42 protein-coding genes and 2 pseudogenes (1 of these 44 only partly in view) are annotated in these 57,671 nt (G+C 38.8%); 10 read left to right on the top strand and 34 right to left on the bottom strand.

Annotated elements, in window-relative coordinates; all coding sequences use genetic code 11:
* Nucleotides 1-9 precede the first annotated feature (9 nt).
* The 3 genes from MKY17_RS02030 to MKY17_RS02020 all read right to left on the bottom strand — a co-directional run bounded on the left by MKY17_RS02030 (nucleotide 10) and on the right by MKY17_RS02020 (nucleotide 2,145).
* Nucleotides 10-249, bottom strand: a complete 240-nt coding sequence (locus MKY17_RS02030; RefSeq protein WP_053537134.1) for an EsaB/YukD family protein — start codon at nucleotides 247-249, stop codon at nucleotides 10-12.
* A 96-nt stretch (nucleotides 250-345) separates the two neighbouring features.
* Complete coding sequence (locus MKY17_RS02025; protein ID WP_034306171.1) at nucleotides 346-636, bottom strand: WXG100 family type VII secretion target; 291 nt, start codon at nucleotides 634-636, stop codon at nucleotides 346-348.
* A gap of 594 nt (nucleotides 637-1,230) precedes the next feature.
* A complete protein-coding gene (locus MKY17_RS02020) occupies nucleotides 1,231-2,145 on the bottom strand; it encodes a nucleoside hydrolase (protein ID WP_098373530.1) in 915 nt (304 codons plus the stop codon).
* Between the two features lie 380 nt (nucleotides 2,146-2,525).
* On the opposite strand from MKY17_RS02020, the gene MKY17_RS02015 reads away from it, so the two are divergent.
* Nucleotides 2,526-2,708, top strand: coding sequence for a hypothetical protein (locus MKY17_RS02015; protein WP_098373529.1), 183 nt, complete (start codon nucleotides 2,526-2,528; stop codon nucleotides 2,706-2,708).
* A gap of 340 nt (nucleotides 2,709-3,048) precedes the next feature.
* Here MKY17_RS02015 and MKY17_RS02010 read toward each other — a convergent pair whose 3' ends face one another.
* The 12 genes and pseudogenes from MKY17_RS02010 to MKY17_RS01955 form a co-directional block, all read right to left on the bottom strand.
* Nucleotides 3,049-4,041: a D-cysteine desulfhydrase gene (locus MKY17_RS02010; RefSeq protein ID WP_098373528.1), complete on the bottom strand. Its 993-nt coding sequence runs from the start codon at nucleotides 4,039-4,041 to the stop codon at nucleotides 3,049-3,051.
* 92 nt (nucleotides 4,042-4,133) lie between these two features.
* Nucleotides 4,134-4,511 (bottom strand): RidA family protein, encoded by a 378-nt coding sequence (locus MKY17_RS02005; protein WP_098373527.1) that lies wholly within the window; start codon nucleotides 4,509-4,511, stop codon nucleotides 4,134-4,136.
* Between the two features lie 96 nt (nucleotides 4,512-4,607).
* The gene (locus MKY17_RS02000; protein WP_098373526.1) at nucleotides 4,608-6,086 is read right to left on the bottom strand and encodes an amino acid permease; all 1,479 of its coding nucleotides are present in this window, start codon (nucleotides 6,084-6,086) and stop codon (nucleotides 4,608-4,610) included.
* Between the two features lie 218 nt (nucleotides 6,087-6,304).
* Entirely contained in the window at nucleotides 6,305-7,750 is a 1,446-nt protein-coding gene (locus MKY17_RS01995) for a sigma 54-interacting transcriptional regulator (protein WP_098373525.1), read from the bottom strand.
* Nucleotides 7,751-7,813: 63 nt separating this feature from the next.
* Complete coding sequence (locus MKY17_RS01990; RefSeq protein ID WP_098373524.1) at nucleotides 7,814-8,989, bottom strand: MalY/PatB family protein; 1,176 nt, start codon at nucleotides 8,987-8,989, stop codon at nucleotides 7,814-7,816.
* Between the two features lie 240 nt (nucleotides 8,990-9,229).
* Complete coding sequence (locus MKY17_RS01985; RefSeq protein ID WP_098373523.1) at nucleotides 9,230-10,633, bottom strand: MBL fold metallo-hydrolase; 1,404 nt, start codon at nucleotides 10,631-10,633, stop codon at nucleotides 9,230-9,232.
* A 59-nt stretch (nucleotides 10,634-10,692) separates the two neighbouring features.
* Nucleotides 10,693-11,901 carry an FAD/NAD(P)-binding oxidoreductase gene (locus MKY17_RS01980; protein ID WP_098373522.1) on the bottom strand — a complete coding sequence of 403 codons (1,209 nt, stop codon included), beginning with the start codon at nucleotides 11,899-11,901 and terminating at the stop codon, nucleotides 10,693-10,695.
* Between the two features lie 397 nt (nucleotides 11,902-12,298).
* Nucleotides 12,299-12,640 carry a thioredoxin family protein gene (locus MKY17_RS01975; RefSeq protein ID WP_098373521.1) on the bottom strand — a complete coding sequence of 114 codons (342 nt, stop codon included), beginning with the start codon at nucleotides 12,638-12,640 and terminating at the stop codon, nucleotides 12,299-12,301.
* A 51-nt stretch (nucleotides 12,641-12,691) separates the two neighbouring features.
* Nucleotides 12,692-12,793, bottom strand: a pseudogene (locus tag MKY17_RS01970) (thioredoxin-disulfide reductase); the annotation flags it as partial.
* An 848-nt stretch (nucleotides 12,794-13,641) separates the two neighbouring features.
* Complete coding sequence (locus tag MKY17_RS01965; RefSeq protein WP_098373520.1) at nucleotides 13,642-15,369, bottom strand: glycine betaine ABC transporter substrate-binding protein; 1,728 nt, start codon at nucleotides 15,367-15,369, stop codon at nucleotides 13,642-13,644.
* A 4-nt stretch (nucleotides 15,370-15,373) separates the two neighbouring features.
* Nucleotides 15,374-16,579 (bottom strand): glycine betaine/L-proline ABC transporter ATP-binding protein, encoded by a 1,206-nt coding sequence (locus tag MKY17_RS01960; protein ID WP_098373519.1) that lies wholly within the window; start codon nucleotides 16,577-16,579, stop codon nucleotides 15,374-15,376.
* 1,297 nt (nucleotides 16,580-17,876) lie between these two features.
* Nucleotides 17,877-17,990, bottom strand: coding sequence for a sporulation protein (locus MKY17_RS01955; protein WP_286177229.1), 114 nt, complete (start codon nucleotides 17,988-17,990; stop codon nucleotides 17,877-17,879).
* A gap of 708 nt (nucleotides 17,991-18,698) precedes the next feature.
* Between MKY17_RS01955 and accD the strand changes: the two genes are divergently transcribed.
* Nucleotides 18,699-19,487 carry an acetyl-CoA carboxylase, carboxyltransferase subunit beta gene (gene accD, locus MKY17_RS01950; RefSeq protein ID WP_260398199.1) on the top strand — a complete coding sequence of 263 codons (789 nt, stop codon included), beginning with the start codon at nucleotides 18,699-18,701 and terminating at the stop codon, nucleotides 19,485-19,487.
* Nucleotides 19,484-20,437, top strand: a complete 954-nt coding sequence (locus MKY17_RS01945) for an acetyl-CoA carboxylase carboxyltransferase subunit alpha (RefSeq protein ID WP_098373517.1) — start codon at nucleotides 19,484-19,486, stop codon at nucleotides 20,435-20,437. Before accD ends, MKY17_RS01945 begins: the two co-directional genes overlap by 4 nt.
* A 568-nt stretch (nucleotides 20,438-21,005) precedes the next feature.
* On the opposite strand, the gene MKY17_RS01940 is transcribed toward MKY17_RS01945, so the two are convergent.
* From MKY17_RS01940 to MKY17_RS01920, 5 genes are all read right to left on the bottom strand, one after another.
* A complete protein-coding gene (locus MKY17_RS01940; protein WP_098373549.1) occupies nucleotides 21,006-22,403 on the bottom strand; it encodes an amino acid permease in 1,398 nt (465 codons plus the stop codon).
* 324 nt (nucleotides 22,404-22,727) lie between these two features.
* Nucleotides 22,728-24,245 carry a histidine ammonia-lyase gene (hutH, locus tag MKY17_RS01935; protein WP_098373548.1) on the bottom strand — a complete coding sequence of 506 codons (1,518 nt, stop codon included), beginning with the start codon at nucleotides 24,243-24,245 and terminating at the stop codon, nucleotides 22,728-22,730.
* A gap of 114 nt (nucleotides 24,246-24,359) precedes the next feature.
* Nucleotides 24,360-24,809 (bottom strand): hut operon transcriptional regulator HutP, encoded by a 450-nt coding sequence (hutP, locus tag MKY17_RS01930; protein ID WP_098373516.1) that lies wholly within the window; start codon nucleotides 24,807-24,809, stop codon nucleotides 24,360-24,362.
* 259 nt (nucleotides 24,810-25,068) lie between these two features.
* Nucleotides 25,069-26,091 carry an iron ABC transporter permease gene (locus tag MKY17_RS01925; RefSeq protein ID WP_098373515.1) on the bottom strand — a complete coding sequence of 341 codons (1,023 nt, stop codon included), beginning with the start codon at nucleotides 26,089-26,091 and terminating at the stop codon, nucleotides 25,069-25,071.
* Nucleotides 26,091-27,059 carry an iron ABC transporter permease gene (locus tag MKY17_RS01920; RefSeq protein ID WP_286177230.1) on the bottom strand — a complete coding sequence of 323 codons (969 nt, stop codon included), beginning with the start codon at nucleotides 27,057-27,059 and terminating at the stop codon, nucleotides 26,091-26,093. The genes MKY17_RS01925 and MKY17_RS01920 overlap by 1 nt, the downstream gene beginning before the upstream one ends.
* A gap of 214 nt (nucleotides 27,060-27,273) precedes the next feature.
* On the opposite strand from MKY17_RS01920, the gene MKY17_RS01915 reads away from it, so the two are divergent.
* On the top strand, nucleotides 27,274-28,275 hold the full coding sequence (locus MKY17_RS01915) for an ABC transporter substrate-binding protein (RefSeq protein ID WP_098373513.1): 1,002 nt from the start codon (nucleotides 27,274-27,276) through the stop codon (nucleotides 28,273-28,275).
* 104 nt (nucleotides 28,276-28,379) lie between these two features.
* Nucleotides 28,380-30,101, top strand: a complete 1,722-nt coding sequence (locus MKY17_RS01910; protein ID WP_098373512.1) for an ABC transporter ATP-binding protein — start codon at nucleotides 28,380-28,382, stop codon at nucleotides 30,099-30,101.
* Nucleotides 30,102-30,208: 107 nt separating this feature from the next.
* Here the strand turns inward: MKY17_RS01910 and pbp4b are convergent, their stop codons facing one another.
* Nucleotides 30,209-31,582 (bottom strand): penicillin binding protein PBP4B, encoded by a 1,374-nt coding sequence (pbp4b, locus tag MKY17_RS01905; RefSeq protein WP_098373547.1) that lies wholly within the window; start codon nucleotides 31,580-31,582, stop codon nucleotides 30,209-30,211.
* Nucleotides 31,583-32,411: 829 nt separating this feature from the next.
* Here pbp4b and MKY17_RS01900 point away from each other — a divergent pair.
* From MKY17_RS01900 to MKY17_RS01890, 3 genes are read left to right on the top strand one after another with little or no spacing between them, the layout of a single operon-like run.
* Nucleotides 32,412-33,980: a spore germination protein gene (locus MKY17_RS01900; protein WP_098373510.1), complete on the top strand. Its 1,569-nt coding sequence runs from the start codon at nucleotides 32,412-32,414 to the stop codon at nucleotides 33,978-33,980.
* Nucleotides 33,981-34,006: 26 nt separating this feature from the next.
* The gene (locus tag MKY17_RS01895) at nucleotides 34,007-35,110 is read left to right on the top strand and encodes a spore germination protein (protein ID WP_098373509.1); all 1,104 of its coding nucleotides are present in this window, start codon (nucleotides 34,007-34,009) and stop codon (nucleotides 35,108-35,110) included.
* Nucleotides 35,094-36,308 (top strand): Ger(x)C family spore germination protein, encoded by a 1,215-nt coding sequence (locus MKY17_RS01890; RefSeq protein ID WP_098373508.1) that lies wholly within the window; start codon nucleotides 35,094-35,096, stop codon nucleotides 36,306-36,308. Before MKY17_RS01895 ends, MKY17_RS01890 begins: the two co-directional genes overlap by 17 nt.
* 382 nt (nucleotides 36,309-36,690) lie before the next feature.
* On the opposite strand, the gene MKY17_RS01885 is transcribed toward MKY17_RS01890, so the two are convergent.
* Nucleotides 36,691-39,876 (bottom strand): biotin/lipoyl-containing protein, encoded by a 3,186-nt coding sequence (locus MKY17_RS01885; protein ID WP_098373507.1) that lies wholly within the window; start codon nucleotides 39,874-39,876, stop codon nucleotides 36,691-36,693.
* A gap of 38 nt (nucleotides 39,877-39,914) precedes the next feature.
* Complete coding sequence (locus tag MKY17_RS01880) at nucleotides 39,915-40,607, bottom strand: hypothetical protein (protein WP_098373506.1); 693 nt, start codon at nucleotides 40,605-40,607, stop codon at nucleotides 39,915-39,917.
* 1,730 nt (nucleotides 40,608-42,337) lie between these two features.
* Here MKY17_RS01880 and MKY17_RS01875 point away from each other — a divergent pair.
* Nucleotides 42,338-42,685: a hypothetical protein gene (locus tag MKY17_RS01875; RefSeq protein ID WP_098373504.1), complete on the top strand. Its 348-nt coding sequence runs from the start codon at nucleotides 42,338-42,340 to the stop codon at nucleotides 42,683-42,685.
* A 228-nt stretch (nucleotides 42,686-42,913) separates the two neighbouring features.
* On the opposite strand, the gene gnd is transcribed toward MKY17_RS01875, so the two are convergent.
* The 5 genes and pseudogenes from gnd to MKY17_RS01850 form a co-directional block, all read right to left on the bottom strand.
* Nucleotides 42,914-44,317, bottom strand: coding sequence for a decarboxylating NADP(+)-dependent phosphogluconate dehydrogenase (gene gnd / locus MKY17_RS01870; RefSeq protein WP_098373503.1), 1,404 nt, complete (start codon nucleotides 44,315-44,317; stop codon nucleotides 42,914-42,916).
* Nucleotides 44,318-44,394: 77 nt separating this feature from the next.
* On the bottom strand, nucleotides 44,395-45,741 hold the full coding sequence (locus MKY17_RS01865; RefSeq protein ID WP_076372451.1) for a GntP family permease: 1,347 nt from the start codon (nucleotides 45,739-45,741) through the stop codon (nucleotides 44,395-44,397).
* An 18-nt stretch (nucleotides 45,742-45,759) separates the two neighbouring features.
* Nucleotides 45,760-47,304, bottom strand: a complete 1,545-nt coding sequence (gene gntK, locus MKY17_RS01860; RefSeq protein ID WP_098373502.1) for a gluconokinase — start codon at nucleotides 47,302-47,304, stop codon at nucleotides 45,760-45,762.
* A complete protein-coding gene (locus tag MKY17_RS01855) occupies nucleotides 47,297-48,028 on the bottom strand; it encodes a GntR family transcriptional regulator (RefSeq protein ID WP_098373501.1) in 732 nt (243 codons plus the stop codon). The genes gntK and MKY17_RS01855 overlap by 8 nt, the downstream gene beginning before the upstream one ends.
* A 145-nt stretch (nucleotides 48,029-48,173) precedes the next feature.
* Nucleotides 48,174-48,365, bottom strand: a pseudogene (locus tag MKY17_RS01850) (DDE-type integrase/transposase/recombinase); the annotation flags it as partial.
* A gap of 171 nt (nucleotides 48,366-48,536) precedes the next feature.
* On the opposite strand from MKY17_RS01850, the gene MKY17_RS01845 reads away from it, so the two are divergent.
* The gene (locus tag MKY17_RS01845) at nucleotides 48,537-48,746 is read left to right on the top strand and encodes a hypothetical protein (protein WP_185150941.1); all 210 of its coding nucleotides are present in this window, start codon (nucleotides 48,537-48,539) and stop codon (nucleotides 48,744-48,746) included.
* Between the two features lie 2,114 nt (nucleotides 48,747-50,860).
* Here MKY17_RS01845 and MKY17_RS01840 read toward each other — a convergent pair.
* From MKY17_RS01840 to MKY17_RS01815, 6 genes are all read right to left on the bottom strand, one after another.
* Nucleotides 50,861-51,568 (bottom strand): hypothetical protein, encoded by a 708-nt coding sequence (locus tag MKY17_RS01840; RefSeq protein ID WP_098373498.1) that lies wholly within the window; start codon nucleotides 51,566-51,568, stop codon nucleotides 50,861-50,863.
* A 729-nt stretch (nucleotides 51,569-52,297) separates the two neighbouring features.
* The gene (locus MKY17_RS01835; protein WP_098373497.1) at nucleotides 52,298-53,629 is read right to left on the bottom strand and encodes a peptide MFS transporter; all 1,332 of its coding nucleotides are present in this window, start codon (nucleotides 53,627-53,629) and stop codon (nucleotides 52,298-52,300) included.
* A 433-nt stretch (nucleotides 53,630-54,062) separates the two neighbouring features.
* Nucleotides 54,063-54,698: a response regulator gene (locus MKY17_RS01830; protein ID WP_098373496.1), complete on the bottom strand. Its 636-nt coding sequence runs from the start codon at nucleotides 54,696-54,698 to the stop codon at nucleotides 54,063-54,065.
* Nucleotides 54,695-56,035: a HAMP domain-containing sensor histidine kinase gene (locus tag MKY17_RS01825; protein ID WP_286177228.1), complete on the bottom strand. Its 1,341-nt coding sequence runs from the start codon at nucleotides 56,033-56,035 to the stop codon at nucleotides 54,695-54,697. The genes MKY17_RS01830 and MKY17_RS01825 overlap by 4 nt, the downstream gene beginning before the upstream one ends.
* Nucleotides 56,036-56,181: 146 nt before the next feature.
* Nucleotides 56,182-56,574 carry an SIS domain-containing protein gene (locus MKY17_RS01820; protein WP_286177227.1) on the bottom strand — a complete coding sequence of 131 codons (393 nt, stop codon included), beginning with the start codon at nucleotides 56,572-56,574 and terminating at the stop codon, nucleotides 56,182-56,184.
* A 39-nt stretch (nucleotides 56,575-56,613) separates the two neighbouring features.
* On the bottom strand, nucleotides 56,614-57,671 hold the 3' portion of the coding sequence (locus tag MKY17_RS01815) for a hypothetical protein (protein WP_098373495.1). It continues 427 nt past the right edge of the window; the window shows 1,058 of its 1,485 coding nt (coding positions 428-1,485); its start codon lies off the right edge, out of view; the stop codon is at nucleotides 56,614-56,616.

Genomic DNA, 57,671 nt, shown 5'->3' with positions numbered 1-57,671 from the left:
CTTAATCCATTAGAGGATCTCAAGGCGGTCCCCCGTCGTAATTCCGCTATCAAGCAGGGTTTCATAACCTGAACATACGAACTCTTTATTCTGGACCCGCACCCAATAGCCTTCTTTAGGTGCACTGGCAATATCCTTTACCTGCCATATTATTTCCACAACCTTCTTGATGGATCGGTAATTCGACACTTGCAAATCAAACACTTCCCCTGTATACCTGTTTAAATCGATCGTCAGTTGAATATATATGGAAACCACCTCTTTTAAAGCAAAAAAACACCACGATCTTCATAAAGAGTCGCGGCGCTTTTTCCTAGAAAATTCTTTATCTCATTGACCTAATGATTATCCGCGAATTTGACTAGCAATCTGATTATCTGTGTCTTCAAGGATTTGAGCTGATTTATTCAATTGTTGAGAAACTTCATTCAACAAACGAGCCATATCCATGAATGAAGGCTTTAATTCTTCGTACTGACCTACGAAAGCCTCACTGGAAGAACCTTCCCAAATACCAGTTAAATGATCTCTCATTCTATCTAAACGACCAATCATATCCGTTACTTGTTGGCTCTCATTATCATATTGTCTAGCTACATCTTTCAGTTCTGAAGGTGTTACACGAATTTGTGACATAGAAAAAATCCTCCTTTTATCTTATATAGTACATTTTAATAGAACCATACATTTTCTGCCATATAAATAAGCGCAAAGTCGAAAAATGGTAAATTATGATTATGCAAAAAAACCTAAATATGGCATTATGAAAGTCTATGTACCTGTTTTCTCAAATATTTAAACCCTTTTTTTAATTAATTTTTAACTTTTTACTTTTTCATGGTAAAAAAAGTTCCTTATACCCAATATTTCTGAACTATTATCGAATAATATGGTTTACACCATAATAATAGTGACTTTAGACTTTCTTTTCTAGGAAATTAATCAAACGTTTGATTAAAGTCTAAAAATCAAACGTTTCCATACTGTTCGCCTTTATAATTGATCGATCCCAAATCATTCAAAATGGACACCCGAATGAACGGGGGACCTTTTTTGCAAAGATATATTGTCCTGACTCCCTTTTTCGGCCAACCACTCACTTCAGCTACAGCAGGAATACGTCATATAGCGAGAATCGGTATATCCAACAGAAACAGGCCATCTCTTCCCGAAGGTTTTCGGAAAAGTGATGGCCTTTATACTTAATACATGATCAATTACGTTGCTTAATCAAATAACCCGTTCCAAAAAATGTTTCAAAAACCGATCACTTTCCACATTCGTACAGACGCGGATTCTAGGTTCGCCATCCTCTTGACCAATTGTCCTGCCTGTTTCTTCACCCTCGGTCACCACCTTGACGTTCATCCATTCTGTATTCACAAAACTTGAATCAATCGCAACCCCGACAGCAAGCGGATCGTGAAGGGCGCAACCGCCCAAACCTGGATGGGAGTTTTCATATGCTTTCATATAATAATCGGTCATTTCCGCTAAAAATTTGGCACTTTCCTTACCAGTGGCACGCCAATCATCAAGCTTCGATTTCAACAGATATGTTTGGAGTGTCACATCAAGCCCCACTAGGGTGATTGGCAGTCCTGAAGCAAATACCTGATCAGCTGCTTCAGGATCTGATATTATGTTCGCTTCAGCATAGGGCGTTACATTTCCTGGTACGTTTACGGCACCGCCCATAATAACGACCTCTTTTACTAAGGACATGATCGTTGGGGCTTTTTTAATCGCCAATGCGATGTTAGTCAGTGGTCCAACTGCAATAATCGTAATTTCATGCGGTCGGCTTTTCACTTGATCGATAATGAAATCTGCTGCATTTCCTTGTGATGCTTTGATGGTTGGTTCAAACTGAAGAGTATTTCCTAACCCGTCTTCCCCATGAACATGCTTCGGATATTTCTTCTTCCTTCCGCGCACCAAAGTTTGGTCAGCACCTTCAAAAACCGGAATACGCCTGTTTAATTTCTCCAAAACGGCAAGTGTATTGCGGGTCGATTCAACAACGGGCACGTTACCAAAGCAAGTGGTGAATCCGAGCACTTCCAATTCCGGGGAATTTAAAGCATATGCCATCGCCATGGCATCATCAATCCCAGTATCAACATCGAATATGATTGGTTTCAATATTTCCACACCTTCCAAAATCACTTTTTGAGAGCTTTTTCAATAGAGAAATAACAAATTGATTGCCTTCACTTTTCTCTTTCTTATGTATCATGAAACACTGTTTTCCAACTGAATTTTAACATTCAACGATAGGCAGTTCCACAGAAAGTTAGGAATACTCTTAATTTGCAAACAAATGACAATGCCAGCTGCTTCTTGTATCTACCAGTAATAATAGTTGACCGCTCATAAATATCAATGATATAAAAAGTGAAAAGAAGAAGTTGTATCTTAGTAGTGACCAATCCTTTTCAACTTTGTCAAAGCTATTACGTCTACTACAAAAGCAGTTATGAATACACGCGTTACGAATTTATGATATCCAAGGTGGAAAAAGGATGAAAATGTTTAAGTTGATTGAAGATGTTCCTTCTGCGTATAAAAAAGGAACAAAATTCTTTTTAATATCACATTCAGAATTCATTGGCGTGAAAAGTTATGTATTACTGGCTGAAGATTTGAAAGGAAAGATCGAAGTAACGGAAGAGGAATTGAGGAGTAAATTCGTTTCCATACATTGATTTAAAAAGCTCCATTTGGTTAAGCTGGAAGCTGCTTAGCCAAATGGAGCTTTTCCTTTCCAACCGGCGACTGAAAAAAACTGAATATGAGGAAGGAAAGGACATGTACATTATGGTGAATGTTTTCTTAAAAACTATGATTCTAATGAGGCGGAAATTTTCATCATATTCTATCCCACAGCAGGAGAAACATTGTTAAAGTCTGTACCAAATCAGATGAAGTTCATTCATATACTATTTGGTATGGCTTCATGGGGCTGATTCTATATATTCAGAAGCTCCTTTGCCTTCTATTTTATTGTTTTTTTGATTCACACTATCGCCATATAATAATCAAATTTCAATTAAAGAGAGAAGTATTGGCGTATAGCGATGAAGCTCCACCAGAGTGAACAAATAGAATGTTATCCTCAGGCTTAAAGGTGCCTTTTTGTATTAAATCGATGAGTCCCGCTGCCGCTTTACCCGTATATACCGGATCCAGCAAAATCCCTTCCGTTCTTGCCATTAGCTTGACTGCTTCCACCATTTCAGGTGTAGGCAAAGCATAACCCGGTCCGACATACTCATCAAAGCACGTAACAGCCTCACGAGGAATTGAATTTGAAATGCCGATGTGTGCTAAGGTTTCTTTAACTAGCTGATAAACTTTCTCTTCTTGTTCAGCTTTTCCTCTGCTTACGTTTATTCCAATTACTGATATTCCACTTTGGTTTCCATGAAATCCGGCCACCAAACCAGCATGCATTCCACCGCTTCCACTTACACAAATAACAGCTTTCAAATCAATTCCTTGGTCAAAGGACTGTGCCAAGATCTCCTGTGCGCAAGCAACATATCCCGTTGCACCAATGACATTCGATCCCCCAACCGGAATGATGTACGGGCTATGTCCATTCTCTGTTACCTCTTTAGCCACTTTCTGCATTTCTTGCATTAAGTCCGCCCCATTAGGCACTACTTTGATTTGTTCAGCGCCCAATAAATGATAGAGAAAATAGTTACCATTAAAATCTGGTTCAGAATTTGCAAGACCTTCTTCCAACACAAGAATGCACTTCATTTTCTCTTTAACCGCTGCCGCTAATGTTAAACGGCAATGATTTGATTGAATGCCTCCACATGTAATTAACGTATCAGCCCCTTTATCCAATGCATCGGCAACAAGGAATTCCAGTTTTCTTGTTTTATTTCCCCCAGCCGTCAGACCAAGCATATCGTCTCGTTTAAGATAAATAGAAGGACCACCAAGAACTTCGGAAAAATGATGTAATTTCTCAATGGGTGTATCTGTTGGTGTATATCGCTGTCTAGGAAATTGTGCTAAATTCATTTTTAAAACTCCTCCTGATATTTCTGTTTAAGACTAGCCATATTACATTAAGGAAAATTGAATATCAATCTTCCCTTTTCAATTATATATAATTAAATAATAGCCACCGCTTCTATTTCAATAAAAGCATCTTTAGGTAAACGAGCAACTTCAACCGCACTTCTTGCCGGATAATTATCAGGGAAAAACTCTCCATATACTTGATTCATCACGGCAAAGTGATTCATATCACTTAAAAAAACCGTTGTTTTTATTACCTGCTGTAAGCTTGATCCCGCCGCTTCTATAACTTTCTTAAGATTCTCCAATGACACCCTTGTTTGCTCCTCAATATTATCAGGCATTTCTCCAGTTTCAGTCTGAATTGGAAGCTGCCCTGAAGTATACACTACATTTCCTGCCTTAATACCTTGTGAATAAGGACCGATAGCCTTGGGAGCTTCATTGGTTATGATTGTTTCTTTTATCATATAAACCACCTCTTTTTTTTGTAATCCTATTAAAAAACGGAATTGAATTTAATTTCCTTTAAATAAAACGCTTACATTCAACACAAGCCTTCCCTCTTATTCTTTGCGCTCAAAATCACACTCCATTAGCGGCACCATTTTTGTTTTCTTAATGATTTTATAACCAAGCCAGAGAAGCAAGAAAATAGGAAGACCTATATACGTCGCTATAATTTCTGCCCAGCTAATTTGATCTCCGTAAAAAAGAGTCTGTCCAAAAATGAAAACCACAAAAAATAACAGCGTGATAACTGGGCCCAGCGGGTACCATTTGGCTTTAAACGGCAATTCATTTAGATCTCTGCCTTGGGCTACATAGGCCTTACGGAAGCGGTAATGACTAACGGCAATCCCGAACCATTTGATAAATCCGGTAAGGGCTGAAGCATTTACCAACCAAATAAAAACTGAACCATTTCCAAAAAGGGAAGCCAAAAAAGAGGCAAGTCCTATAAAAGCAGTTGTACAAAGGGCCCACATGGGAATTCCCCTCCTGTTAAGCCTTGCAAAGACCCGTGGTGCCTTTCCTTCTTTCGCCAGTGCCCATAGCATACGTGAAGAAGCATACATTGCTGAATTCGCTGCGGATAAAACAGATGTAAGAAGCACTGCATTCATGACGGAAGCAGCTAATGCCAACCCAGCTCTCTGAAGAACAAGCGTGAAGGGGCTGATAGATACATTTTGAACGCCAGATTTAAGCAGGTTTGGATCCGTATAAGGGATAATCAAACCGATAACAAAGATCGTCAGCACGTAGAAAATAAGGATTCGCCAGAAGATTGACCGAATCGCTTTCGGTACGTTTTTCGATGGATTTTCGGTTTCACCTGCTGCCGTCGCAATCACCTCAGTTCCCTGGAACGCAAAGCCCGCGATGAGCACTACACTAAAGATAGATACAAGCCCGCCATGGAAAGGAGCATCTCCTTGGGTAAAGTTACTGAACCCGACCGCATGTCCTCCCATAATTCCAAAAATCATGGCAACCCCAATAACGAGAAATACGATGATCGAGATCACCTTAATGCCGGCAAACCAGTATTCACTTTCCCCATATGCCTTGACTGATAAAACATTTAAGATTAGCAACAAACCCAGAAATAGTGCACTCCACAATATAGAAGGTGAGTCTGGAAACCAATACTTCATAATAAGAGTAGAGGCCACCAAATCTGCAGGAACCGTTATCGCGGTTGTATACCAATAGTTCCAACCTAACGCAAAGCCTAACGCAGGATCAATATACTTTGAGGCATAGATGTCAAAGGCCCCCGGGACCGGTAAGAAGGCCGATAGCTCTCCTAAACTATTCATGACAAAATAGACCATGATTCCTACCAGAATGTATGCAGCAAGCGCTCCCCCCGGCCCCGCAGTGCTAATCGTCGATCCGCTGGATACAAACAATCCAGTTCCAATAGCGCCACCTATAGCCATCATCGTTAAATGCCTGGATTGCAGCTTCCTTTGTAATGATCCTTTTGTATTTCGCTCTTCTAGGGTGTTACTAATCTCTGCTTCTAATTTCCCCATAGAGTATCCCCCTTTTTACTCATCGTTCAAATACAATTTGTATGCAGGCTCATCTTGTTGTTCTTTTGAAAAATCTCTTCATTGAAATGTTTTTATAATTTTCTGTCAACTTGTTAAATACCTCTACCTTCCGCTTTTATCCCCTCCTCTCAAATTCAGAAGAGAAAATGCTATAAGCACTCTCCCGCATTAATTTTAATTGAGTAAAATAGATGAAGTTAACATAATTTATACTTTTCCAACTTGCGATATAGAGTAGACAGGCTAATCTGTAGTTCCCGGGCAATCTGTTCTTTATCATCTCGATATTTTTCAGCCAGGAAATAGCTCTGGATTACGTCCTTTTCGTATTCTGAAATCATTTGTTCTAAGCTTAATCCACTGCACTCAACAGAGAGATGGTCCTGTTGAAAGAGATAGTCAGGTAAATCTTGAAAGCCCACAATATCCGATTCGGCCATATTGACCATATATTCTACGGCATTTTCCAATTGCCGTATATTCCCAGGCCAATCATAACGGATAAGCCATCGCTCCAGCATGGGGTCAAGTCTCAGTGGATTCCTTTGCATGATCATACAATGTTTATGAATGAAATGTTCGAGATACAAAGCAATATCATCACGCCGCTCTTTCAAGGGTTTGGTATGGAGAGGGAGGACATTGAGACGATAATATAAATCCTCGCGAAAAGTTCCGTTTTTCACCATTTCCTCCAGGTTACGGTGAGTGGCTGCAATCACCCGTACATTAATCTCGATTGATTTATTACCACCTATTCTTTCAATCTCTTTTTCCTGTAAAACCCGTAATAACTTTGGCTGCAAGAAAAGCGGCATATCTCCAATTTCATCAAGAAAAATGGTTCCGTTGTGCGCTAATTCGAATTTCCCCATTTTCCCATTCCTCCTTGAGCCAGTAAATGATCCGCCCTCGTATCCAAACAATTCACTTTCTAACAAGCTTTCAGGTATGGCAGCGCAATTAACTGCCACAAATGAATGCATTCGGCGCTTGCTTTCAAAATGAATCGCCTTAGCTAATAATTCCTTACCCGTACCGCTATCTCCCCTAATCAACACAGTGGATGGACTGTTTACAATCCTTTTTGCTTTTTTAATAACATCTTGAAGCCCGGAATCTTTACCAAGAATGTTTTCAAAAGTAATAGATTTCGTAGGTATCGGTATATCTTCTTGAATTTTGCACCCCTGTTCTTTACCAAGGTCCAGCATTGCTAATTTATTGACTAATAATGTACTAACATTGCGTAAAAACTGTATCAGGTTATCTGATTCTATAATCATTTTCTCCTTTTGTTCAAGGGAAAAACCAATCATGCCGATGACGCCAACCGGTTTGTCTTGCTTTACAATAGGAAACCCGATGGTAGCGAGTTCTTTGCATTGATTTACGAATTTACAACTCCTACACTGCGACTCATCTTTTTTCACATCGTAAACCACTCCAGGCTCCCCTGTTTCCAATATCATTCTGAAAAAGGAGCCTTCCGGAGCCGTTTTGCCAATGAGATCTTTATAGTAGCCAGTTCCGCTAATGCGAACCCCCTTTTCATCAAGCACCGTTATATCCAGACCAAGGATTCCTGCTGTGTTCTCAGCGTAATCTTGAATAAACTGCTGCATGCCGATAAAGCCTGCCATATTATCCTCCTCTGCTATTGCGCTTTATGAAATAATAAAATAAATTTATTATAAAATAAATTTCTACGCTTTGCACAAAGAGGAGACAGCTTTTTCTATGCCACCCAGAGCATTTTTCAACATCGAACGCGGGCAAGCGATATTAAGTCGCATAAACCCTTCACCTTCCATACCGAAGATCTGCCCTTCATTCATTGCAACCCTTGCTCGGCGCAACATAAATTGATCCATTTCTTCAACTCCCAATTCCCGGCAATCAAGCCATACAAGGTATGAGCCTTCAGGCTGAATGACTTTGATTTGCGGGATGTTTTTGCTGAAGTAACTCAGAGTGAACTCTAGATTCCCCTGCAAATATTCAAGGAGCTGATCCAACCATTCTTCTCCAAAGCGGTATGCAGCCTCTAACGCAACAACACCAAATATGTTCGGCGAACCAATGGATAATGTATTAAGTTCTTGATTATACCTTTCACGGAGTTGCTGGTTTGGAATAATGATACTTGACGTCTGCACACCCATTAGGTTAAAAGTTTTGCTTGGCGCAATGCAGGTAAGAGAATGATTCGCAAACTCTTCTGAAATAGAAGCAAAAGGAATATGGGTATGTGTTTTATAAACAAAGTCAAAGTGAATTTCATCTGCGACAACGAGAATATTGTGCTTCATACAAAGCTGCCCCAGTCTCGTCAATTCTTCTCTGCTCCATACCCTTCCTATTGGGTTATGGGGACTACATAGGATCAACATTTTCACTTTTGAATCCATCTTTGCCTCTAGGTCTTCGAAATCTATGGAATAACGCCCATTTTCAAGCTTAAGCGGGTTGTTTACAATTTCACGGCCGTTCGCTTGGACTACACGGGCAAAATGATGGTATACAGGAGGTTGGATAATTATTTTGTCCCCTGTCTGCGTGAAGGACTGAATCGCCAACGATAGAGCTGGGATCACTCCTGGGCTGTGGGTAATCCATTCTTTCTCAATGGACCATCGATGTCTTCTTTTCAGCCAACCAACAATGGATTCCATGTACGAGTCCGGTCTAAGCGTGTATCCATATACACCGTGGACCACACGTTGTTCCAATGCATCGATGACTGGTTGCGGAGACTTAAAATCCATATCGGCCACCCACATCGGAATAACATCCTTTACGCCAAAATGATTTTCAAGATCATCCCACTTTTCGCAGTCAGTGTTCAGTCGACGGATTTCTTGGTCAAAATTATATTTCATCGAGTATCTCTCCTTCTCATGTTTGCTTGTGTACCTTGCCTCTTTATATATGCAATTGTCATGCCAACCCATTTCTCTTATAAAATCTCCTTATTTCCTTAGAATATCTTGTTTGATTACCCTAAACACGCGGTCTTTTTTTTAAAACCCTTTTATCCTAAGCTTTAGCACTTTTGCAATGTTAGGAAATATTTTCTTATAGATGATAAAATCAAAACATTCATTAAGATTCCTGGTGAGTCACAACTTCTTCTGTTTCCTCCATTCCTCATATCCACCTACAAGGCTTTGTACCTCTTTAAAACCATGAACTTGCAGAAGGCTTGCAGCGATGGCTGATCTTCCTCCGGTTTTGCAATAAACCAAAATTGGTTTATCATGTGGAAGTTTAGGTGCCTGTTCTTGTAAATGGCCAAGCATGACATGATTAGCTTGTGGAAGATGGCCTTCCTTCCATTCGGCCATGCTTCGGACATCTAGCACATATATGCTTTCTGTTTGAATTGCGTCATCTATCATGTCCATTGTCACTTCTTCATATTTCATAACACGTGAATCAGATTCGCCAGCCTGCTCAATGATATATGGATCCAATGTTGCAATGACGCGATCCACCCCAATGGACTGGAGATCTTTCACAATATCTGCAACATCAGCATTGCTTGCCAGAAGATATATAGGTAAGTCATAATCCAACAGCCACCCCGCCCACGTTACAAATGATTTGTTATATGGAATATTAATTGAGCCTCGTATATGCTTGGTGGAAAATTCACTGGCCGGACGCGTATCCAAGACTATTCCCTGTTCCGTCCACTCCTGCACAGTATCTATTGACCCCATCATTGGAAGTGGTGCTGCTATCCTTCGGATTTGTTGCGCTCCATCTTTATTCAACCGCTTCATCATTGAAAAATAAGGGGGTGCCTCAGGCTGCCCAGCCAACAGCGCTTCAACAAAGAGATTTTCATCATTATATTGCAGTGCCCAATTTGTCCGTTTTTCATAGCCGATGGTTGACGACGGAATCGCACCTAGCGCTTTACCACAGGCACTGCCCGCTCCATGCCCTGGCCATACTTGCAAATAATCTGGAAAGTTTTTAAATTGTTGCAATGACCGATACATCATGCGTGCCATTTTTTCTGAGGAACCATGTACCCCTACGGCTTTTTCTAATAAGTCGGGTCGCCCCACATCACCGACAAATATAAAATCCCCGGTAAATATGCCAAGTGGGTCCGCACCCCCATCTGTTACGAGCAGCGATATATGCTCAGGTGTGTGTCCTGGCGTATGTACCACCTCAAAATGGATATTTCCAATGGCAAATACATCTCCATTTCTCAGAAAGCGGTGGTCATACCCAGTTGCGTACTCATATTTCCAGTCCGGCCTTCCTTCATCAGACAAATACAATGTCGTTTCAAGCCTGGAAGCCAGCTCCAGCGAACCAGACAAAAAATCGGCATGAATGTGTGTTTCCGTTACGCCCACAATCCTCACACCATGTGCTCTTGCCGTTTTTATGTAAGGCTCTATATTACGTGACGGATCGACAATGATCGCTTCACCGGTAGCCTGACATCCCACAAGGTATGAAGCTTGAGCCAGTTTCTCATCATAAAAATACTTCAATAGCATAAATCCTTCTCCTTTCAAGCACCTCGGACACTTTTGTTTTGTTATGACTAGCAACGTTTTTACATCTTTCCTTTAAGCATTCCGTTCCAATACATAATGGGAAGCAAGTTTTTCTTCAATAAATACATACTGAACCTCTCACGGGATTGATCGATTGGAAAGGTTTCTTGCGGCTGTAAATCATAATTGAACTCAGCCAGTATAAGCCGCCCATATCCGGTAACAAGCGGACATGATGTATAGCCGTCATATTTATGGACCATAAGTTTGGCACGCATCCGATGAAGCAAATTTTGCACAAGCACGGGCGCTTGTTTGCGAATCGCAGCCCCCGTTTTCGAAGTAGGCAGGTTTGTACAATCCCCTATACCAAATACATTGTCATAGTGTTGATGCTGAAGTGTATATTTGTCCACATTCAGCCACCCATTACTTGCCGCGAGCGAACTATTCTTGATAAAATCAGGAGCGCTCATCGGTGGTACCACATGTATCATGTCATATTGCATATTCACGCGCTCTTCTGTGTTCAGGTTTTCAAATGTCGCTCGCTTCTTGTCACCATCAATTTCAACAAGATGATGCATAAAATATGTCTCTATTTCTTTTCGTTCAATTATTTTATTTAGTGCCTGTTCATATTTTTTCACATTGAATATGGATGGGTTCCCTGAAACAAAAATAACCGAAGATTGCTCGCGAACTCCCGATTTTCTGAAATAGTCTTCTGCCATATACATAATTTTTTGAGGAGCCCCTCCGCATTTTACCGGCGTGTTCGGGTTGGTGAAAATGGAAGTCCCCCCCTTGAAGTTTCTGATCGCCTCCCATGTGCCATCAACATAATCATAAGAGTAATTACTACATACCCCATTCTTTCCAATACTCTCTTTTAAACCTTTGATTTTATGCCAGTCAATTTGAATCCCGGCTGCGACAACTAGATATTCGTAGTGCAATTTCTTTCCGGATGCTGTTACAACAACATTTTCATCGGGCTCAAATGTGTTAACCGCATCCTGTACCCACACGGCTCCGTTCGGAATTACGGATGCTTCCTCCCTTTGTGTCACAGTTTTGTCAGCTTCGCCAGCTCCTACAAGTGTCCATAATGGCTGATAATAATGTTTCGTCGCAGGGTCAATGATGGCAATGTTTCCGCTCAGAGTGCGAGATCCACGCAAGAGACGGGCTGCAACCGTAATTCCGGCACTGCCCCCTCCTACAATCAAAATTTTGTAATGGTTTTCATCCTTCATCTTTGCCATTCTAAGCACCTCATCTCAATTTTATAAAGTACCTCACCAATCTAACGCTTCAGCATTAATGATTAGCTTGTTTCGCCGACAGCTCCCCCTCCAACAAATGCGAGCATAATCCCCTAAAGCAAAAAAGTTATATTAAAAGTTATCTATTCTTCTCTTCTAGCCCTAAACGCTGTATAGTTCCTACAAAAAAAATAAGATGATAAAATCGGTGATTTTGAATATATTGCCAATAAATATTGTGTAACTACTCAATATTTATTGGCTTCAGATTAATGCGGGTCTCTGATTAACGTTACAAAGTAGAGCAGCTCTAATTGAGTTTCAGTATTGGATTTGCATGGAGGCGGCACGATAATCTTTTTGGATAGGCGCCCTCCAATTAAATACTAGTAAATGATTATCTTTTTAATTTTCCACTTTCTACGATTTGATTGAGAAACTGTTCAACCTCTTCCTGGCTTTTTCCGATTTTACTTACAAAGCGATTGAGTTCCTTCCCTTCTTGAAAAGCAATAAAGCTTGGGATTCCATACACATCTAGCTTCTCTAATAGTTCCGGAAAATGGTCTCGATTTACTGCGATCATATCTATTTTTTCTTTATACGCTTCTTCTACAATTGGCATGAATAAATTGGTATTCTGACAGTCCGGGCACCATTCAACATAAAATTTGGCAACAACTGGTTTTATTGATAAAATCGCCTCATCAAACTCTTGCTCAGTTTTGATCTCTTTCATAATTACAATCCTCCCTATATTTTGTTCTCAATGTTATACTGATTGTCTCCATTACTTGATCGCTCTTGCATCAAGATATCTTTCGCAATCCAGAGCAGCCATACAACCACTTCCTGCAGCAGTAATTGCTTGGCCGTATTTATGATCTTGTACCAGGATTCACGATGATATATTCCATATCGTCCGTAAATTGATCCATATCCGCCGAGCAAACTAAGTACGAATCCGACAATAGTTCCTGAAACAATGGAGAGGAGTACTTTAATAGTCGTCATTCTCTCCGAGACTCTTACCAACAAATAGTTGGCTATGCAGCTCTCCCTCCTTTCTTGATTTACTCTTATTTATATAAGCAAAAACCATGCCAACTAATTTCTCCTGTAAAACCGCTTGTTTTACACACCCCGCACTTTATTAATTCTCAATTTTGCCACCATTCCCCTTAAAAAGACTTTCTCATCAAGCTTGATGCCTTCTTAAGAATGGGAACTACTTTTGCACCTGTAATAAAATCAACTTGTATAAAATGGTTCATTAACATATCGGTTATCGTTTAACTGAAATAGGATACATAAACAATGTTATTGTGTTACTTCTGATGAAAGAAAAAATCGCCCTAAATTTATTCAGGCGATTTAACATTACTGGTATTATAGATTTTAAAGCTGGATGTATACTGTCGTCCTTCAGTTCAATCCTAAGCCAGGCCAAAATTGAGCTGGATAGGTCTTACATGAACAGAATTTGCGGCTAACTTCTGACGTGCTTCCATACATCACGTTTATCTTCAAAAAGCTTTATTGGGCATCTTCCTTTTGGTATCACTCTTTAAACCAAATCGCTCACGAAGCTGACTATATGACTAACCCTTCATCCAACTTAAATCGTTTGACTTCTCGCATAAATTCTTTGTCGCTTTTTTGCCATAAAAAAAATCCCCTACAGGTAAACTGTTAAGAACAGTCTACCTGTAGGGGATAATACAAATTTCCCTCGTTTTCTTATTTCAAGTCTTCAATCGAATCAATATCGACGTAATCCGGTACGACCAGACCAAGCTTTGTTCCTTTTAAGTTTGGTCCAAGGTCAACGATATCATCTTTATACTTATTATAGTATTCAAGATGTGTTCCCGGGAGCCATGCAGCCACCATTGCGTCCGCACTTCCGTTTGCTACACCAGCAAACATTGGCCCTACTTCGACCTGACTCAATGTTACATCATAGCCATTCTGCTCCAGTACCTTGCCAATCACATTTGTACTGGCAATTTCAGTGTCCCAAGCAACATAAACCAGTTTGATTTTTTCACCATTTCCTGATTCAGCACCTTTGGTCCATTCGGATACTTTGTCCTGATTTTCCTTTATCCATTTTTCTGCTGCTTCTGAAGGAGACATACCTTCAGTAACTTTGACCATTACATCTTCCATATCTTTAGTATCCCAGAAGAATTGATCAAGAATTTTATAAGCGCCAGGGGCATCTTGTTCAAGACCTTTTCTGGCAATCGAATTAATATTTTCAGCCTTGCCGAAGGATTCATTCGGATCTTCTAGATATTTCAAGTCATATTTCGAGAACATCCAATGCGGTGACCATCCTGTAACGACGATTGGTTCTTTTTTATCAATTGCTTTTTTCAATTCTGCAACCATCGCTGCCGATGACCCTTCAACCACTTTCCAATCATCCAGCTTATAATCATCTATAGCCGTTTTAGTCAACTTCATTATTCCTGCTCCAGGTTCAATTCCGATGATTTCATAATTGGCCTTGGCAGCAAGACTGTTTTCATCCCCGTTCACAGCTTTTTCTTTTGTAAAAGCACCGAATAGTGCAGTACCCACAACTAGTAAAGCCAATATTGTAAAAATGATTTTCCTGCTAACGATATGTTCGTAAGCTGGTTTACGAAGATTTTGCGTGATACGATCTAAAATGATTGCAATGATTACGATGGATAATCCTGCTTCAAATCCTTGCCCCACATTAATTTGGCTGACAGCCCTGTAGACATCAGCCCCAAGTCCGGGTGCTCCAACCAATGAGGCTGTAACGACCATTGACAGTGCGAGCATGATGCTTTGGTTAACTCCTGCCATGATCGTTGGAGTAGCCAATGGTATTTGTACCTTGAATAACTTTTGGCTGCTGGTTGAACCAAAAGCATCCGATGCCTCGATCAAATCATTAGGCACTTCCTGAATCCCAAGATTGGTCATTCGGATTGTCGGTGCGATAGCGAAAATGAATGACGCAATGATCCCAGGCACTACCCCTATTCCAAAGAATAATATCGAAGGAATCAAATAAACGAATGCAGGCATTGTTTGCATGAAATCCAAGATCGGGGTTACTATACTGCGCACGGTTTTATTTTGGGCACACCATATTCCGATCGGTATCCCGATTACTATCGTTAAAGCTCCTGACAATATAACGATTGCCAGAGTTTGGATGCTTGATTCCCAATAACCCAGATTATCAATCAATAGTAAGCTGATGAATGCAAATACTCCCAATGGCCATTTGCTTGTATAAGTAACCAGAAGGGTCAGGACGATGATTAAAACGATCGAAGGTCCTGCACTCATTACATCGACCAAGATATTCAATAGACCCTCGATTACATTAGTAATAAATGTAAATAATCCAGCAAATACAATAGTAATCCAATCCACTAAAGAATCGACCCAAGCTCCTAGTGGGATTTTCGGCATATTCATTGAATTATTCACTCTCCATTTCATTCAAGGAATCTTTATTTCCTGCCAAAGCACCGATAACGGCACCGCGAAGAAGAATTCCTTTAATTCTGTTCTGATCATCGATCACTGAGATTGGCAAGCTTGAAGTCGCCATCACATCCATGAGGTTTCCAAGTAATTCATCCTCTTTTACAGTTGGGATATCAGTTGACATCACTTCTGAGATCGATTGGTTATTGCTCATTGCCTGACGAGCCTGTTCAGCAGTCACGGCTCCCAATAACTTCTGCTTTCTATCCACAACAAAAATACTGGAATACCCTTGTTTACGCATGATTTCCAAGGCAACCCTCGGACCTCTGTCCACCGCGATCTTCTCTGGGCGTATCATCACATGAGACGCTGTCAATACTTTTGATAAATCAACATCTTCCACAAACTTCTCGACGAATTCATTGGCTGGATTCATCATGATTTGTTCAGGGGTTCCCAATTGAATTACACTTCCATCCTTCATGAGGGCAATTCTATCCCCGATTCTTAATGCTTCATCAAGATCATGGGTAATGAATATGATCGTTTTTTTGTACTGATCCTGGATTTGGATCAGTTCATCCTGCATATCCTTACGAATCAATGGATCAAGGGCACTGAAGGCTTCATCCATCAATAGGATATCCGTATCACTTGCGAGTGCCCGGGCTAACCCAACCCTTTGCTGCATACCGCCGCTAAGCTGTGATGGCAGCTGATTCTCGTAGCCTTTCAACCCAACGGCCTCAAGAGCCTTCATCGCATTTTCATGACGTTTTGCTGGATCCACTTTTTGAATTTCGAGCCCGAATTCAGCGTTTTCCAATATCGTTTTATGCGGAAATAAAGCAAAGTTCTGAAAGACCATGCTTATTTTCTTTTGTCTGACTTCCCTTAACCGGGCAGCGTTCATCTTCACGATATCTTCATCATCAATTAAGATTTCACCCAAAGTGGGATCGATCAAACGATTGAACATGCGGATCAAAGTGGATTTCCCGCTTCCGGATAGGCCCATGATGACAAAAATCTCGCCGGGATAAATCTCGAAATTAACATTATTCACTCCGACAGTTTGTCCCGTTTCTTTCAAGATTTCTTTTTTCGATTTGCCTTGCTTCAATAAGTCTGTTGCTGCTTTTGGAGATTTGCCAAAAATTTTCGAGACATTTCTGACTTCAACATACGGCTTCATCAAGTCACCTCATTCTAATAGTTGCCCATATGATATTCAGTTTTGCTGAATTCCCCCGTTTTATGCGAGTGATGATTATTAATGCACAAGTACCTTGAAATAACCGAAATTCTACCCCATTACTTTTTCTTCAAAAAAAGCGGAAGTGACACTTATTCAGTGGCACAGGGCATAACGTGCATAAAAAAATAATCTAAATTTATTATTCCCAAGAAATAATTCTTTACTTGGATTATATTATGTGTGATAAATTGAGCATTTCAAGTAGGAAAAAAGAGGTGCAATCACAACTGAGGAAACTAGCAGGCACAACATATACCAACTGTAATATAAACGATTTCCACTTAGAGTTAGGTCCGGATGATGGACTTACGACTACCCTCTAAAGTACTTCATTTCCTTAACCAGATGGAATGGTACTTGCAGTGCAATATAACACCAAAACGCATAGAAATATGATTATGGGATTCCCAATGTGTCTAATTTGAGCTTTGCAGGGAAAAGAGGTGCAATACAACTGAGGAAACTAACAGGCACAGCATATACCAACTGAAATATAATGGTTTTTTATTTTAGAGTTTTGTTCAGTCCGAGCACACATGGAATGAACCTGTAACCCTAAAGCACTTCATTACCTTAACAAACAATGAATATAAATTCAAATGATGTGCGGCGGAATTGTTGAGTACATATGTTAAGATGGTGCATCATATGAAAGTGGCACCATCCTTCTATAAACATTGATTTATCAACGGTTAAAGCAAAAAATGCGACATTGAAAATATATTTCAAGACACACGATTTATCATTTTTTAATAAATGTGAAATTATCTCACAATCGAATACTCTTTACGAACAAAACCAGAAGTACAAAAAATATGGCTACTTTAGTTAGTGGATTGCCTTCTTTCAATCAGCCCATTCATAGCATAGCTTCTTTGGCTGTACAAGCTTTCCATGCTGCAAAGAATATTCAATAATAATAATAAATACAGACCATGCATTTTAACTAAACCCGGCGTGATAAATCGCTACACTTCTATTGCCTTAATGTTCATTATAAAAATTTTATTTTCAATCATTTTTTGTTATTCTAAATATTTTTTTGACGTTGCCTGTCAGATAACAACCATATTTCCCTAGTTAAAAATATCCCTAACATTACTAGATTTCTTGTTAAAAAAATACCCATTTTCACTTATCAATTCATAATTATCGTATATCATCACTAATCTAACAGCAGGGAAAAAACCATGCACATGAAATACCTGCAGCCCCTGGCTGACATCCTGGGTCACTACGAAATGATTCTCAGAAGCATGGATGAACCAGCATAATAAACACGGTTTTCGTAGCGTAAATCAACAGTTGCTGCACCTTTCCCTAACTTAGCCATAAACTTCTTAAACATTTGGTTCATTTCTCCATTAATTTCCATTAGTCTGGTAATTTCACTTTCGATTAAATCTCTATCAATTTATACAAATACTCTTAAAGTTTCATTTACATTCTAAGATTGCCCTCTTGAATATTATGTGTTCCTAATCTGCCCCTTTAAATTAAGAAAAAAACTATTAATCTTTATCTTTTTAACAATCTGATAAACCAATAAAATATTATCCATGGAAGAATGACCCATTCAATTATATTAGTAATTGCATATTATGTGCTTACACCAACTAAAGGGAGTATTCGCTTTATTAAATGACGCCTTGCTATTTGGTAAATCGTTCTTTCTAAAAACTGGATCAATGGTGAAGCCATCGATAACCTTTATTCTCTATATAGAAGATAATAAGTGTTTTTTAATGTTTGTATACTCGATTTGTATACAAGCCTATGTATTTCCCTGATAAAATCGTTTCTGATTTTCCAAGTAAAAATGCATTCATACAGGAATAGATAATTTCATAATGAAGACCCACCAAATAAAATCTTCATTCTCTAGGATGATTGCTGATTGTATAAAACTTTTTTAATGAAAAGCTAAAAAACACAACGGTGATCGTAACTTGTATAAAGCGGTCTTACCAAAGGAGGATTGATGGAGATTTATCCATTAAAGAGAGAAAAAATAGAATCGAATTCTTTTTTTGAAATAGACAAAAGCATTACTCAAATCCCTTTTACTTGTAAATCATGTGGGGAAACTTTTGATGAATCTCTTATGAAAATAGAATTGAATGTATGTCCGAAATGCCAATATCACCACCCGGTTTCAGCTTATGAACGCATTTCAATGCTTACAGATAGTGGTTCTTTTTCGGAATTCAATAAAAGTTTAATTTCCGTTGACCCGCTGAACTTCCCTGAATATAAAGATAAATTAATTTCTGATAAGAATAAGACTGCATTAAATGATGCGGTTATTACCGGGGCAGCTTCCATAGGTGGCTATCCGATTGTGATTGGTGTCATGGATTCTCGTTTCCGTATGGGAAGTTTGGGCTCAGCAGTCGGTGAAAAAATCACAAGAGCCATTGAGGAATCATTAAAAACTCGAAAACCATTTATATTGTTTTCGGCAAGCGGCGGAGCTCGTATGCAAGAAGGAATTCTTAGCCTCATGCAGATGGCAAAAACGAGTGTTGCTTTAGAACAACTAAACTACGAAAAGATCCTTTTCGTATCCGTTTTAACGAATCCTACAACGGGTGGAGTTTCTGCTAGCTTCGCTTCATTAGGTGATATCAATATTGCCGAACCACAAGCTTTAATTGGCTTTGCAGGAAGACGCATAATTGAACAGACGATAAGAGAAGAACTTCCGGAAAATTTCCAAACCTCTGAATTTTTATTGGACCATGGGCAACTGGATATGGTTGTAAATAGGAGTGAATTAAAACAATCATTAACAACCATTTTAAAAATCCATCATCTCGACTTCAGGGAGTGTTTTAAACGATGAACTTGCAAGTATTAAAACAACTGGAAAATCAAATTGCTGAATTGAAAGAGGTGTCTACAAAGCATAATCTTGACTTTAACGAAGTAATAAATAATCTTGAGCAAAAAGTCAATGACATCAAAATTCATCTTAACGAGAATATGGAAGTTTGGGATAAAATTCAACTATCCAGAATTCAACAACGTCCTACTACTTTAGATTATATCCACCATATTTTTGAAGACTTTATTGAACTTCATGGTGACAGACTTTATGGGGAAGATCCTGCATTGGTTTCAGGAATAGCTACCTTCGAAGGAATGCCTATAACTGTCTTAGGAAATCAAAAAGGTAAAAATACTAAAGACAATATCTATCGTCGTTTTGGCATGTCGCAACCTGAAGGCTACAGAAAATCCCTAAGAATTATGCAACAAGCCAATAAGTTCAATCGCCCCATCGTAACATTTATCAACACGGCAGGAGCCTTCCCAGGTCGTGAAGCCGAAGAACGCGGACAATCTCAAGCTATCGCCCTCAATCTTCGTGAAATGGCAAGTTTTGGAGTTCCTATCATCTGTTTTGTAGTTGGTGAAGGTGGGAGTGGTGGTGCATTGGCTCTTGGTATCGGCAATCGAATCTACATGCTAGAAAACACATTTTATTCGGTTATTTCACCTGAAGGAGCAGCAGCATTATTATGGAAGGATGCCACACAAGCAAAACGAGCAGCTGAAGCATTGAAAATTACGGCTAAGGACTTGATGGAACTAGGAGTGATTGATGAGATCATCAAAGAACCTGTAGGAGGAGCACATATTGACATCCCACTTCAATCGCACTTTATCAAAGAAACCTTACGAAAAGCATTACAAGAACTTGGTCAATTAGATAAAGGCATTCTACGCCAACAACGTTTTGATAAGTTCCGAAAAATCGGTGAGTATATAGAAGAAAGGACATTTAAATAAGTAGATGAACAATTATTTCCGAACATGTTCATAGACCATTTGATATAGACGTTAGACTCAACATTTTGTAATGCAAATTATAGTGTCCATTCTTTCCTCCCCAATTACACCTGAATTATTTTATATCCTTTTGTTACATTTTTCACGGCCATGCCAAATAACCCTCCAAACCCTTTTGGCAGGGTTTATCTCTGTTTTCCAAAACCGTTAACTAGGCTATATCAAGGAAATCTCTTGCCTTTTTAACAAAGCATAAATCCAATGAACCTCCTCCAACTTTAATCGAACTACTTCACGTTTTAAATGTTTGTCCCTTTTCGCCAATAAAAAAATCCCCTCCTAGGTAGATTATTTAATCTACCTAGGAGGGGATAAAAAAGGCATATTCCTTAAATGAAATTGATATTATGCGTATTGATTCAATCATCTCCAACAAGTTACTTCGGCTCAATCAACTGGCATCAACTTTAAATTATTGTTTATTTTGTTTCTTTGGCGGTAAGGAACCTTGTCATTTCAAAGCTGCTAAAACTAACTTTCTTAACAAAGAAATAAAGAAGTCTTATGTCTATTTTGCATTCCTATGTTCATCAAAATCGATTTGGCATTCCTCTATCGGAATTACTTTTGTTTTCTTAATGAACTTATAACCAAGCCACATTATCAAAAAGAATGGGATGCCAAGATAGGCAGCGATCACACTTGCCCAGTTAATGTCATCGCCAATGAAGGCCTGATAGTTTTGCGCCAATAAAACGAAAAAACAAAGAACAAAGGAAAATATCGGTCCGAAAGGAAACCATTTTGACTTATAGGGAAGGTCGTCCAGTGAATACCCTTGTGCAATATAAGCCTTTCTAAACCTGTAATGGCTTGCCGCTATACCCAGCCAAAATATAAATCCAGTCACTCCAACCGCATTCATGAGCCAAATATAAATAACTCCATCACCGAAAATGGAGGCAAAAAAGGCCAACATCCCTACAAGTGAAGTGACAACCAGTCCCCAAATGGGAACGCCGCGCTTGTTAAGCTTCCCAAAAATACGCGGTGCCAGTCCTTCATTTGCCATTGAGTACAACATTCGGCTTGTCACGTAAAGGCTTGAATTACCAGCGGATAATACGGCTGTCAAAATGATGGCATTCATCACGGAAGCAGCAAATGCCAGTCCCACTTTTTCAAACACCATCGTAAAGGGGCTGACCATGATCGTGTGTCCCTGCAGACTGCCATTCGTATAAGGAACGATCAACCCAATAACAACTATGGCCAGGATGTAAAAGAGGAAGATTCTCCAAAAAATGCTGCGAACTGCACGAGGTACATTTTTTGCCGGGTCTTCACTTTCACCGGCTGCAACACCGACTATTTCTGTACCTTGAAAAGAAAATCCAGCAGCAATGAAAATACCCAATGTTGCCAAAAAACCACCGGCAAACGGAGCGTCACCAACTGTGAAGTTTTTAAAACCAATCGCCTCTCCGTTCATAATTCCGAATATCATCAATATTCCGACAACGATAAAAATGATGATGGTTGCCACTTTAATGAGAGAAAACCAATATTCCCCTTCGCCATACCCTTTAACAGATACGTAATTCAATAAGAATATCAAAACTAAAAACAAAGAACTCCATAAAAATGACGGACTGTTAGGAAACCAAAACTTCATTACCATCGTTGCGGCAGATAGTTCCGCAGCAAGGGTCATCGCCCAAGTGAACCAATAGTTCCAACCAAGCGCAAACCCTAATGCTGGGTCGATGAAACGCGAAGCATAGGTGCTGAAAGCTCCGCTGACTGGCATAAATGATGCCAGTTCTCCAAGGCTTGTCATAATAAAATAAACCATTATACCAATTACGGCGTAAGCGACCAAAGCACCGCCAGGCCCTGCAGAGTGAATGGCTGGACCGCTTCCGAGAAACAGCCCTGTTCCAATTGCACCGCCCAGCGAAATCATCGTAAGGTGGCGCGCTTTTAGCTTCCTTTGTAAAGTATTTGACGGCTGGTTTTGTTCATTTATGACAGGTGGTTGCAATTGCCGATTTTCCAAATTAGATTCCCCTCCAAAAATGCATATTTAATCTAGCACGAATAGGTAAAGCCGATCATTTCATCAATGGTCATTTCCTGCACTTATTACTATTTCAAGGTCATTTTCTCTAATGCCGGGACCTTTTTGGATTTCTGGGATCTATGTTGCATTTACATAACGATGTTAGGCTTAAAACCCAAGTCAAAGGGCTATAAGCCTAACGTTTATTCGGATATTCCGCACTTCATATTATGTTGTAGGTAAACTCCTATTAATAAATGAATTCCAATCGATCTGATGTAACCAGCTTGCCGTTGCTTCGATATCTTTTGAAAAGATACGATCTTGTGTAATGCTTGGAATGAGCTTTCTTGCTTCCGTATAAAACTCTTTTGTAAACGGAGCCATCTTTTCTATTCCACGGTATTCCACCGCTTGTAGGGCACAAATGAGCTCAATCGACAAAACGCGGCGAACGTTTTGAATGATTTGATGTGCGTGTCGGGACCCAATCGTTCCCATGCTTACATGATCTTCCTGGTTCGCTGAAGATGGAATGGAATCAACACTTGCAGGATGTGCGAGTGTTTTATTCTCAGAGACGAGTGAAGCTGCACAATATTGCATGATCATCGCTCCCGACTGCAAGCCAGGCGACGGACTTAAGAATGGCGGTAAATCATTCAGCTGAGGATTGACGAGTCGCTCAATGCGGCGCTCTGAAATGTTCGCAAGCTCAGCAACAGCGATTTTCATGAAGTCCATCGCAAATGCAATCGGCTGGCCATGGAAGTTACCCCCTGAAATAACCTTTTCCCCATCGTCAAAAATAAGCGGATTATCCGTCGCAGCATTCATTTCGATCTCCAATTTCTCTTTTACATAATCAAGAGTTTGCCATGATGCACCATGCACTTGCGGGATGCAGCGAAGCGAATAAGCATCCTGTACCCGCAGTTCTCCTTGCTTGGTGATGAGCTGGCTGCCGCTGATCATGCGAAGGATCCGTTCCGCGACCTCTGTTTGCTGGCGGTAACCGCGTGCTAGATGAACATCCGGATCAAAGGCATCTTCAATGCCGCGTAATCCCTCTAAAGTCAGTGAAGCAATCGCTTCAGTTTGATGGGCCAGCTGTTCAGCTTCAATGTAATTTACTAGGCCCATCCCCGTCATGGCCTGTGTTCCGTTAATTAATGCAAGACCTTCTTTTGCTTTAAGTGTCACTGGAAGAATGCCTTCCTTCGATAAAGCTACGATGGCTTCCATTCGCTCTCCTTTATAAAACACTTCCCCTTCTCCCATCAATACTAAAGCTAAATGGGAAAGCGGCGCCAAGTCCCCACTTGCTCCAAGAGAACCTTGCTGAGGGATGACCGGGTGGATATGAGCATTCAAAAGATCGATCAAACGTTCTATGACGACAGGACGGACGCCTGAAAACCCTTTTAATAGCGCATTGGCACGGAGAAGGACCATAGCTCTCGAAACCACCTCCGGAAATGGTTCCCCGACTCCGCACGCATGGGAGTGAATCAAATTCCACTGTAACTGCTCTGCGTCCTCTGCATCAATCAAAACATCGCTGAACTTCCCGAATCCTGTTGTAATACCGTAGACGACTTTCTTTTGTTTCACGATATTCTCAACCGCTTCCCGGCTTTTTTCCACTTTCTTAACACTCTCGGCTGAAGCAGAGACAAATGCTTCCCCATATAATACTTTTTTCGCTTCTTCAATCGTTAAAGTTTGGCCCGTTAACATAATCATTTCCTGCACCCCTATTCTTTTTTTAAACAAACAAAAGGAGGCCATATTGACAGACTTATCCAGTCTTTCAATACAGCCCCCTATTTCACTAAATAACTATAGGCTTTTAATTATTTAAATGTGGTTAATTCCCAAGCCAACGGCTTCATGTTCAAATCCCCGAACCGGTGCTCCAATCGTTCCATACACGGCGACAGCAATCCATTCACCTTCGTCCCTGCTTTTAAACGGCCTGCCCCGAACGATTGCAAACCGAAGGCCCGCAGTCCTCAAAAGGCCGCCAAGCTCGACTTGGCCGCGTGTCACTCCTTGGAGTGCTTCGATGATCGCATGATACAGCGCATGCATTTCACGATACATATCGGGATTAACTAATCCAAGTCTTTTCGCTGATGTCTCAATGGCCGCAACTATTTTCTGCAGCTCCATTGAACCGACTTTACCTTTTCCATAAAGCCAATCCATCCGCTTTAGATCATTCGTCAATATGACTTCTTCCTCTTCGTCCGCAAACGCGTACATGATTGCATGGCGCCCGATTCTTCTGTCGAATTCCTTTGTCATGCAAGTACCTCTTTTACAATTTTCTAAATACACTAATAACTAAATATTATTGTAAGCGGATACAAGCTGTTCAGTCAATATATTTTTTTAAAATAAATCTTTTAGGGGATAATTCATCACTCCCCAATGCCGCTTTCTATCCGTACAGCTCACATCAATACTCTTTGAAAACCTATGAATGCAAAAAAGCCCATTCTCATTAATGTCCTGGAAAATGGGCTTTTTTTTTTCTGAAACTTTTATGTACTTCCCATATATTCTAAATGTTTTTCAAGAGCAAGTAGATAAAATACGGCGCTCCTAAAATCGAAACGATGATCCCCACTGGCAATTCCATTGGGGCCATGATGACTCTTCCTAAAGTATCGGCGGATAACAGCAATAAGGAACCTAAGATTGCAGTGAGTGGTAATAGTTTTGCATGTCTTGCCCCCACTAATCTCCTGGCTATATGCGGTGCGATCAGACCTAAAAACGTAATGCCTCCGCCAACCGAAACGCATACACCAGCCAATGCGACTGAAATCATCAATAATAGCCTGCGTTCTTTTTCTACCTGTACACCTACTCCAATCGCAATCGAGTCGCCTAAGCGCAAGACATCCAATACCTTTGATTTATAAATCGATAAAGGAATTAGCACGACCAACCACGGTAACAACGCCCATACAAAGGTCCAATTTGTCCCCCAGATCGTCCCAGATAACCAGATTAGTGCCTTCATGAAATTGTTCGGCTCCATTTTCATCTGGAAGATCATCAGACCCGCACCGAATGCTGCATTTATTCCTATGCCTACCAATAATAGTCTCGCGGGCGTCACCCGCCCTTTTTTCCAAGATAATACATAAATTAAAAAAGCGGCAAGAAAAGAACCCAATAAAGCAGTGAAAGGCATGATGAATACCGATGCCCCCCCCTTGAAAAATGCAGTGCTTTGGAAGAAGAACATATAAAGTACAACTGTGAATCCTGCACCTGCGTTGATGCCCAGTATGCCCGGGTCAGCTAGGGGATTTTGAGAAATGCCCTGTAGAATGGCACCTGAAATGGCAATCCCCATTCCAACTAGAATTGCCAGAACAATTCTTGGTAAACGAAATTCGAAAATCGTCAACTCATTTTGAGCAGTGCCGTTTCCTAATAATGTCGTCATGACATCAGTCAATGGAATCTTAATATAGCCCGCATTAATACTAATGAAAAATACAATAACGGTTAAAACGCTAGTTATGAAAAGCAGTTTTTTATACAATCCCTCTTTTGGGGCCGAATGCTTCATCATAATCCCCTCCCTTCTTTACGTGCTAAATAAAGGAAAAAGGGGACACCGATAATGGCTGTTATGGCTCCAACAGGTGTCTCGAATGGGGCATTCACCATGCGTCCGACGATATCGGACACAATCAATAGCACCCCACCCAAAATTGCCGAACATGGAATGATCAGCCGATAATCATTACCTATCAGAAACCTTGTAATATGGGGAATGACCAAACCTATGAATCCTATCATTCCCGCTATTGATACTGCAGCTCCCGTCAGCAACAATACTACAATCGTTCCCATTAGTTTCACTATGCCTGTATTTTGTCCAAGTCCCTTTGCCACTTCTTCACCTAGGCTGAGAATGGAAATAGAACGCGAAAGGGCTAAAGCTAACAATAGCCCGGCCAATATAAATGGCAGCGTAAATAAAACATGCTGCGGCTGCACACTTGAAACTCCCCCAGCAAACCAATAGCTTATGTCCTTTGAAATATTGAATTTAATCCCGACTGCCGTAGAAAGTGAGCTAAGCAAGGAGGTAATGGCCGAGCCGGCCAACGCGAGCTTTACAGGTGTAATGCCGCCTCTCGAAAACGATGTAATCCCGAAAACCAATGCTGCCCCTAAACCTGCACCTACAAAAGAGAACATCATTAAACCAAGGTAAGTTATACCTGGTATAACCACGAGAGCAATTGCAATTAGGAATGAAGAACCCGCCGTTACACCCATTATCGAAGGTGATGCCAATGGATTTCTTGTCATTCCCTGCATGATCGCTCCGGAAACGGCTAAAGCAGCTCCTACACATATAGCGGCGACTGCACGTGGAAACCTTAATTGCCGAATGATCGTATGTGCCGGATTATCTTCATCGAATTGAAATAATGCGTTGTAAACATCACGATAACTTAAATCGGCAGCCCCAAAGTTAATCGAAGCCACGACCGAAATGAGCAATAAGCCAATACCTACTATCATTATTATCAAACTTACTAATCTATTTTTATATGTATTTTGCGGTATCTTATCTATCTTTGTTTTTGAATTCATCTTAACAACTACTCTCTTTATAGTGAAAATGCCCAAAATAACGATTGACAATGAGTGGTTTCTATAATTAAATTAATTGAAATTGAAATCGATAATCATTATCATCCACGGTATATTTTATCATATCTTTAGGAGGATTCAAATGTATAAAGTGTTGAGCACAAAAAAAATGTTACAGGCGATGGGCGCTGGATTATTAGCCCTTTCCTTAGCTGCCTGCGGTGACGAAGAAGCGACGGATAGTCAATCTTCTACAAATAAAACAGATCAAACTTCAGCTAAAGACCAACAAGCAGAAGCCAAAACAAGAACCTTAACGGATGCAATGGGGAACAAGGTAGTTGTCCCAGCTAATCCGAAACGTGTCATCGCTACATATCTTGAGGATAATCTTGTCGCTCTTGGGATAAAGCCTGTCGCTCAATGGAGTGTGAAAGATGGGGCAAGTATACAGGGGTATTTACAAGACGAACTTGATGGAATTCCTACCATTCCACATGACCTCCCTTTTGAAGCTGTTCAAAAAATGGAACCGGACTTAATCATCATGGACTCTGCGAGCATGGTTGAAGGTGGAAAGTATGAGCAATATAATAAAATCGCCCCTACATATGTAATCGGAACCGAGGTAAACAATGACTGGCGTGATGAATTGAAGCGCGTTGGAGAAGTATTTGGGAAGGAAGAAGCCGCTAAGAAGGCTTTAGAAAAGTATGATGCTAAAGTTGTAAAGGCGAAAGAAACCTTAAAAAAAGAAACGGATAATCCTTCCGTGGCAGCCGTTTGGCTAGTCGGCGGTAAATTCTTTGTGGTAAGCGACAACCTATCCAGCGGAGCTGTCATGTATGATGATTTAGGCTTGAAAGTTCCGGCTGTCGTAAAGGAAATATCCGCTAGTGCAACAGGAAACTGGAGCGCCATCTCTCTAGAGAAGTTAGTGGAAATGGATGCCGATCACCTATTCTTGATCAATAGTGATGAAGCCACTGGCTCTGAAGCCTTGAATGAGTCTTTATGGAAAAGCATTCCTGCTGTAAAATCCGGAAATGTTCATGAGTTTTCTGCTGATGAAAGCTGGTTATACACTGGTGCAATCGCTAATGAACAAATCATTGATAATGTTTTAAAAAGTTTAGTGAAATAATAAACGAGGCCATCACAGACAGTGATGGCCTCTGCCTGTTTCCCCCATAAGGGGACCTATTTCGATTCATGTATAATGAAATCAAGGAAAAATGAGGTTATATCATGTTGACTGTTATCAAGCGTTTCTTAAATTATTATAAACCTTATAAAAGGCTATTCATTATTGATTTTTCATGTGCAGTTTTAATTGCCGTTTTAGAATTGGTCTTCCCTCTGGCAGTAAACCGAATAATAGATGACTTATTACCATCTAACAATTGGAAATACATAATTATTGCTTGCATAGTGCTTCTTTCCATCTACTTATTAAGTACTCTATTAAACTTCATCGTTTCTTACTACGGACATAAACTTGGTATAAATATCGAAACGGATCTTAGGGAAAATCTATTCTCCAAGCTTCAAAAGCAATCCTTTAAATTTTTTGATAATAATAAAACAGGACATTTAGTATCCAGGATGACGAATGATTTAATGGATATCGGGGAAATCGCACACCATGGTCCAGAGGATTTATTTATAGCGTTCATGACCATTTTTGGCGCCTTCTTTGTCATGTTTCAAATTAATTGGCAATTAGCCATTATCGTATTTACCGTCGTTCCTTTTTTAATAATCTTATCCGTTTATTTCAGCCGTAAAATGACAAGGGCTTTCAAAATGATGTTTGGTGATATCGCGAATTATAATGCCCGTATCGAAAATAATATTAGTGGCATCCGCGTTGTCCAATCCTTCACTAAAGAAGCTCATGAAATTCAGTTATTCAATCGCAGCAACTCAGAATTTCGCCTAACAAAGCTACTTGCTTATAAAATTATGGCGTGGAGTACATCCATGAACTTCATACTTATGAAATTAGTCGCCTTAACCGTGTTAGGCTGCGGAGCATGGTATGTCATCCATGGAAAAATGACTTATGGGGAATTCGTGGCATTCATCATGCTATCCAATATCTTCATAGCACCAATCAAACAAATCAGCTCGATTTTGGAAACCTTGCCAAAGGGTTATGCAGGGTTCAAAAGATACCTGGAATTGGTTGATATGTTTCCAGATATTCATGATGTCAAGGATGCGATCGAAGTTGATCATGTAAAAGGTAATGTAGTTTTTGAAAATGTTTCTTTTGGCTATGAAGCGGACAGAACGATACTGAAGGATATCTCATTTTCCGTAACGGCAGGTAACACGATTGCATTGGTAGGTGCTTCAGGCGGCGGTAAAACAACATTATGCAGTTTGCTGCCCCGCTTCTACGATATCCAGTCAGGAAGTATTCAAATTGATGGCATCGATATCAGGGAATACAAATTGACTTCATTAAGAAAACATATCGGCATCGTACAACAAGATGTCTTTTTATTTGATGGAACGATTCGGGATAACATCATGTACGGCAATACCGAGGCAACCGAAGCCCAATTGACCCAAGCCATCGAAGATGCTCAATTAAATGACTTGATCGAACAATTGCCCGAAGGCTTGGATACGTTGATTGGAGAACGTGGAGTGAAATTATCAGGTGGGCAAAAGCAGCGTGTCTCGATTGCCCGTATATTCCTAAAGAATCCACCGATATTAATACTCGATGAAGCCACTTCCGCACTAGACACCGAGACCGAAAAAGCAGTTCAGAAAGCATTGGAACGACTCTCGATAAATCGGACTACACTTGTCATTGCACATAGATTAGCGACAATTAAACATGCCGATCGCATCATCGTTGTACAAAATGGGGAAATCATCGAACAAGGTGCCCATGATAACTTGCTCCATCAAGACGGAGCATATAAAAATCTGATTCTTGCCCAAACTGTATAATTTCAGCTCGGAAACCAACAGCGGTCAGACATTCTGCCATAATCGATTACAAGAAAAAAGACCTCCCAACATGAACTAATGGGAGGTCTTCAACTTTTTGGTGATATTCATTCATTCGTTTCCAATGCTTCATAAATCGCAGTCACAACACTTCCATAGCTTCCTGTTTTGAAGAGGTCGCCAAAAAACTGATTGGAATTGGCTACAGGGTTAACGAGCGGAGAGTGCTTTTTATTAGTAAGTAAAACAATTCCTAAATCCATCTCCGGATCAATGATCGTTACCGTCCCAGTCCATCCAGTATGACCGTAGGCACTGTCGCTCGCATAAGGGCTGAACATCCACTCCATGCTAGCATCGCCATTTCGTCTCCACCCAAGTCCATATGTCGGATTCATCGCGGAAGGTGCGACGAATTCATCGATGGTTTCTTGATTAAACAACATATGTTTACCGTATCCCCCGCCATTCAGCATCACCTGCAGGAGGACGGCCATATCTTCCGTATTCGAGAAAAGACCTGCATGCCCTGAAACGCCCCCCATCGAATAAAAGGCTTTTTCATCATGTACTTCCCCTTGAAGTGTGTATGTGCGAATGTTAGGGAAATCTATCACGCCGTCCCGGGTGTTACCAAGCAATTCAGTTGCAGCAAAATCCATTGGCTTAAAGCCCTTTTGAAGAGGATTGAACTTTGTATTTTTCAAACCAAGCGGCTTGTACAATTCATTTTCAACATAGGTGTCAAGCCGCTTACCCGTTATTTCTTCAACAATGGCGCCAAGCAGCATATAATCGACATCACTGTATACATTCTGTGTTCCGGGTACATATGTGAGCGGTGTTTTGGAAATGAACTCGATGGTTTTATCCCGTTCCTGAGAGTAGAGTTCTTTCGAAACCTTTGGATTATGATATTGCGGATCAGGTCTAAACCCTGCTGTATGATGGAGAACATCAATAATCCTCAGATTATCCTTTCCTTTGATCACATCCTCCTTTGTGTCTTTGAATTCAGGAATGTATTGCTGGACTCTTGCCTGGATATTTAACTTGCCTTCGCTGACCAATTTCTGAATGGCAAAATTGGTTGCATACATCTTCGTGTTTGAAGCAAGGTCAAATAACGTTTCATTTTCCATTTTCCGAAACTTCTTAAGAGGTGTATGTTCATTATATTTCTGTTTGTACCCGTAGCTTTCATTTTTAACGATTTTTCCGTCCTTTATGACAATCAGGGCAGCACCAGGGAAACCGGCAGCCACCTCCATTTCAATAAGCTGATCCACCTTTTCCAGCTTTTCAGACGAAAAGCCCGCTTCTTCAGGTTTTTTTGCTTTCTTTAACATGGGATACTGGCTGGCAGTTTCCTTACTAAAAGCGGCTTCAAGATTTGGATTTTCATTAGCGAAAGACACGGATGGTGCTAGTAAGGAAAGAGCCAGAATTGAACTAAGTGTGCAGCTTGTCCATATATTCATCATTTTCCACCCCTTTAAAATCGCACTTTAGTAACTAAGGAACAAATTTGCCTTTTGACCCATATCGAAAGATAATCTTCTCATTCATTCCGTTCTATTTTTTAACCAGGCATCACAATCCTATAAAGCGATCATCGTGTATCCTTTTCCGTTCCGGGTAGCGATTGGGTATCTTATTCTTAAGTTGATAAATGCGGATATTTCCCAAAGTTAGCTAACATTTACCAATAATTCTCAATTTTCAGTATATATGATTTTGAACATCATTTCAATTTGATATTTATATTTTTAAAATTACATTTCAAATCTTGAGCATAAATCTTCTCAATTTCAACGAGGAAAATCCGATTATTAAAATCATTAATTAAAATGCCCAGTAAAAGCACTGATAAAAAAACACCCTCTTTTTTACTTTCTAAAAACTTCACTAATACATTCCAATAAATTGTTCACGATTCATGTTCATTAAATCTCACCATGATCATTCGGATAAGTACCAGAATCGATTTCTCCTCCTTCTCTCCTCCACTATGTTCAAAATCACTTTTTCTACATAGCTAATACTAAGTATAAGGTGATGTAAAACGGGTAATGGATTTTAACTTCATTGCATAAGAAACACAGAAAATATTAATACTATTTGAGAAATAAAGGAATTTCACAGATTTTTAGCTGCTATCTGAGACAAGTATAGGGGGATGAAAATGTGGAAAACGATTGTTTCCTACCTTCCAGAATGGCAGGTTTTTATACAAGCTTTTATTGTGTTTTTTATACCGTATTCAATCAGCAAATTGTTTAATTGGCTTCGTACCTCAAAGGATGAGTGATGATGATGAAAGAGTGGAAGTTTGGTAAAAAAGGAAAAGGTACTGATAAAGACAAACAAGAAGCAACTACCTCCCAAGATGCAACGTGTCAGTTAACAGATAATTTTAATTCCAATCTTGAATGTGTTAAGCAAGAAATTGGCCATAATTGGGATGTGCATTTTCGGGAATTTAATCTAGGGCGTACCGGTATACGGTCAGTTATCATTTTTGCGGATGGACTATCGGATAAAGATCTCATTGATAAACATATTATGACATCATTGATGGTTGATTTTTCAGCAGAATATAAACAGGAGCTTCCTTACACCAAAGGAAGCATTTCAAAAGAATTCATAAAAAATGAAGTATTATCTATTAGTGAAGTAGAAGCAGTACGTTCCATTAAAGAGTTAGCATCTAAAGTACTAACAGGTTCTACCGCTCTTTTAATTGATGGATCAATGGATGCGCTGATCCTTGGAACTACAAAACTTAAAACAAGGACGATCGAAGAGCCGGTATCCGAGGCATTAGTCAGGGGTCCACGGGTCGGTTTCACTGAGTCATTGAGTGATAATACCTCTTTTTTAAGGGGTAGTGGTGAAATCGAGAATTTATCGTTAGTAAAATTCCAAGTAGGAAAGCGTTCAAAAAAAGACTTGGTGGTCGCTTACATAAAAGATATTGTTGATCCCGAATTAGTTCAAGAGGTAGAAAACCGAATTAAGAAGATCGATATTGATAATGTGCCGGAATCAGGTTATGTAGAGCAACTTATCGAAGATAATTACCTTAGCCCTTTTCCGCAGGTACAGAATACAGAGCGTCCCGATCGCGTGATGGCAGCTTTGATGGAAGGGCGAGTGGCCATCTTATTAGATGGGACGCCATTCGCTTTGATCGTTCCGGTTACCTTAAGCATGATGTTGCAATCACCAGAAGATTATTATGAAAGATGGATCCCTGGCACATTCATCCGTATGCTTCGTTATCTCACAGTTCTTCTAGCTCTTTTTACACCGTCTTTATATATAGCTTTCATCTCATTTCATTCAGGGTTGATTCCGACCAAACTGGCCATCTCCATTATAGGAACCAGGTCTGGGGTTCCGTTTCCGGCACTTATCGAAGCATTATTTATGGAAATATCCATCGAAATATTGAGGGAAGCAGGACTGCGATTGCCTAAGCCAATCGGTCCCGCAATGGGAATTGTCGGCGGTCTAATCATTGGGGAAGCTGCTGTACAGGCAGGGATTGTTAGCCCTGTTTTGGTCATTGTAGTAGCGTTAACCGCTATTTCATCATTTTCTATTCCGCACTATAGTATTGGGATTACATTACGGATTCTGCGTTTTCCAGCTATGATTTGTGCTGCCACATTTGGATTATACGGGGTCATTCTCTTTTTTCTTTTCATGACCAGCCATTTAGTGAAATTAAAAAGCTTTGGTGTGCCTTATATGAGTCCAGCCGTTCCTTATCGCTTAAGTGAGTGGAAAGACTTGATTGTTCGCATGCCACTTATGATGATGAAACGCCGTCCAAAGATGATGCATACCAAAAACCCCATACGTAAAGGATAACCTATTGATGAAAGGGTGGTTAAAGAATGATTCTCAGTCCGAAAGACAAAATTACAACTCCTCAAGCAGCTGTCATCGTCATCAACTTCATACTCGGCACAGGATTACTCACCCTACCCAGATCATCTACAGAGAAGGTACATACACCAGATGTATGGATAAGCGTTATTTTTGGCGGGGGTATCGCCATAATCGCGGGGGTGATCATGGTCAAATTAAGCCAACAGTTTCCCGAAAAAACCTTTTATCAATACATCAATGATATTGTCGGAATATGGGTGGGTGGGTTACTCAGTTTAGTTATAATCTGTTATTTTCTTATGACTTCCGGGTTTCAGCTCCGTTCAATGGCGGAGGTTGTAAAGTATTTGCTTCTGGAAGGTACCCCTACATGGGCAATTATTATGATGTTTATGTGGGTGGGTCTCTATCTGATCATCGGCGGCATTAACCCGATTGCCCGTCTTTTTGAAATTATTTTACCTTTGACAGTTATCCTTTTTTTGGTGGTTGCCTTTATGAGTATTAAAATATTTGAGATCGATAATCTGCGTCCGGTATTAGGAGAAGGAGTTATCCCTGTACTTAAAGGAGTAAAAACAACGGCTCTCGCTTTTACAGGGCCTGAAATCATGTTACTGCTTCTTCCGTTTATGAATCAGCCAAAAAAAGCAGTAAAAGCCGTTCTTGTTGGAGTTTCCATTCCATTGATTTTTTACGTGATAACGGTCGTAATGGTTATCGGGGCATTATCTATTGATGGAGTGGTCACGAGAACATGGCCGACACTTGATCTTATTCGAAGTTTTGAAATCTCCGGTTTGATCTTTGAACGGTTTGAATCTTTTTTGCTCGTGGTTTGGATCATGCAAATTTTTTCCACATTCACCATAACATTTTATTCGGCTGCTTTAGGGCTGGCTCAACTTTCAAAAAAGAGCATTCACCCATTTATGTTTGGGTTGCTTCCAATTCTCTACATCATTGCAATGGTTCCGAAGAATATCAATGACCTCTTTAAAATTGGAGATTTCCTCGGCAATGTCGCACTGTTCTTATTTGGTTTACTCCCGCTCCTCCTGCTTATTATCTCAAGAGTAAAGGGGGGAAAATATGAAGCAAACACATAAAAATATCCGGCCTCTCTTCGTTTCCCTTTCCTTTCTTTTGCTCTTATTTCTTACAGGATGTTGGAGCAGTCATGAAATTGAAGAGCAAAGTTTAGGAATAGGTTTGGCATTTGATAAAGGCAAGAAGACCTTCATTGATAAAGAGTTAAATGAACAAGGAGAAGGATATTTGAGAAAAGACCTGATAACTTCAACCTATCAAATTATCACTCCACAAGTAGCAAGTTCAACAACGAAACAAGCCGGACCACAAAAAAAAGCTTATGTTAATGTTTCTCAAACGGGGGATTCCGTCCTTCAAATGACTCGTGAATTATCATTGAGAAGTGAACAGCCCTTAACCGCTCACCATATGAAAGTGATTGTTATCAGTGAAGAGCTTTCAAAGTCGTATGGTTTGGAACAATTACTTGATCTTAATCTTCGTGATAATGATTTTAGACCAAGCTGTCTTGTGCTCATCAGTAAAGGAAGAGCAAGCAACACACTGGAAACAAAGACAGCAGGCGAAATCCCAGCGTTTCGTCTGGTTGGCATTGTGGAAAATGCCTATCGAACAGCGAGAATTTTGCCTCCTATGCCGCTTATTAAAATAGAAAGTAAGATCAAATCAGAATCTAGTTTTCTGTTGCAAAATGTACTATCAGTGAATGGGGAAGTCAAATTTGCGGGAGCTGCCGTGATCGATGGAAAGACACACAAAATGACTGGTACTTTGAATGAGGAAGAACTGGAGGGCGTAACATGGATTACAGGTAAGGGAAAAGGCGGTGTAGTGAAAAGCTTTGATGAAGAAACTGGTCAGCTTATTGTGTATGAGATAGAGTCCATGAAAAGCACTATTATACCTCGAGTTAATGGAAACAACATCTCTTTTGATGTAAACATTGAATCAGAGGGAAGGCTATCTGAAACTTGGGTGGATCTGGGAAATACTTTTAAAAATGAGTTTCTAAAAAAAGCAGAAAAATCCTCTGAAAAAGAAGTGGAACGCTTAGTGAGAAGTGTAGTAGAAAAAATGCAAAAAGAATACCAAGTGGACGTTGCTGGCTTCGGAAATCGATTGAGAATTGAGAAACCTAAAGTTTGGCAGAAGGTCAAAAAGGATTGGGACCAAACATTCAGTGAAACCCTGATCAACTACAATATTAAATTAACGATTAAAGATTATGGAACATCAGGAGGATTAAAGAAGTGAACCCTCAGGATAAACACATAAGAGCTTTTAGCATTAAATGTTGAAAGTGAAAACTTTTTTTAACATTTTAAAATACCAGGGAAGCGATTAAACGGTGCCCATGGAAATACAAATAACGATGAGCATGAAAAAGCCTCCCACAGTAAATTGTGGGAGGCCTTCTTAAAGTGAGGTATTTTCCACTCATGGCCCTTCTTACATAAAACCTTAACCGATGGACCAAGTGGGACATCTTCCATTTATACCACTCAATTAAAACATAACTTCTTTATCTATTCATATCCTAAATTTATTTATCAAAACCGGCTCTTGATATATTCATTTGAATCAATCAAACCCACAAATGCCCATACAACTGAATTATCCCTTTCCAATCGGAAAATTAGTTTAATTCCACTTTAGTAATTTCAGATAAATAAACCCCATTTATAATCGTGCCTTCGTCTGCAACAACATATTCAATAACAGTCGGGCTTATGGTTCGAATATAAACAAAAGCTGAATCATCTACATGCTCAATTCTAAGTTTTTTCCTCTGTGCCTGCTTAATATCAAGCTGGTTGGTACTAGCTTCCGGCAGGCTTGTGTAATAAATTTCAAAATCTTCTTCTGACGCATCAATGAAAAGATGCCATTTGTTATACTCTTCTTCTTGATCAATCACTGTTTTTAATTTCCCTTTTCTCCCGATGCCAAGAAAATACTTGAACTTTGATTCACCATTGACCATATCGCGGTCAATAACTTTTATACTTCCGCCTTTTCTACTTTGTACAAGTCCAAAGGCAACGCCTGTTTTTCCTGTAGGGGCTGTTAAAATATCTCGGTTAACCACTCTGTTTCTCTCTTGTTGCTTTAAATAAGCGCCTTCCGTCCCCAGCGGTGGGAGAATCTCAAAAAGATTATCAGACACTTCTCCCCAGTTTTGAGTGTTCTGTACTTCCCTTTCAATCCATTTATTAAATAAATTCATAACGACCGGGGATTTACTTGAATTACCCGCAAGCAGTATATTGACTTTCTTAATATTACTGGGTTCCAATCGGGCAAAAGCGCGCCTTAATGACTCAAAGAAATTTTTAATGCCTTTTTCAATTCTTTCCTCAATCAGTTGTTCCATTTCATCTTGATCAATCAAAAGTTCCACATTGAGTTTTGCGTGGCCGGCTTTGTCAAACAAGTCTGCCCGAATCATTCCTTTTCCAAACTGTTCTTCATACCGTTCATGTCTTTCCCAAAGCGGCCTTAATTTTTCTACCAATTGTTTCGTATTTAAATAGGATTCTTGTGACTCATTAATCAGCGTTTCACTTCCGGGAAACTTCACACATTCTGCTGGGAGAGTAAAAGGAATATTTAGCTCACGCATTGTTCTTTGGTTGTTTTTAAACACTTGGAACGCCAAAAGCTCTAGCATGTTCTCTCCACCTAAATAACGGTCCCCGCCCGCAGCAAAATGCTCAATGACATAATCATATCTGCTTTCTTTCAGGCCTGCTTCACGCCAAATACCAAAATCAAAATCTGTCGTTCCTCCACCAAAATCAAACACACCATAGTACGTTCTTTCATCCTCTTCCGGTTCAAACCCGTATTCCTGTAACGCACAAACGGCATAAGCAGCAGGTTCGCTCGCCCCAGCGGTGACACGAAACTTTTTCATTAATTCTTCATCCTGCTGAATCGGCATAGGAAGCGTCTTTTTTAACCCACGCTCAAAACACTTTAGAATTTTTTCTCTTACCTCTTTTTCATACGTCACCGGGAAAGATAAGGTGTAGTCCAGGTATATCCCATTGTTCTGGTTATTGATATACAAACCGAGGTAGTAAGCGTATAACTCAATCGGGTTGATGTCCTGATCGGTTAAATCCAGAAAGGAACGCAGTACAACGGCATATCCCCTCTTGTCTTTTAATCGGAGTTCGTTTTTCTTTTCTCCAGCCCACTGCTTTAGATTATTCAATATGGAATAATAATGGTCACTCTTTCCATTCATCAAATTGTTAAGAGCATTGTGGGAAACCGTCACATCCTGCCACCTTGTATCTGGTCTTCCTTCCTTTTCTTGATAAAGCTCCAGGAAATGTTCTAAATCAATAAATTCAATCACGGTTGGATTTTCATAATGCCAGTCTTGTACCTCCGTGTTAAGGTAGCCAACCCCAATACGCATGGGAAGAGTAAAATCACTTTTCTCTTGATGAACTACCACTGTACTTTTCGTTCCAAAATCAATGCCAACTATGCCGTCCTCCCTAATATCCATTTTAGGGTTTCTGGCCATTATTTCTTCATTCAGTTTTATCGTTAAAGGTTTTTCATCAGAGAGGACAGGCCATAAATCCCAATGTCCTCGGTTTGGATCTGTTAGCATCTTTTCATCATATGTATCAATATCAGCTCTTACTTTTTCAGAGTTTAAAAGCTTCTCATAAAACGTCTTGGAATCGATAGCGATTGATGGCAATTCTTTTAGAAAACTTTCATGATCTAAACCCTTTAATTGATACAATGCCAGCAAATAATCATACTCCTTCTGGCGTTCTGCGCTTAATCCACTTGGTACCAATCGATTTTCCAGCCAGAGATGGAGAGCCATTTGATCATTGATTCCAAAGGCATTTTCCCCATTTAAACGGAAAACAGGAACGAAAAATCCTTTACCTAGCAAATTATTTTTTTGATTTACTACATCGAAACTTTGAATGTCGTACCCGTTGAATTTAAACGCTATTGATTTAGAAGAGTTAGCCGTTTGATTGGCAAATATCCTTGAAATGGAAGGATTTTTACTCGTGGAGTAATCATCTAAAGCTATTATTTTCTTATATATAGGGTGATCGGTTGTATTGAAACTTTTGGCAGCTTCTTCCCGAGTCATGGCATCACCTTTAAAACCGGAAACGTCCAGATGCTCTTTGTAGTCAAAATCTTCGTCCATTAATTCATAGTATTTTCTATAAGGAAATAAAGCTGCAATGTTGTGATCATATATAACATTCCCGTTATTCATGTAAACCCATCTGGAACGGAGCATCTTTTTAATGTCTTGAAAGAAGCTCGCTTCATCTTTAAAAAAGGTTTCTTCTGCACTCTGATATAAATGGCTGATTAAAGATCTCACTTCTTTATAAGTCATTGAAATGGTAGAGACCGGAACGGTTTGGGAATCAGGTGATAATTGAACCTGCTCTTCGTTCTTATTCATTAAGTATATAGAACTGTCTATGTTATTTTTTTCAGCTAAACTTGTTACGTTCTCAAGGGGCTCTTTATCTTCTATCATTTCTTGTTTTTCAACTTCTATTAATAATTCTTCTGAAAGAGCTTCACCAGAATCCAAATAACATATCAGATCACCAATCTTGACTATAGTGTCCTCCGCTACATTCAATTCTTTAAGGGTACCTTCCTTTTCTGAAAAAAGGTCAAATTCGATCCCCTCACAGCTGAATTTGGCTAAGCTTTCGCCCACCGTAATATAATCGCCCGGCTGTTTATACCATTGCATAAGAAGGATTTTTTCAATGCCTTCTTCAATCTCTGGGATAATAATCGATGTCATTGTTATTTCTCCTTTATTATCATTCTCTTTTTCGCCTGCTAGATTCTCACAACGGATTTTTTAATGGTTTTACCATTAATGCTCATATATCCTGGCAGCAGGATGTCCGTAATGTTCCCGGATATTTTGCTATTGAGGGCTCTTATGTACAAGTCTTCTCTGAAGACCTCATTCATTTTCACTTCCTGTAATTTATATAAAGGAGTATCGTATGTTTTACTGTATTCTTGAAAGAAATACTGAAAAAGGGCACGCAAAATCCCTCTTTCCTGCTCCCTCCCTTCCATAATCTCGTTTTTTATAAAATCCCACAAAGATGAAATGTTTTCATATTGCACACCACAGACAATAAATTCCTGCACTGAGCCGCCCTTGAAGATTCCTTTCAAGGAATTTTTAGTCGTTTCTGATAATTGTTGAACAGCTTCGTAAAGTTCTTCTGCTTCCCGATAGTCTGCTCTTCTCTTTTGCAATTCATTAAAATAGGATTCAATTTTCTCATTTAGTTGGTGGATCATTATTTGGCACTCACTAATTTCCTCTTTTTTCGACTCAATCTCTTGCTGAAGCTTTGCAATTTCCTTTTCTTTTTCTCTCAGTTGCTCCTTAGGTACCCCCATTTGACTAAACGAGCCCGCTTCTACTATTTCTTTTATCTTTTTAATGACCCTTTCGTCTTGAAGGGAAACCATTAATGCCTCAATAAAATCATCCTCTAGTTCTTTATTCATCTTTACACTCCTTTCAAAGTGTTACCCAACCATGAATAGCAACATAAGCTTGCTCTGCTGTTTTTGTACCAAATATACCTTCTCTGCCCATATAGACTTTTTAAAATAGTCCGCCTGCGCTTTCAGATAAAAATTTTCTTCTTCAATATTTACTGTTCGATATAATCTATTTGCACATCACTTTTAGCAACTTTCCGCTTTATTATTCTGTATATGCATGAAAGGTTTGCCCCTTTTTTTCAAAAGAAAAATCCCCTCCCAGATAGACTGTTAGGAGAATACAACCATAACTTATATTATAAGAAAGCAGTAGTGAGATTACTTTTTTCCATCAAAGATACGTATATAACGTATTAAAGATGTATTGATAATATGATGCTTACTTTCACTTTTTACAATAAAATACTCACAGTGTTCCATCCTTTTTAGGACTTCTTGTAAAACATCTTCTTTTTTACTACACAATCCTTTTTTTATTTTCTCCCACTTAACATCAGCGTCAAGAGTATAACAAACATAGAATTCCTTTAACAGGTTAATCTTCCCCTTAAATGCTTTAGTTTCTTAACTGTTTTTAGTTTGATAAAATCCTTACAAGAAATAAAAAGCTAAAGACAAATTACGATAACTTTATTTAGATACCCATCTGTTGTATACAAGAATATTTTGTTTAATATCTAATTCAATAATTTGCAGAATCAAATCATGTACATCCTATTTAATTTTTCCTCACTCCGATATAATGCCTCATAAGTACCACTTAATAATATTCGGTATGATCATATTGTTTAAGTGGGTTGAAATAACTAGGGTTAAACCTACTGATTACTGGATAAAAATTACGTGAGGAATTACTTGCAGTTACATTGTTTTTAAAAGTGACGGTAACATTTCTTTTCACCCAGGCAGTTCTTTAATGTAGGAGTAGAATTGAAAGAAATCCAACAAAAGGCCACCCTTCAGTAAACTGTGGGAGGCCTTCAACTTTAAAGATATTCACATGTTAGGTGAGCACTCATTCCTGAATCCCCGTCCCCCCTATATTAAGGGATTTGAGCGATGATACACATGCTCCCATTCATATTTAAATAAAGTAAGTAAATGCAATATTATTAGGAAGAGGACAAATCCGAACAAAAAAAGCCCTTCTCTTTTGAGATGGCCTATGAGCAATCGCTTAACTTTTAAAAGGCTTTGCTTGATGCTAGTGGGTTCTTGATTGTTCGCATACATCGGAATAGGAACGACCATGTTTGTATGGGAGCTTAAACAAATTATCCATAACATCAGTAACACAATCTTCGCAATAATAATTGACGAACTCCCTACCTTGCTCAAAAATTGGTGTCATCGTATCTATGTCAGCCCATTTAAAACAGTAAATACACATTTGCCTCATGATATATCACTCCTTTATTATTTGAAAATAATTGGTAATAATCAAAAGAAGAATATGTGCTACTTATCGACTTATTCATGAAACGATACACTTTCGTAAAGAACCCCTAACATAATTAAGGTAGCAGGGGGAATAAACTGCTATAAACCGATATCCTTTATATACCACTTATACTGAGTATTAAACCTACCAAAAAACATTATCTTTCACACCAAGACTTTTTCTCTTTTAGTAGAAGTTCTCCCAGGGTTCAAATTTGTGTTTACTCCGTTTGCTGATTGGAAATAACATAATAAATCTTTTAACTATAATCAGAGTAGGAGTGATATTTATGACAAGGCGTTCCAACAAAATCAAACATAAAGCAAAAACTACTTTGAATAAAGTAAAGACTAATATTAAGGAAACATTATTTAATATCGCAGACATTCCATCAACATCTGTACAACAATTGGCTGATTTTATACAACATCACCCTGATGCAAAAGTCACCAAGAAACAAATGCTTGGAATTTCCTATGCCTTCTATATTTTAGAAACAGAAGGGTATAATTATTATTTAGAAACCAATAAATCTAAAATTTTGCAGTTGGATGGACATTATCAGGATAAAAAAATTGTATCTTATCGATCATATAGGGATTATTATCAATTGAATGCACCAATTAAAATGCCATAACTAAAATTTCCTCCTCTTTAATTACTGCCTGCGGGGTCTCCCTTGGACACGCTTTTCCCGCAGGAGTCTCGCACACCCCCTCCAATAACTTTGTTTTAATATATAGATAGACCCACTTTTGTTACATAAGAAAAAGAGCTGCCAAAGCAACTCTCTTATTGAAGTAAAGTACCTGTCTCAGATTCATGAACGGTTATTGAAAAACGACTGTGTCTTTGTCACTTTCCATCACTGCCAGTTTGTGTGAAAGACTCCTGCCAAATCACGTCGTTCATAAGTATGTGCACCAAAATAATCACGTTGTGCTTGCAAAAGGTTAGCATTTGAGATGCCTTTTCGATAACTATCGTAATAAGTGAGTGAAGCGCTTAAACATGGAAACGAGATACCGGAATTTATTCCCTCACAGACAACCTTTCGCAATCCTACCTGGTAATCCGTAACCTTTTCGGCAAAATATGGTGAGATTAATAAATTAGCCAGATTCGGCTGCTCTTGATAGGCTTCGCTAATGACGTTTAAAAATTCTGCACGAATGATGCAGCCACCACGGAAAATCAGCGCAATATCCTTTAAAGGCAAATCCCAGCCGTAAAGTTCGGAAGTCATTTTATATTGAGTAAAACCTTGCGCGTATGCACAAACTTTTCCCATATATAATGCCTGTCTAATATAGTCAATCCACTCATTTTTATCTAATTTTTGCTGATCGTTCTCAGGGCCTGTTAGAATATTTTCTGCATTAACCCGTTCTTCTTTTAAAGCGGAAATGTAGCGAGCAAACAAAGACTCAGTAATAATCGATGCTGGTATTCCGTTATCAATAGCTTGCATGCTGGTCCATTTGCCTGTACCTTTTTGTCCTGCTTTATCAAGAATCACATCGATCAAGGGTAAGCCGGTTACTTCATCTTTTTTCCTTAAAATTTCAGCAGTGATTTCGATTAAATAACTTTTCAGTTCGCCTTGATTCCATGTTTCAAAGATGTCAGCAATTTCATGAACTTCCAAATGCAACTTTTCTCTTAAAAATGTATAGGCTTCGGCGATTAATTGCATATCTGCATACTCAATCCCGTTATGTACCATTTTTACAAAATGACCTGCTCCTTTTGGACCGATATAGGTACAGCAAGGATCATCATTTACTTGTGCTGCGATTTTTGTCAGAATCGGAGCTACTTTTTCATAGGCGTCTTTATCTCCACCCGGCATGATTGAAGGTCCCTTTAATGCCCCGACTTCTCCACCAGAAATACCAATTCCCAAATAACTGATTCCTTTAGATTTCAATTCATCATATCTGCGTTCAGTATCTTCGTAATGGGAGTTACCGCCGTCCATGATTATATCGCCTGATTCAAGATGAGGAAGCAATGAATTGATCACCGAGTCGATCGGCTTACCCGCAGTCACCATTAGAAAAACCTTTCTTGGAGTTTCAAGTGACTGAACAAAGTCTTGGATTTCGTAATACGGATGGAGCGACTGACTATCCAATTCAGCTACAAGCTGATCCGTTAAATCTCTTGTGTAGTTATAGACAGCTACTCGTTCCCCTTTACTAGCCATATTTAAAGCGATATTACTGCCCATTACCCCTAAACCAATGACACCAATTGTATTGTACATTTATTTCTGCTCCTTCTATGTAAGAATAATAGGCAGTAAATCCCTGCCATAGTGGGGGATTTACTGCCAGGAAAGGCTTATACAAATAAGCTTAGTAATAGAATAAATCCTAATCCAGCTACTGAAATGATCGTCTCAAGCAAGGTCCACGTTGCAAATGTTTCTTTCATGCTTAAACCAAAATACTCTTTAAACATCCAGAAACCAGCATCGTTAACGTGTGAAGCAATTAAACTTCCCGCTCCTGTAGCAAGCACAACTAGAGCAAGGTTAACGTCCGTCTGACCTAACATCGGAATTACTAAACCAGCTGTCGTTAAGGCAGCAACGGTAGCAGATCCTAAGGAAATACGCAGGATTGCCGCGATGATCCAGGCAAGCAAGATTGGTGATAATGATGTTCCTTTAAACAATTCAGCTACATAGTCACCTACACCGCCGTCGATCAATACTTGCTTGAAGGCTCCTCCGCCCCCTATGATTAAAAGCATCATTCCGATATGCAAGATTGCTGATGTACAAGATTCCATAATATCTTTCATTGGAATCTTTCTTGCTAATCCCATTGAATAGACCGCAAATAATAAGGAAAGCAACATGGAAGTACCGGCCTCACCAATAAAACGGATAGCTGCTAGTAGACCATTATCTTCAAATCCCATTGTTTTTTGCATCAAAGTGATAATCGTAGCAATTGACATTAATATAACCGGAAGTAAAGCAGTAAATACACTGATCCCAAATCCAGGTGTTTCTTCAAGTTTAAATGATTTTTGTTCTCCTAAAGAAGCAATGCTGCCTGTTTTCGTAAATGATTCAGGTACTAATCTTTTAGCTATCTTCGTAAATACTGGTCCAGCTAAAATAACGGTTGGAACCGCAATAATGAAGCCGTAAAGTAAAACCTGACCAATGTCAGCACCATATTCACCAGCGATAACGGTTGGTCCTGGGTGCGGCGGTAAGAAACCGTGTGTTACCGATAATGCTGCAACCATTGGAATACCAAGATACAATATCGAAACTTTCAATTCCCTTGAAATTGCAAATACGATTGGAATTAATAATACTAATCCCACTTCAAAAAACAATGCGACACCGATAATAAATGATGCTGCCACAACTGCCCATTGAATATTCTTTTCACCGAATTTTTTAACAAGGGTCATGGCAATGCGCTGCGCGCCGCCTGAATCTGCGATCAACTTACCCAACATCGCTCCAAGTCCAAAGATTAACGCTAAGTGACCAAGTGTCCCGCCTAATCCAGCTTCAATGGTTTTGACAATTCCATCAAGTGGCATCCCAAGTGCTAAAGCCACTCCAAACGATACAATGATCAAGGAAATAAAGGTGTTTAATTTTAAGCCCATTATTAAAATTAATAAAGCGACAATTCCTAAAGCGACAATAACTAATGGCATTGTAATTCCTCCATGTCTTTACTTTGTAGCATTTATTAAGTTTCTTTGATAATTCGCAATCTGTGTATATTCGTTTTCCAATCCCCTTGATAGGTTAATGAAAATCGGCAGTAGTTGCCTATATTCTTTTACAGAATCATCTTTCGGTGTGTGCTTGTGGGTATTGCCTATCATTTCAGAAACGACTTCGAAGGAATCAATTTCCCCGGTGGCATATAACCCCAATATACAAGCACCCAGGCACGAACTTTCGTAGCTTTCTGGAACCACGACTTCCGATTCGAAAATATCGGACATCATTTGCCGCCAAACAGCCGACCTTGCGAAGCCTCCCGTAGCTTGAATTCGGGTCACGGGACCGTCCATACATTCGGTTAAGGCTAAAAATACTGTATATAAATTGTAAATGACTCCTTCTAGAGCCGCTCGAATCATATGTTCTTTCTTATGCGAGAGTGTTAATCCGAAAAATGAACCCCTTACGTCCGGATTCCATAATGGTGCACGTTCACCTGCAAGATATGGATGGAATAACAATCCATCAGCGCCTGGTCTTACACGTTCGGCAATCTTGGTCAAGACTTCATAAGCGTCGATTCCGAGTCTTTTAGCCGTTTCTACCTCGGAAGAAGCAAACTCATCGCGAATCCAGCGAAGGACCATCCCGCCATTGTTTACCGGCCCGCCAATCACCCAATGCTTTTCCGTTAGGGCATAGCAAAAGATTCTTCCTTTTTCGTCTGTTTTCGGCTCGTCAATAATCGTCCGAATCGCACCGCTTGTCCCAATCGTGACAGCGATTTCGCCTTTCCGGATAGCGTTTACACCTAGGTTTGAAAGGACACCATCACTTGCCCCAATGACAAAGGGGGTTTGTGGATCAATCCCAATCTGTTTGGCTAAATTCGGGTCACAGTTGTTAAAGACCTTTGTTGTTGGTACGAGTTCAGATAATTGCCCACGCGTTATTCCGGCAATTCTTAGGGCTTCCTCATCCCAATCCAAATTTTTGAGATTCATCATGCCCATCGATGAAGCAAGGGAATAATCGACAACATATTGATCAAATAACTTTTTAAAGATATATTCTTTAATCCCGATGTACTTTTTAACATTGGTTGCGATCTCTGGGTGATCATTCACGATCCAGGTGATTTTGGATAATGGTGACATTGGGTGTATCGGTGTTCCGGTCCGTTTGTAAACTTCATGCCCATCTAATTCATCTTTTATTTTATGGGCCCAAGCTTCACTGCGATTATCTGCCCAAGTGATACAACGGGTCAGCGGCTGGTCATTTTCATCCATGGCTATAACACTATGCATCGCACTGCTAAATGAAATAAAAGATATCTGTTTATCTGAATGCTGTTTCGTTATATTTGTAAAGGCTTTCAAAACGGCCTGAAAAATCTCTTCAGGGTCCTGTTCCGCTGTTGTCATATCCGGTGTGTAAAGAGGATAACCAATATTCTCTTGCTGGATGACATCGCCTTTTTTAGTGAATAATACAGCTTTTGTACTTGTTGTACCGATGTCTACACCTAACATATAGCTAGTCATTTTCTTGTTCGACTCCTTTTGAAAGCATCTGTTGGGCCATCCATAAGTCTTCAACTTTCCCTTGAACATCATCAAAGTTTTCATGTAACGACTTAATCATGAGGTCCCGATTTTTTGTTCTGATCGCATCAATATAAAGTTGATGATTATTTATGATCCGTGTAAAGTCTTCATACTTTTCTTTAAAACGACTGCGCATGGATAGAAGAATCAAACTTTCCATCACAGGTTTTAAATTATCCCAGATCATCAGGATGTAGGAATGATCGATGGACCGAATGATCGTTTCGTGGAATAGGACATCCTGATAGGAAAACTCATCAGCATCTCGGTATTTTATGGAAATTTTCATCATTTCCAGTATTTTACTAAGTTCCATCACTAATTCATTCGTTTCCATCTTTACTAGACGTTCGAATACAAACGTTTCGATGAGTATACGCACATCATAAATTTCTGCATATTTTTTTTCTGTTAAACCAATGACAACCGCACCCATTCTTTCCAATCGGATGATATTTTCAGAGGCCAATATTTTTAACGCTTCACGAACTGGTGAGCGGCTTACACCGAAATCGGCAGCTATTTTATTTTCAGATAGGATGGCACCGCTTTCAATCATCCCCGAAATAATACGCATTCTAAGCTCGGATGTTACGCGATCACCAGCTGAAGCTTTTGAAAGCCATTTTACAGGATATAGAAACTCCTTTGATTCAGCCATAAATTCACCTTCTAATAGAGTTCAAGTACACTTGTATACAAGTATTTTATAATAAAGATAATGAATAATGCAAGCATTTTGAATGTAACCGGATACTGGTTAATATAGTTAAAGTTTGTTGGGATTTTAGAAGGTTCTGGTGCAAAAATAACTTATGAATGAATCCAACCTCATTTTGGGCAGACTTTGCCCGTTGATGAGGTTGGTTTTTTTTAACCCTATGCATAGCTTCGATACCACACAAAATATAATCGCTGTTCGAAACGATTTCAATCCCCACATGGAACGGATCCGTTTTTATAAAACGATGATCTTATTCCACAATGTTGTTCAGATACAGTTCCGGTAATATCAGGATTATTGCTTTCCACTTCAATCATTGGAGCGAATTTCGTTGACAATACTAATCTAGTTATTTTATTCATGTGTATCGCCTTTTTTGGAGACGGTTTCGCTTCAATCCCCTGGGTGTTTGTTTCATTGCTTGCCCCAAAAAGGCTGATTGGGATTGCTGGAGGTATCTTCAATTTCATTGATGGTACAGCATCAATTATTATACCGATTGTCAAAGAGCGGTGATTTTGCTCCTGCACTTACCTTTATTGCTTGTATAACCTTTGCAGGAGCAATGTCCTACATTTTCTTGGTTGGTAAAATCGAAAGGGTTCAGGATTTTGCTGATTTTGATTTACGGAATGGTAAGAAGTTATCGAGCTAATTATAAATGCGTAGAAAATCTACAAACAACAAAGCAGTGCATCCCGAAAATTGGGATCACTGCTTTGTTGTTTGTAATTCAACATTAATATTAAACTCTTCGTTATGCTCGATATAGAAATCCTCTTTTGCAACTTGTATATAAGTTAAAAAAGCGTCATCATATACGTTATTTACATTCTTATCTGAATCTTTATTTTAATACCCCACTAACAAAGCTAAAGTTACCGACTTATTACTAGTAAGGTAAAAAATCAAGCCATCATAAAAATATATCTTTGCAACTTTATCTGAAAATCCTGCAATAATTACTGCATTGATATCAATTTTACCCAATAAGTGTGCCTGGCTAAGAATTTAGCCATATTAACTCTTTTCAATTTACTTATGTTTTACTACATCTTTTAGAAGCTTCTAATTTTGTCGATATCTACTCAGAATTTGTAGATATTTCTCGGGAAATTGTTGAAACTTGAAAATAATGATTCTGAATAGAATTTACACTTTCGATTTGATTGCCTTAGGTTTAAATAGTTATTAACACCCCAATATCGTAAAAGAGACTAAAAAAAGGTAATGAAACCTTTTTCTTATTGAAGTAATGTTTCGTAATGGGTTTTTTGTTGTTCATTTTTAAGCTATGACATATCGTTTGTCAGTGAGATGTTCATTTCACGCGTAGCTGCGAGTTCATTGATTAAAAAATTAAGCTCTCTTTTAATCGAATGAGAACATGGGTTAAATTGTCATATGTATCGGGTATCGCTATCTCTGTTTCATTGGTTCCATCTAATCTTTCTTTTTCATGATACAAGTGTCTCTTGCTTTATCGTTTAGGGGGTTGCCCGTATCGCGTAACGCTTTAAGCGTTTCGATATCGGATTGAACGAAGGGGAGTTAATTTCCATATTTTAACAACAATTATCCATTTCGCTCTACGTATTAAACTTACTTTCGAACATTGATTTTGCATCTCCACTTCTTTGCCACTTCCTTGGAAGAGGATGCTCATTCATTTGGATGTATATCTTGTCGCATATCGGACCTCCCTTTCTATAAAAGATAAAGGTTCTGTGGATTTATTTTCATGTTATATCGCCCAGCGATACGAAACACACAAAAGAACCGATAAGCACCTTTCTTAAGGAACACTATTAGGGACATGGATCTTGCTGGAGCTTCGAAACCGTTGTTTTAAGCTGAGAAATATCCTTTGTCTGTGGACGTTCATTTCAAGCGTAGCTGGAGTTCATTGGTTAAAACAATTAAAATCTCTTTTATTTGTTTGGAATCATGGGTGTTAAGTTGTCATATATATCGGGTATCGCTAGCTCTGTTTCATTAGATTCATCTAATCTATCTTTTTGTAGATACACAAGGTCTTTAGCTGTACCCTCTAGGGACTTGTCCGTATCGCGTAACGCTATGTGCGATTCGATGTCAGATTGAATAAAGATAGGCAACCGCCATCTTAAAAACTCATATCCGTTTCGGTCTAAGTTTTGACCATACTTTTGAACAGTGGGTGTTGCATTCCCACTTCTTCTTCCACTCCTTAGAAAAGAATACTCGTTCATTAGGATGTATATCATGTTTGCATATCGAACGCCGCTTTTCTATTAAACCTAAATGTTTCGAATTTATTTGCAAGTTATATCGCCGAGCGATATGAAACACACAAAAAAAAGAGCTGATCAATCCCTGTCTGGATCAACTCTAGTAAGGATGACTCTTGTTTTTGAATGCAAGTTCTTAACCGCCTCAACTCCCATTTTATCAAACTGCCTTTTTTGCTTGCTTCAAATTGTGTATTTTTGTTTTAGATGCATATCGCTTAAACAAATCTCCAATGAATTTCAATTGGGCCTTCGTTTGCCTTTGGTAGAACGTCCGATACATTGGTGTCCCGAGCTCTTACATAGCAGGTACCAAATCCTGTGAATTTGAAATATTTTTTCTTGATTATGTGTTTTAGCTACGCGAATCATATATGACACTATGATTTTTTATAAGTTTTGTGGATTCGCAACTCAATGCTTTTATCCATCATTATTTATTTAAAAAAGATTTATCAAATGTTTCTACAATACACAGCTAGGCAAAAAAACAGTCACCTTATTTTTTGAATATGGAGAAAAGCCCCCGCCATTTTTCGGAACGTTTTTGTATAGTCACTTCTAAACGTTTATTAAATTCATTTTGTGAACTCCATTCTTTTTTCTGTTCGTCCCGCATATTTTGTATTTCTTTTTGTAAGAGTTCACTTTTTTGTTTTTCTTGTTCCAGCAATGTTTCGTAATGGGTATTTTGTTGTTCAGTTAATTGTTCAATTTTAGCATTAGTTCTTTGCGCTGAATTTCCAATACTAGAACTTATAACATGATGATCCTGCTGGAGCCGGGAAACCTTTGTTTTAAGCTGTGACATATCGTTTGTCAGTTGGACATTCATTTCACGTGTGGCTGCGAGTTCATTGACTAAAAACATTAGGGCCTCGTTTAATTGATTGGGATCGTAGGGTAAATTTTCATATGTATCGGGTATCGCTATCTGTGTTTCATTGGATTCTTCTAATCTTTCTTTTTGTTGAGATACAAGGTCTTTAGCTGTATCGTCTAGGGGCTTGTCCGTATCGCGTAGCGCTATAAGCGCTACGATGTCAGATTGAACAAAGATACGTCGATCTCCATCTTTCAAAAACTCATATCCATTCCGCTCTAAGATTTGACCATACTTTCGAACAGTGGGAGTTGCAATCCCCACTTCTTCTGCCACTTCCTTGGATGAGAAAGCTCGTTCATTCAGTTGTATATCACGTCGCATATCGGACCTCTTTTCTATAACTAGTTGTATCTGTAGTCTACCTGACCTTAAATTTTCTGTCTAGATAAGTATAGCCTATCAAGAAGTTGTTAGGGATACCGATAAGATTTCCTTTTCCCTTCTTCTGTTTCCATCTAGGATTAGATCATCTATTCGCTTCCCTCCTTCTCTTGCATAGCCTCTATCTATCCTTATCCATTGTGGGTGTTACATCTGGTTGGGCCTGGTGCCTGGTCCCGTAGTGAAATGATTTTTCGGGCAAAAAAAATAGAAGTCCTTAGCATCCATTTTAAATACACACAATTATGTGCAGAGAGCTAATACTTTACAAAAGCTCTCTCTTTTATTGATGTTTAATTCCGAATCACAATTTAGCCTTTGCTTCTGATGAGCAAAGGCTTCTTTTTGATCAGTTTCTTCTATTATTTTTGATACTTACTATAGTCCGTATTATATAAATAACTTTATATGATGTGCACTTGTTTCATTACTGTTTTATGGGTGTGAGCAAGTTGGATGGATTTCTTGCACCGAAACCGGTTATCCATGGTATTCTCTTTAAAAGAAAGATGATTATGTTTCATAAGAGAATCATTCCTTTCTGGTTTGGGCCGTTGTGGTGACTCCTCTACCCCAGTTTGGACCGATTCTTTTATTTTTTTATACTAAATAAAAAAGCTCGACCCAAAAGGCACATTATGCGCCTTTTGGGTCGAGCTCCTTTTCTCATTATTTCATCAGCTTTGCTACTGGCTTCGAAAGAAGCAATAATACAATACCTAAACCAATTGTTACAAAACCAATTACACTGAAGATTTCCAGGTAACCTAAAGACTGTGTATATGCAGCTAATTGGCCGGCTACCATATTAGCCACCGCGGAACTTGCCAGCCATACTCCCATTAGAAGAGAGGCAAGCTTGATTGGAGCAATTTTACTTACCATTGATAAACCAACTGGCGAAATCATTAATTCGGCTAATGTATGAAGGAAATACGTTACAATCATAAACAGGATGTTTACTTTCAGCGCTGTATCGTTTCCTGTATACATAACAGCAGGAAGCAGTACTAAGAAACCTAAACCAACAGTGACTAAACCAAGAGCCATCTTCGTTGGAGTTTTTAAGTCACCGCGTTTTGAGCTGCCAAGCTTGTACCATAAAGCAGACATAATTGGCGCTAAAATCACGATGAATAATGGGTTCAATGATTGGAACCAAGCAGTTGGAACCTCAAAACCAAATACATTCCGATCAATTTGGTCATTAGCATACAATGTCAATGAACTTCCTGCCTGCTCGAAAGCGGCCCAGAACGCAATAACGAAGACTGCCAAAATCACGATTGCCGCTGTACGTTTTTGTTCTCTTTTCGTTAACGGTGCAGCTGATTTTTGACCAGCTGTTACATCCGGTTTACCAGTAGGTTCTTTACCGATATCACCTAAATAGCGATTGCCTAATAAGTTGAAAACTAACTGCCCTACAATCATACCAATTGCCGCTGTCAGGAACCCATATTTATAGCTCATAAGTCCAACTACTAATGGTGCGAAGAAAGCCCCAACGTTAATACCCATATAGAAGATGGTGAAAGCTCCATCACGACGCGGATCGTTGTCTTCATAAAGATCACCAACAATTGTCGAGATGTTTGGTTTGAAGAAACCATTACCGATAATCAATAAACCAAGACCAATGTAAAGCGCTGTCAAACTCTGACTTGCGAATAGCGAAAAGTTACCAAGCGCCATTAAAATACCACCAATCGTGATCGCCAATCTTCTGCCTATGAAACGATCAGTTAAGTATCCGCCAATCATTGGCGTAATATAAACGGCACCAGTAAAGAATCCGTATATGCCCATAGCCGTAGATTTGTCGACTCCAAGCCCGCCATTTACAACAGTTGCTGTTAAGTAAAGAACGAGAATTGCTCTCATTCCGTAATAACTGAAGCGCTCCCATGCCTCAGTCGCGAAGAGCATATACAGTCCAGGAGGATGCTTTTTTCTGGACTGGTTTGGCTGCTGAACATCATTTTTTAAAATTGCTTGCATAATAAAGTCCCCCTAAATATGGTTAAATATTAAACCATCCACAAATCGTTTACATTCACAAAATAATTGCATGGTTTTTATTTTATTATTGATTCGTTCGTTCCACCTACGCCTAATACGATGATGGCCACGCATGCCATCCAACCCACCATAGGTAAGCGTTTACATTTTTTAATCTTCGCTCTGGTGCAAAAAGAATCAGATAGCAAAATCCAAATGAACATTAACTAATAAATACATTCATATTATTCGAAGAAGTTAAATGAAAGCATGTAAATTTTAAAGAATTTTTAGTGTTGTAAAATAATTTTATATTATCAGAAAATATAAAAATACAGAAAAAAAAGAAAAAAAGTCTTGCTGCATTAGCGGTCTGTGTTGCAACGGAGACGCCCATTATAATAAAAAAACTGCCTTGTATTAAGGCAGTTTTTTAGTCAACAATCCATTGATATAAATTTTTCGGTCTTCCTATTTTTTGATAACTCACAATAATTTCTACTTTTCCTTCATCAAGTAAATGCATAATATAGCGATAGACGGTCGGATAAGCCAAACCAACTTCTTTAGAAATTGTATCAACGGAAAAAGGTTCACGATTAGAGTGTAAAAAATCACTAACGTGACAGAGTGTTCTCTTACTAATTCCCTTTGTTACAAATACATTCTTTTCTTCACTGGATTTTTGCTGCGTAGCTGATTGAGTTAATTTTGCAAGGCGTGCATGCAGTTGAATTCTTGAAATCAAATCAGGCGCTTTTACAGGCTTTAATGCAAAATCTGTTGCGCCTGCTTCAAGAAAGCGATCAGCAATTTCCTGTCGTTCATCGACTGTTAATACAAGTATCGGAACATCAGCATTAAGGTTACGAAGCTCACCCACTGTTTTTATTCCGTCCATTTCCGGCATATGATAATCAACTAAAACAACATCTGCTCCTTTTTCTGCAAACACATTTAACCCTTCTTTTCCGTTGTTTGCCGTATCTACATTCCAGCCGGCAAATTCACAAATTTCACTTAGCATATATTGAATTGATGCATCATCATCAATGACTAAGATGTTCATCTTGACACACTCCTCTCAGCTAGTTTTATCCAAATTATTGTCCCGTGTCCAAGCTTGCTGTCAATTTCTAAAAATGCACCATGTCCTTTAGCAACTTGTTGTACGAAAGCTAAACCCATCCCTGGATGCGATTTTGTACTAAACCCAGCTTTCCATATTTTCTCCTGCTCTTTAGGTGAAATCCCTTTCCCATTATCTGATACACCCAACCAAAGTTCATTTTCATAGGTTTTTATCTTAAGCAAAATATTTCCATCTTCTATTCCATTCACTGCATCGTAAGCATTGTCAATTAAATTCACTAATGCCCTTGTCATTCGGATTTTATTAATTAAAATTTTAATTTCAGGATCTGTTTGAAAGTCTACTTTCAGATTAAGATTTGTCCCGCTCAGTCTGCTTGCTTCCACGTATCCAACTAAATCTTTTATACGGCACCAATGTTTTTTATCATCATATAAAATCTCAGAAATCATGTCGCTAACAGAATGAATCGATGATGAAATTTTTTGACAATATTCTTTAATTTTAGAATCGTCCACTTTCAAACTAATTAAAGAATTTAGCCCCTCAATTGCTGTGAGAGGTGTTTTTAAATCATGGACCAGATATAGTGCTTCTCGTCCTGATCTTGACTGCATTGCTTCTAATTGCGCATAATGAAGCTCTTGTTTTATCCGCCACTTTTGTTCAGCTAATGAAAAATACACAGCTAAAATAACAGCATTTATAACAAAAATTAAACACAAAGTTAAACTGTACAATGTTAAAGATTGCTCAAATCCAATTTGAACTGCTATATCTTTTAATTCCTTTGAAATCGACCCTTGGCCAAATCCATATTGGGATAAAGAAGGAATCTCATTCAGCCATTCAATCCCAAAGATTAATTGAGAACAAATAATTGTTTTAATAATTGGCTTTAGCCTATCCTTTTCAAAGGCTTGCAATAATAAGATTGCTAACAACAATAACAACGCATATGCGCTAAATGAGTATGTTAAAGAATAATAAGCATTTATCACGATATAGTCGAGAGGAATAACAATAAGAGGAATGATAATTTTTAACCATGGACGGTTTAAACGATCACCGATTTCGTCTCCCAACAGCAGTGCACCAATATAATGAAACAAAGCCAAAACTGTATTTAAAGAAATTAACAAAAAAACGGCAAGCATTAACTTATTTCCTGTTTCTTCACCTTCTCTTAATGAAATAAGCAAATCAGTAAGACCAATTTCATCAGGACCCAACCACGATAGTAAGAATACCCCGAATAAAATTACTCCAATTTTCATCCATATTGTCCAAGACTTCATAAGACTAGCTATCATAATCATTTCACCTTTTATAGATTAATTTGCTTAGAATAGAATGGCATTCAAATAGCCGCCAATTAGTGTTCAATAGATGACAGCTGCCAGTTTAAATTTAGCTTGTACCCCATATTACATTGGATAAAATAATTGTTTTCTTAGTTTTAATAAGTAAACGTTATATTCTTTTCTATAAGTGTTTTTTCAAGTCTTTTCAACTTTTTAATCGATTCTTCTGATGACCGCTTACCAATTTCAATTACTATTGCATCTATTAATGCAATTATAGGTATTACTGAAAATTGTTCTTCACTAACCTCTACTTTCAACGTAACAGACGCATATGAAATAATTGGACATGAGATATGATCTGTTATCAATATAATTTTATTGCCTAGTTCATAGGTCAGCTTAACAGCTTCGATAATTCGATTAGTGTAGGGTTCGAATGCAAAAACCACTAAAGTTTCATCCTTTTCAAATTGCAAGATCCTGTCATAAATCACTTCCGTATCGTGGCCTAGCTGCCTTATCTTAGGATAGAATTCCCCAAGCAACAGTTCAAAATATAATGGTAATCACATTCTTTTAATAGCTTATTCATTTTTCCATTCATACAGCACAATATCGTTATATACCGGATCATAAATAGAATTAGAATGAAACTCTTTTATTTTTTTAATCTTACCAGTAAGGTTTATACCTTGTGCTTTAAACCCCTCTACTGCCTTATTCGTTATTAAAATCTTTCTGTTCTGATAATAGGATTTATCATGTAGAAAAACTTGATAAGTTTGTACCTTTTTATAGGGAGTTTTAATATTTAAGTACTGAAAAACCCTCGTCTCTTCCCAGGCATAAACAATGGCTGATTGATCGAGAGACTGTATATAGTTAGCTAGTTGAATTGTGGCTGGAGATTCGATCGCTTGTTGTTTAATCAACATAGAAGAATGATACGTTTGTGTAATTAATAGTAGACAACAAAGAATAAATATTACAGAGTTCCTTATCTTTTTTAATAAATTGGTCAATAGAACGAAAATAAAAAGTATGACTAAAGGAAGAATATGTCTAGGTTTATCAATATTTTGTGCAACAATAGCCCAGGTCAAATAACAAATGCCCATGATACATGCTAATTGATGAGAGAAATCTTTTTTTAGATTACTCCCTTTCAATTGATATATAAACAAACTAACAAGTATACCGTACAAAACGGCTAATAAAATCATTTGAGAGGAAACACCCGTCCATATTACATTATCAAGTACTAATATTTTCACCCTTTCTAGAAAGGATAAATCACTGGAAATAGCCGTGTTACCCCAATCGTTAAAATGACCGCTGGTAAAAGCCAAAGAAAGTTTAACGAAACCTCTCACACTTCCTTCAGAAAAAACAAGAGAAGCTACCCAAATTAACTGGCACATTATCGCCAATAAAGAATAACCAACTATTTGTTTATTCGTGTAATATTTTTTCTTCCATTTCTTATAAAATAGGAAAAGCAAACCGATTGCAAATGGCAGATAGGATAATCGTATTCCTAACAATATACTAAGAAACAATGGAGGCAAACTATTTACACCTATGCTCTGATCTTTCATCGCCCAATGAATACTCCAAAAATACCACCATAAGGCAGCTAGGG

Source organism: Peribacillus sp. FSL P2-0133, from assembly GCF_037975445.1.
Taxonomy (GTDB): Bacteria; Bacillota; Bacilli; order Bacillales; family DSM-1321; genus Peribacillus; species Peribacillus simplex_E.
Note: the sequence above shows the minus strand (reverse complement) of the source record. Positions and strands in the feature narration are given on the sequence as shown.

Coding starts and splice junctions, on each gene's coding strand:
- MKY17_RS02025 (WP_034306171.1), bottom strand. CDS start 636: ATGTCACAAATTCGTGTAACACCTTCAGAACTGAAAGATGTAGCTAGA.
- MKY17_RS02015 (WP_098373529.1), top strand. CDS start 2,526: ATGAAAATGTTTAAGTTGATTGAAGATGTTCCTTCTGCGTATAAAAAA.
- MKY17_RS02010 (WP_098373528.1), bottom strand. CDS start 4,041: ATGAATTTAGCACAATTTCCTAGACAGCGATATACACCAACAGATACA.
- MKY17_RS02005 (WP_098373527.1), bottom strand. CDS start 4,511: ATGATAAAAGAAACAATCATAACCAATGAAGCTCCCAAGGCTATCGGT.
- MKY17_RS02000 (WP_098373526.1), bottom strand. CDS start 6,086: ATGGGGAAATTAGAAGCAGAGATTAGTAACACCCTAGAAGAGCGAAAT.
- MKY17_RS01995 (WP_098373525.1), bottom strand. CDS start 7,750: ATGGCAGGCTTTATCGGCATGCAGCAGTTTATTCAAGATTACGCTGAG.
- MKY17_RS01990 (WP_098373524.1), bottom strand. CDS start 8,989: ATGAAATATAATTTTGACCAAGAAATCCGTCGACTGAACACTGACTGC.
- MKY17_RS01985 (WP_098373523.1), bottom strand. CDS start 10,633: ATGCTATTGAAGTATTTTTATGATGAGAAACTGGCTCAAGCTTCATAC.
- MKY17_RS01980 (WP_098373522.1), bottom strand. CDS start 11,901: ATGGCAAAGATGAAGGATGAAAACCATTACAAAATTTTGATTGTAGGA.
- MKY17_RS01975 (WP_098373521.1), bottom strand. CDS start 12,640: ATGAAAGAGATCAAAACTGAGCAAGAGTTTGATGAGGCGATTTTATCA.
- MKY17_RS01965 (WP_098373520.1), bottom strand. CDS start 15,369: ATGAATATGCCGAAAATCCCACTAGGAGCTTGGGTCGATTCTTTAGTG.
- MKY17_RS01960 (WP_098373519.1), bottom strand. CDS start 16,579: ATGAAGCCGTATGTTGAAGTCAGAAATGTCTCGAAAATTTTTGGCAAA.
- MKY17_RS01955 (WP_286177229.1), bottom strand. CDS start 17,990: ATGTTTAAGAAGTTTATGGCTAAGTTAGGGAAAGGTGCAGCAACTGTT.
- MKY17_RS01945 (WP_098373517.1), top strand. CDS start 19,484: ATGAACTTGCAAGTATTAAAACAACTGGAAAATCAAATTGCTGAATTG.
- MKY17_RS01940 (WP_098373549.1), bottom strand. CDS start 22,403: ATGATTTCGCTGGGCGGTGCAATTGGAACAGGGCTGTTTCTCGGAAGC.
- hutH (WP_098373548.1), bottom strand. CDS start 24,245: ATGATTATGTTAACGGGCCAAACTTTAACGATTGAAGAAGCGAAAAAA.
- hutP (WP_098373516.1), bottom strand. CDS start 24,809: ATGACAAAGGAATTCGACAGAAGAATCGGGCGCCATGCAATCATGTAC.
- MKY17_RS01925 (WP_098373515.1), bottom strand. CDS start 26,091: ATGAAGCATTCGGCCCCAAAAGAGGGATTGTATAAAAAACTGCTTTTC.
- MKY17_RS01920 (WP_286177230.1), bottom strand. CDS start 27,059: ATGATAGTAGGTATTGGCTTATTGCTCATTTCGGTCGTGGCTTCGATT.
- MKY17_RS01915 (WP_098373513.1), top strand. CDS start 27,274: ATGTATAAAGTGTTGAGCACAAAAAAAATGTTACAGGCGATGGGCGCT.
- MKY17_RS01910 (WP_098373512.1), top strand. CDS start 28,380: ATGTTGACTGTTATCAAGCGTTTCTTAAATTATTATAAACCTTATAAA.
- pbp4b (WP_098373547.1), bottom strand. CDS start 31,582: ATGAATATATGGACAAGCTGCACACTTAGTTCAATTCTGGCTCTTTCC.
- MKY17_RS01900 (WP_098373510.1), top strand. CDS start 32,412: ATGATGATGAAAGAGTGGAAGTTTGGTAAAAAAGGAAAAGGTACTGAT.
- MKY17_RS01895 (WP_098373509.1), top strand. CDS start 34,007: ATGATTCTCAGTCCGAAAGACAAAATTACAACTCCTCAAGCAGCTGTC.
- MKY17_RS01890 (WP_098373508.1), top strand. CDS start 35,094: ATGAAGCAAACACATAAAAATATCCGGCCTCTCTTCGTTTCCCTTTCC.
- MKY17_RS01885 (WP_098373507.1), bottom strand. CDS start 39,876: ATGACATCGATTATTATCCCAGAGATTGAAGAAGGCATTGAAAAAATC.
- MKY17_RS01880 (WP_098373506.1), bottom strand. CDS start 40,607: ATGAATAAAGAACTAGAGGATGATTTTATTGAGGCATTAATGGTTTCC.
- MKY17_RS01875 (WP_098373504.1), top strand. CDS start 42,338: ATGACAAGGCGTTCCAACAAAATCAAACATAAAGCAAAAACTACTTTG.
- gnd (WP_098373503.1), bottom strand. CDS start 44,317: ATGTACAATACAATTGGTGTCATTGGTTTAGGGGTAATGGGCAGTAAT.
- MKY17_RS01865 (WP_076372451.1), bottom strand. CDS start 45,741: ATGCCATTAGTTATTGTCGCTTTAGGAATTGTCGCTTTATTAATTTTA.
- gntK (WP_098373502.1), bottom strand. CDS start 47,304: ATGACTAGCTATATGTTAGGTGTAGACATCGGTACAACAAGTACAAAA.
- MKY17_RS01855 (WP_098373501.1), bottom strand. CDS start 48,028: ATGGCTGAATCAAAGGAGTTTCTATATCCTGTAAAATGGCTTTCAAAA.
- MKY17_RS01840 (WP_098373498.1), bottom strand. CDS start 51,568: ATGCGACGTGATATACAACTGAATGAACGAGCTTTCTCATCCAAGGAA.
- MKY17_RS01835 (WP_098373497.1), bottom strand. CDS start 53,629: ATGCAAGCAATTTTAAAAAATGATGTTCAGCAGCCAAACCAGTCCAGA.
- MKY17_RS01830 (WP_098373496.1), bottom strand. CDS start 54,698: ATGAACATCTTAGTCATTGATGATGATGCATCAATTCAATATATGCTA.
- MKY17_RS01825 (WP_286177228.1), bottom strand. CDS start 56,035: ATGATAGCTAGTCTTATGAAGTCTTGGACAATATGGATGAAAATTGGA.